Annotated in this window: 56 protein-coding genes (1 of these 56 cut by a window edge); 19 read left to right on the top strand and 37 right to left on the bottom strand. The window is 72.5% G+C overall.

The features are described 5' to 3' along the window. Together ACFVTH_RS18875 and dapB are read right to left on the bottom strand one after the other, a co-directional pair. Positions 1-187 carry the 5' end (the start) of a hypothetical protein gene (locus tag ACFVTH_RS18875; RefSeq protein ID WP_387094385.1) on the bottom strand. It extends 254 nt beyond the left edge of the window, so 187 of the gene's 441 nt are visible here — the first part of the coding sequence; its start codon is at positions 185-187; its stop codon lies off the left edge, out of view. Continuing rightward, positions 184-936, bottom strand: a complete 753-nt coding sequence (gene dapB, locus ACFVTH_RS18870) for a 4-hydroxy-tetrahydrodipicolinate reductase (RefSeq protein ID WP_387094383.1) — start codon at positions 934-936, stop codon at positions 184-186. Before dapB ends, ACFVTH_RS18875 begins: the two co-directional genes overlap by 4 nt. A gap of 36 nt (positions 937-972) precedes the next feature. Between dapB and ACFVTH_RS18865 the strand changes: the two genes are divergently transcribed. Beyond that, on the top strand, positions 973-1,458 hold the full coding sequence (locus ACFVTH_RS18865) for a GNAT family N-acetyltransferase (RefSeq protein WP_387094380.1): 486 nt from the start codon (positions 973-975) through the stop codon (positions 1,456-1,458). A gap of 49 nt (positions 1,459-1,507) precedes the next feature. Here the strand turns inward: ACFVTH_RS18865 and ACFVTH_RS18860 are convergent, their stop codons facing one another. The 8 genes from ACFVTH_RS18860 to ACFVTH_RS18825 form a co-directional block, all read right to left on the bottom strand. Continuing rightward, complete coding sequence (locus ACFVTH_RS18860) at positions 1,508-2,110, bottom strand: histidine phosphatase family protein (protein WP_386942091.1); 603 nt, start codon at positions 2,108-2,110, stop codon at positions 1,508-1,510. A 30-nt stretch (positions 2,111-2,140) separates the two neighbouring features. Then, on the bottom strand, positions 2,141-3,526 hold the full coding sequence (locus tag ACFVTH_RS18855) for a M16 family metallopeptidase (protein WP_387094377.1): 1,386 nt from the start codon (positions 3,524-3,526) through the stop codon (positions 2,141-2,143). Positions 3,527-3,569: 43 nt separating this feature from the next. After that, positions 3,570-4,676 (bottom strand): aldo/keto reductase, encoded by a 1,107-nt coding sequence (locus tag ACFVTH_RS18850; protein ID WP_387094374.1) that lies wholly within the window; start codon positions 4,674-4,676, stop codon positions 3,570-3,572. Positions 4,677-4,833: 157 nt separating this feature from the next. Then, positions 4,834-5,646 carry an HpcH/HpaI aldolase/citrate lyase family protein gene (locus ACFVTH_RS18845; RefSeq protein ID WP_387094371.1) on the bottom strand — a complete coding sequence of 271 codons (813 nt, stop codon included), beginning with the start codon at positions 5,644-5,646 and terminating at the stop codon, positions 4,834-4,836. Further along, a complete protein-coding gene (locus ACFVTH_RS18840) occupies positions 5,646-6,236 on the bottom strand; it encodes a MaoC family dehydratase (RefSeq protein WP_387094368.1) in 591 nt (196 codons plus the stop codon). Before ACFVTH_RS18840 ends, ACFVTH_RS18845 begins: the two co-directional genes overlap by 1 nt. Positions 6,237-6,287: 51 nt before the next feature. Further along, positions 6,288-7,454, bottom strand: a complete 1,167-nt coding sequence (locus tag ACFVTH_RS18835) for an acyl-CoA dehydrogenase family protein (RefSeq protein WP_387094364.1) — start codon at positions 7,452-7,454, stop codon at positions 6,288-6,290. Positions 7,455-7,465: 11 nt separating this feature from the next. Then, positions 7,466-9,469 (bottom strand): acetyl/propionyl/methylcrotonyl-CoA carboxylase subunit alpha, encoded by a 2,004-nt coding sequence (locus tag ACFVTH_RS18830; protein ID WP_387094361.1) that lies wholly within the window; start codon positions 9,467-9,469, stop codon positions 7,466-7,468. 100 nt (positions 9,470-9,569) lie between these two features. Next, positions 9,570-10,208, bottom strand: coding sequence for a TetR/AcrR family transcriptional regulator (locus ACFVTH_RS18825; RefSeq protein WP_387094358.1), 639 nt, complete (start codon positions 10,206-10,208; stop codon positions 9,570-9,572). 101 nt (positions 10,209-10,309) lie between these two features. Here ACFVTH_RS18825 and ACFVTH_RS18820 point away from each other — a divergent pair, with 101 nt between their 5' ends. After that, the gene (locus ACFVTH_RS18820; protein ID WP_387094356.1) at positions 10,310-11,035 is read left to right on the top strand and encodes an MBL fold metallo-hydrolase; all 726 of its coding nucleotides are present in this window, start codon (positions 10,310-10,312) and stop codon (positions 11,033-11,035) included. A 34-nt stretch (positions 11,036-11,069) separates the two neighbouring features. On the opposite strand, the gene ACFVTH_RS18815 is transcribed toward ACFVTH_RS18820, so the two are convergent. Continuing rightward, positions 11,070-12,677, bottom strand: a complete 1,608-nt coding sequence (locus ACFVTH_RS18815; protein ID WP_387094354.1) for a carboxyl transferase domain-containing protein — start codon at positions 12,675-12,677, stop codon at positions 11,070-11,072. 118 nt (positions 12,678-12,795) lie between these two features. On the opposite strand from ACFVTH_RS18815, the gene ACFVTH_RS18810 reads away from it, so the two are divergent. Together ACFVTH_RS18810 and ACFVTH_RS18805 are read left to right on the top strand one after the other, a co-directional pair. Continuing rightward, a complete protein-coding gene (locus ACFVTH_RS18810) occupies positions 12,796-13,440 on the top strand; it encodes a TetR/AcrR family transcriptional regulator (protein ID WP_387094351.1) in 645 nt (214 codons plus the stop codon). Then, positions 13,419-13,901 (top strand): GNAT family N-acetyltransferase, encoded by a 483-nt coding sequence (locus tag ACFVTH_RS18805; RefSeq protein ID WP_387094349.1) that lies wholly within the window; start codon positions 13,419-13,421, stop codon positions 13,899-13,901. The genes ACFVTH_RS18810 and ACFVTH_RS18805 overlap by 22 nt, the downstream gene beginning before the upstream one ends. Before the next feature lie 158 nt (positions 13,902-14,059). Here ACFVTH_RS18805 and ACFVTH_RS18800 read toward each other — a convergent pair whose 3' ends face one another. The 4 genes from ACFVTH_RS18800 to pdhA form a co-directional block, all read right to left on the bottom strand. Continuing rightward, entirely contained in the window at positions 14,060-14,374 is a 315-nt protein-coding gene (locus ACFVTH_RS18800) for a 4a-hydroxytetrahydrobiopterin dehydratase (protein WP_387094346.1), read from the bottom strand. A 149-nt stretch (positions 14,375-14,523) separates the two neighbouring features. After that, positions 14,524-15,945, bottom strand: a complete 1,422-nt coding sequence (locus ACFVTH_RS18795; RefSeq protein ID WP_387094529.1) for a dihydrolipoamide acetyltransferase family protein — start codon at positions 15,943-15,945, stop codon at positions 14,524-14,526. Positions 15,946-15,950: 5 nt separating this feature from the next. Next, complete coding sequence (locus ACFVTH_RS18790) at positions 15,951-16,961, bottom strand: alpha-ketoacid dehydrogenase subunit beta (RefSeq protein WP_387094343.1); 1,011 nt, start codon at positions 16,959-16,961, stop codon at positions 15,951-15,953. Further along, positions 16,958-18,112, bottom strand: coding sequence for a pyruvate dehydrogenase (acetyl-transferring) E1 component subunit alpha (gene pdhA / locus ACFVTH_RS18785; protein WP_387094340.1), 1,155 nt, complete (start codon positions 18,110-18,112; stop codon positions 16,958-16,960). The genes ACFVTH_RS18790 and pdhA overlap by 4 nt, the downstream gene beginning before the upstream one ends. Before the next feature lie 165 nt (positions 18,113-18,277). Here pdhA and ACFVTH_RS18780 point away from each other — a divergent pair, with 165 nt between their 5' ends. The 3 genes from ACFVTH_RS18780 to ACFVTH_RS18770 all read left to right on the top strand — a co-directional run bounded on the left by ACFVTH_RS18780 (position 18,278) and on the right by ACFVTH_RS18770 (position 19,711). Beyond that, positions 18,278-18,736, top strand: a complete 459-nt coding sequence (locus tag ACFVTH_RS18780) for an Lrp/AsnC family transcriptional regulator (protein ID WP_386942076.1) — start codon at positions 18,278-18,280, stop codon at positions 18,734-18,736. Between the two features lie 79 nt (positions 18,737-18,815). Further along, complete coding sequence (locus ACFVTH_RS18775; protein ID WP_387094337.1) at positions 18,816-19,493, top strand: ArsR/SmtB family transcription factor; 678 nt, start codon at positions 18,816-18,818, stop codon at positions 19,491-19,493. Next, a complete protein-coding gene (locus tag ACFVTH_RS18770) occupies positions 19,490-19,711 on the top strand; it encodes a hypothetical protein (RefSeq protein ID WP_387094335.1) in 222 nt (73 codons plus the stop codon). Before ACFVTH_RS18775 ends, ACFVTH_RS18770 begins: the two co-directional genes overlap by 4 nt. Positions 19,712-19,864: 153 nt before the next feature. On the opposite strand, the gene ACFVTH_RS18765 is transcribed toward ACFVTH_RS18770, so the two are convergent. Next, positions 19,865-22,147 carry a polyribonucleotide nucleotidyltransferase gene (locus tag ACFVTH_RS18765; protein ID WP_387094332.1) on the bottom strand — a complete coding sequence of 761 codons (2,283 nt, stop codon included), beginning with the start codon at positions 22,145-22,147 and terminating at the stop codon, positions 19,865-19,867. A gap of 313 nt (positions 22,148-22,460) precedes the next feature. Here ACFVTH_RS18765 and ACFVTH_RS18760 point away from each other — a divergent pair, with 313 nt between their 5' ends. Further along, on the top strand, positions 22,461-22,652 hold the full coding sequence (locus ACFVTH_RS18760) for a DUF5302 domain-containing protein (RefSeq protein WP_386942072.1): 192 nt from the start codon (positions 22,461-22,463) through the stop codon (positions 22,650-22,652). Between the two features lie 2 nt (positions 22,653-22,654). Here ACFVTH_RS18760 and ACFVTH_RS18755 read toward each other — a convergent pair whose 3' ends face one another. Beyond that, complete coding sequence (locus ACFVTH_RS18755; protein ID WP_387094329.1) at positions 22,655-24,691, bottom strand: GDSL-type esterase/lipase family protein; 2,037 nt, start codon at positions 24,689-24,691, stop codon at positions 22,655-22,657. Between the two features lie 178 nt (positions 24,692-24,869). Here ACFVTH_RS18755 and ACFVTH_RS18750 point away from each other — a divergent pair, with 178 nt between their 5' ends. Continuing rightward, positions 24,870-25,076, top strand: coding sequence for a dodecin family protein (locus ACFVTH_RS18750; protein ID WP_387094327.1), 207 nt, complete (start codon positions 24,870-24,872; stop codon positions 25,074-25,076). A gap of 102 nt (positions 25,077-25,178) precedes the next feature. On the opposite strand, the gene ACFVTH_RS18745 is transcribed toward ACFVTH_RS18750, so the two are convergent. Next, positions 25,179-25,667, bottom strand: a complete 489-nt coding sequence (locus tag ACFVTH_RS18745; RefSeq protein WP_387094324.1) for a hypothetical protein — start codon at positions 25,665-25,667, stop codon at positions 25,179-25,181. 346 nt (positions 25,668-26,013) lie between these two features. Between ACFVTH_RS18745 and ACFVTH_RS18740 the strand changes: the two genes are divergently transcribed. Next, on the top strand, positions 26,014-27,240 hold the full coding sequence (locus ACFVTH_RS18740) for an oxygenase MpaB family protein (protein ID WP_387094321.1): 1,227 nt from the start codon (positions 26,014-26,016) through the stop codon (positions 27,238-27,240). Between the two features lie 99 nt (positions 27,241-27,339). On the opposite strand, the gene ACFVTH_RS18735 is transcribed toward ACFVTH_RS18740, so the two are convergent. The 3 genes from ACFVTH_RS18735 to ACFVTH_RS18725 all read right to left on the bottom strand — a co-directional run bounded on the left by ACFVTH_RS18735 (position 27,340) and on the right by ACFVTH_RS18725 (position 30,931). Then, entirely contained in the window at positions 27,340-27,972 is a 633-nt protein-coding gene (locus tag ACFVTH_RS18735) for an FMN reductase (protein WP_387094318.1), read from the bottom strand. After that, a complete protein-coding gene (locus ACFVTH_RS18730; protein ID WP_387094315.1) occupies positions 27,969-29,198 on the bottom strand; it encodes an LLM class flavin-dependent oxidoreductase in 1,230 nt (409 codons plus the stop codon). Before ACFVTH_RS18730 ends, ACFVTH_RS18735 begins: the two co-directional genes overlap by 4 nt. Positions 29,199-29,380: 182 nt before the next feature. Continuing rightward, a complete protein-coding gene (locus tag ACFVTH_RS18725) occupies positions 29,381-30,931 on the bottom strand; it encodes a M28 family peptidase (protein WP_387094312.1) in 1,551 nt (516 codons plus the stop codon). A gap of 228 nt (positions 30,932-31,159) precedes the next feature. On the opposite strand from ACFVTH_RS18725, the gene trxA reads away from it, so the two are divergent. After that, positions 31,160-31,558 (top strand): thioredoxin, encoded by a 399-nt coding sequence (gene trxA / locus ACFVTH_RS18720; protein WP_387094309.1) that lies wholly within the window; start codon positions 31,160-31,162, stop codon positions 31,556-31,558. A gap of 34 nt (positions 31,559-31,592) precedes the next feature. Here trxA and ACFVTH_RS18715 read toward each other — a convergent pair whose 3' ends face one another. From ACFVTH_RS18715 to ACFVTH_RS18705, 3 genes are read right to left on the bottom strand one after another with little or no spacing between them, the layout of a single operon-like run. Then, a complete protein-coding gene (locus ACFVTH_RS18715; RefSeq protein WP_387094306.1) occupies positions 31,593-32,216 on the bottom strand; it encodes a hypothetical protein in 624 nt (207 codons plus the stop codon). A gap of 38 nt (positions 32,217-32,254) precedes the next feature. After that, the gene (locus ACFVTH_RS18710) at positions 32,255-33,142 is read right to left on the bottom strand and encodes an LLM class flavin-dependent oxidoreductase (protein WP_387094303.1); all 888 of its coding nucleotides are present in this window, start codon (positions 33,140-33,142) and stop codon (positions 32,255-32,257) included. Positions 33,143-33,151: 9 nt separating this feature from the next. Next, complete coding sequence (locus ACFVTH_RS18705; RefSeq protein WP_387094300.1) at positions 33,152-34,168, bottom strand: DMT family transporter; 1,017 nt, start codon at positions 34,166-34,168, stop codon at positions 33,152-33,154. A gap of 78 nt (positions 34,169-34,246) precedes the next feature. On the opposite strand from ACFVTH_RS18705, the gene ACFVTH_RS18700 reads away from it, so the two are divergent. Further along, complete coding sequence (locus tag ACFVTH_RS18700; protein ID WP_387094296.1) at positions 34,247-34,792, top strand: CGNR zinc finger domain-containing protein; 546 nt, start codon at positions 34,247-34,249, stop codon at positions 34,790-34,792. A 133-nt stretch (positions 34,793-34,925) separates the two neighbouring features. Here the strand turns inward: ACFVTH_RS18700 and rpsO are convergent, their stop codons facing one another. After that, complete coding sequence (rpsO, locus tag ACFVTH_RS18695; protein ID WP_022890935.1) at positions 34,926-35,195, bottom strand: 30S ribosomal protein S15; 270 nt, start codon at positions 35,193-35,195, stop codon at positions 34,926-34,928. Positions 35,196-35,353: 158 nt separating this feature from the next. Further along, complete coding sequence (locus ACFVTH_RS18690; RefSeq protein WP_387094526.1) at positions 35,354-35,977, bottom strand: TetR family transcriptional regulator; 624 nt, start codon at positions 35,975-35,977, stop codon at positions 35,354-35,356. 149 nt (positions 35,978-36,126) lie between these two features. On the opposite strand from ACFVTH_RS18690, the gene ACFVTH_RS18685 reads away from it, so the two are divergent. From ACFVTH_RS18685 to ACFVTH_RS18675, 3 genes are all read left to right on the top strand, one after another. Beyond that, on the top strand, positions 36,127-36,888 hold the full coding sequence (locus ACFVTH_RS18685; RefSeq protein ID WP_387094293.1) for an SDR family NAD(P)-dependent oxidoreductase: 762 nt from the start codon (positions 36,127-36,129) through the stop codon (positions 36,886-36,888). 101 nt (positions 36,889-36,989) lie between these two features. Then, entirely contained in the window at positions 36,990-37,367 is a 378-nt protein-coding gene (locus tag ACFVTH_RS18680; RefSeq protein WP_387094290.1) for a DUF488 domain-containing protein, read from the top strand. An 82-nt stretch (positions 37,368-37,449) separates the two neighbouring features. Continuing rightward, the gene (locus ACFVTH_RS18675) at positions 37,450-37,899 is read left to right on the top strand and encodes a CHRD domain-containing protein (RefSeq protein ID WP_387094287.1); all 450 of its coding nucleotides are present in this window, start codon (positions 37,450-37,452) and stop codon (positions 37,897-37,899) included. 4 nt (positions 37,900-37,903) lie between these two features. Here the strand turns inward: ACFVTH_RS18675 and ACFVTH_RS18670 are convergent, their stop codons facing one another. Both ACFVTH_RS18670 and ACFVTH_RS18665 read right to left on the bottom strand, forming a co-directional pair. Next, positions 37,904-38,770: a CPBP family intramembrane glutamic endopeptidase gene (locus tag ACFVTH_RS18670; RefSeq protein ID WP_387094284.1), complete on the bottom strand. Its 867-nt coding sequence runs from the start codon at positions 38,768-38,770 to the stop codon at positions 37,904-37,906. Positions 38,771-38,781: 11 nt separating this feature from the next. After that, on the bottom strand, positions 38,782-39,672 hold the full coding sequence (locus tag ACFVTH_RS18665) for a hypothetical protein (RefSeq protein WP_387094281.1): 891 nt from the start codon (positions 39,670-39,672) through the stop codon (positions 38,782-38,784). Positions 39,673-39,776: 104 nt separating this feature from the next. Here ACFVTH_RS18665 and ACFVTH_RS18660 point away from each other — a divergent pair, with 104 nt between their 5' ends. Continuing rightward, the gene (locus tag ACFVTH_RS18660; protein ID WP_387094278.1) at positions 39,777-40,862 is read left to right on the top strand and encodes a M4 family metallopeptidase; all 1,086 of its coding nucleotides are present in this window, start codon (positions 39,777-39,779) and stop codon (positions 40,860-40,862) included. A gap of 11 nt (positions 40,863-40,873) precedes the next feature. Beyond that, positions 40,874-41,185 carry a protealysin inhibitor emfourin gene (locus tag ACFVTH_RS18655; protein ID WP_387094274.1) on the top strand — a complete coding sequence of 104 codons (312 nt, stop codon included), beginning with the start codon at positions 40,874-40,876 and terminating at the stop codon, positions 41,183-41,185. Here the strand turns inward: ACFVTH_RS18655 and ACFVTH_RS18650 are convergent. The 7 genes from ACFVTH_RS18650 to ACFVTH_RS18620 form a co-directional block, all read right to left on the bottom strand. After that, positions 41,085-41,777 carry a lysoplasmalogenase gene (locus tag ACFVTH_RS18650; protein WP_387094271.1) on the bottom strand — a complete coding sequence of 231 codons (693 nt, stop codon included), beginning with the start codon at positions 41,775-41,777 and terminating at the stop codon, positions 41,085-41,087. The two genes, ACFVTH_RS18655 and ACFVTH_RS18650, sit on opposite strands and share 101 nt — an antisense overlap. A 75-nt stretch (positions 41,778-41,852) precedes the next feature. Next, a complete protein-coding gene (locus ACFVTH_RS18645) occupies positions 41,853-42,224 on the bottom strand; it encodes an FKBP-type peptidyl-prolyl cis-trans isomerase (protein WP_387094268.1) in 372 nt (123 codons plus the stop codon). A gap of 231 nt (positions 42,225-42,455) precedes the next feature. Next, positions 42,456-42,920, bottom strand: a complete 465-nt coding sequence (locus ACFVTH_RS18640) for a DUF779 domain-containing protein (RefSeq protein WP_387094265.1) — start codon at positions 42,918-42,920, stop codon at positions 42,456-42,458. Between the two features lie 13 nt (positions 42,921-42,933). Then, on the bottom strand, positions 42,934-44,457 hold the full coding sequence (locus ACFVTH_RS18635; RefSeq protein WP_387094262.1) for an aldehyde dehydrogenase family protein: 1,524 nt from the start codon (positions 44,455-44,457) through the stop codon (positions 42,934-42,936). 187 nt (positions 44,458-44,644) lie between these two features. Beyond that, on the bottom strand, positions 44,645-45,979 hold the full coding sequence (locus ACFVTH_RS18630; RefSeq protein WP_387094259.1) for a GAF domain-containing protein: 1,335 nt from the start codon (positions 45,977-45,979) through the stop codon (positions 44,645-44,647). A gap of 53 nt (positions 45,980-46,032) precedes the next feature. Next, positions 46,033-47,208: a PrsW family intramembrane metalloprotease gene (locus ACFVTH_RS18625; RefSeq protein ID WP_387094256.1), complete on the bottom strand. Its 1,176-nt coding sequence runs from the start codon at positions 47,206-47,208 to the stop codon at positions 46,033-46,035. A 9-nt stretch (positions 47,209-47,217) separates the two neighbouring features. Next, positions 47,218-48,621 (bottom strand): FAD-binding oxidoreductase, encoded by a 1,404-nt coding sequence (locus ACFVTH_RS18620; protein WP_387094253.1) that lies wholly within the window; start codon positions 48,619-48,621, stop codon positions 47,218-47,220. 74 nt (positions 48,622-48,695) lie between these two features. On the opposite strand from ACFVTH_RS18620, the gene ACFVTH_RS18615 reads away from it, so the two are divergent. Together ACFVTH_RS18615 and ACFVTH_RS18610 are read left to right on the top strand one after the other, a co-directional pair. Further along, a complete protein-coding gene (locus ACFVTH_RS18615) occupies positions 48,696-50,285 on the top strand; it encodes a DNA-3-methyladenine glycosylase 2 family protein (RefSeq protein WP_387094250.1) in 1,590 nt (529 codons plus the stop codon). A 31-nt stretch (positions 50,286-50,316) separates the two neighbouring features. Continuing rightward, positions 50,317-50,988, top strand: a complete 672-nt coding sequence (locus ACFVTH_RS18610; protein ID WP_387094247.1) for a FadR/GntR family transcriptional regulator — start codon at positions 50,317-50,319, stop codon at positions 50,986-50,988. Between the two features lie 127 nt (positions 50,989-51,115). Here ACFVTH_RS18610 and ACFVTH_RS18605 read toward each other — a convergent pair whose 3' ends face one another. Together ACFVTH_RS18605 and ACFVTH_RS18600 are read right to left on the bottom strand one after the other, a co-directional pair. Next, positions 51,116-52,105, bottom strand: coding sequence for an ABC transporter substrate-binding protein (locus ACFVTH_RS18605; RefSeq protein WP_386942042.1), 990 nt, complete (start codon positions 52,103-52,105; stop codon positions 51,116-51,118). Positions 52,106-52,211: 106 nt separating this feature from the next. Continuing rightward, entirely contained in the window at positions 52,212-53,258 is a 1,047-nt protein-coding gene (locus ACFVTH_RS18600) for an ABC transporter permease (RefSeq protein WP_386942041.1), read from the bottom strand. Positions 53,259-53,380: the final 122 nt, after the last annotated feature.

Raw genomic sequence — 53,380 nt, 5'->3', positions numbered from 1 at the left:
GGATGCCGAACGCGAGCTCGCGCCAGAGCGCCCACGCCGCGATGATCGGCAGCACGATGAGCGCGACGCCCATCGCGACCGCGACCGGCTCGCCGGTCGCGACGAACTGCACGGCGCGCCAGCCGACGAGGACGAGGTAGAGCGCGAGCAGGGCGGCCATGAGGAGCGCGCCCGCCTTGACGGTCATCGGATCGAGCCGGGCAGGCCGAGCTCGAGCAGCGCGTCGAGGCCGACGGTGACCCCGGATGCCTCGGGCGCGCGCCGCAGCGCGAGCAGGATGCCGGCCTCGTACGAGCTCGGCGAGAGGGTCGAGTGCGTGAACGAGAGCGTCTCGCCGTCGCCGCCCATGATGACGCGCTGCTCGGCCAGGACGCCGGACATGCGGAGGCTGTGCACGGGCACGCCCGACACGAGCTGGCCGCGGGCGCGCTGGTCGGCGTGCGGCGCCGCGACGGGCCCGGCCGCGCCGCGGCCCTCGCCGATGAGCTCGGCGGTGCGGACCGCGGTGCCCGAGGGCGAGTCGACCTTGCCCGCGTGGTGGGCCTCGATGATCTCGATCGAGTCGAAGTAGGGAGCGGCGAGCGCCGCGAACGCGGTCGCCAGCACGCTGCCGACCGAGAAGTTCGGCACGAACAGCACCGCACCCGCGTCGTCGCGCGCACGTACCGAGCGGGAGACCTCGGCGATGCGGTCGCTCGACCAGCCCGAGGTGCCGACCACGATGGGGATGCCGGCGTCGACCGCGAACTCGACGATCGACGAGCTCGCGGCGGGGTGGGTGACGTCGAGGGCGACGTCGGCGCCGAGCATCTCGTCGAGGCTCGAACGCGAGTCGAGCGCCGCGTGCAGTTCGAGGTCGTCGGCCGCCTCGATGAGTCGGATCGCCAGCTGCCCCATCTTGCCCGTGGCTCCGGCCACGGCGACCTTGATCGTCACCGGGCCAGCCTAGCAAGCGGCCAATATGCTCGAGGCATGCTGCGATTCCGCGACGCCGCCGTCACCGACCCCGACGCCCACGCCCTCCTCGAGGCCTACTTCGCCGAGCGGGCGCTCGGCTTCCCGGCCGAGCAGGGCGAGTACCGCCCGACCTTCCCGGATGCTGCGCAGTTCACCCCGCCCGCGGGCGTCTTCCTCGTCGTGGCCGACGACGAGCGAGGCGGCGAACTCGTCGGCTGCGGCGGGGTGCGGCGCATCCAGCGCCGGCCCGAGACCTACGAGGTGCGCTTCGAGGTGAAGCACCTCTGGCTCGCCCCGGCCGCACGCGGTCGCGGCGAGGGCCGCCGCCTGCTCGAGGAGCTCGAGCGGCGCGCGGTCGAGTACGGGGCGCAGGAGCTCGTGCTCGACACGAACGCGAACCTCGAGGCGGCGGGCGGGCTCTACCGCTCGGCGGGGTACTCCCGCATCGAGCCGTACAACGCCAACCCGAACGCGACCGACTGGTTCGGCAAGCGGGTCTGAGCCGGGCCGCGCTCCGCCCGCCCCGTCGCTCCCGGGTCAGCGGGTCGCGTCAGATCACGTACGGTTCGGGCAACCCGGTGCGCAGCTCGGGCGGCAGGTGCGCCAGGTCGTTGTGCGTGACGAGGCTCCATGGGCGGCCGGGCTTCTGGGTGAGCACCGTCAGCCCGCAGTTCGCCTGGTTGATCGAGACCCAGCGCCAGTCGGGAGCGCCGAGCACCTCGCGCACGAACCAGCCGATGACGAAGTTGTGCGTGATGAGGAGCTCGTGGCGGTCCTCGCGGTGCGAGCGCAGGAACTCGGCGACGGCGTCGGCCATCTGCGCGCTGCCGGCCTCGATCTCCTCCTCGGTGACCGAGCCGAAGAACGGGTCGTAGACCTTGGGCGTCTCGGGGGCCGGGCCCGACGGGATGCAGTCGAACAGCAGCGCCGAGGGCTCGGGGTCGAGCGCCGGCATCTTCGCCGCGATGATCTCGGCCGTCTCGGTCGCGCGCTGCAGCGGTGAATGCCAGGCGTGATCGAAGGGGATGCCGCCGAGGCGCTCGGCGAGGAGTTCGGCCTGACGGCGACCGCGGGGCGAGAGCGGCCCGTCGGGAAGGCCGTGTTCGGCGTCGATCTGCTCGCCATGTCGCACGAGGTAGAGGTGATGGGCCACGGGCTCTGCTCCTGTAGGGGGTCGCGTCGCTCAGGCGACGTCGGTGCTCGGCGCGAGCTGGTCGGCTACGCCGGTGAACGCCGATTCGTCGATCGCGCCGACGGCGACGAGCGAGAACGGCTGGGCGGCGAGGTCGCTCGCGAGCGCCTGCACGTCGTCGACGGTGACGCGTGCGACGCGCCGGAGCGCCTCGTCGAGATCGACGAATTCGCCGAGGGTGAGCTCGGAGCGCCCGAGCCGCGACATGCGGGTGTCCGAGTCTTCGAGCGCGAGCGCCGAGGCGCCCGCGAGCTGGCCTCCGGCCCGCGCCAGCTCGTCGGCCGTCACGCCGTCGCGGGCGAGGCGGTCGAGCTCCTCGCGCATCAGCTCGGCGACGGTGCCGGCCTTGGCGGGCGAGCACCCCGCATACATGCCGAAGAGCCCCGCGTCGGAGTACGCCGGCGCGAAGGAGTACACGGAGTACGCGAGTCCGCGCCGCTCGCGGACCTGCTGGAAGAGCCGCGACGACATGCCCGAGCCGAAGATGGCGTTGAGCACGCTCATGGTGACCCGGCGCTCGTCGGTCGCGACGAGCGCGGGCGTGCCGAGCAGCAGGTTCACCTGCTCGGTCGGGCGCTCGACGACGGTGATCGGCTGTCCCGGCGCGAGGACCGCCGGCAGGGTCGCGCGCCGCGCGACGGGCTCACCCGGCTCGTCGAGGCGCCAGCCGCCGGCGGTGAGGGCACGGTTCAGCTCGACGATGAGCTGGTCGTGGTCGACGGCGCCGGCGACGCTCACCACGAGGTCTTGCGGGCGGTAGTTGGCCCGGTAGTGCTCGGCGACCGCGCCGCGGGTGGCGGCCTGGATGGTGCCGGTGTTGCCGCCGATCGGGCGGCCGAGCGGATGGGCGCCGAGCACCGCCTCGAAGAAGCGCTCGTTCGCGACGTCGGCGGGGTCGTCGCCCGCCATCGAGAGCTCCTCGAGGATGACGCCGCGCTCGGTCTCGAACTCGTCGGGGTCGAGGAGCGACGAGGTGAACATGTCGGCGAGCACCGAGACCGCCATGGGGAGGTCCCGGTCTTGCACCTTGGCGTAGTAGCAGGTGTACTCCTTCGCCGTGAGCGCGTTGTGCTCGCCGCCGACGGCGTCGAAGGAGATCGCGATGTCGAGCGCGGTACGGCTCGGGGTGCCCTTGAACAGGAGGTGCTCGAGGAAGTGGGTCGATCCGAGGCTCGCGGGCCCCGAGGCATCCGCATGCTGCTCGTCGCGCGAACCGACGGCGACCCAGAAGCCGATCGTGGCGCTGCGGCTGCCCGGAACCTGCTCGCTGAGCACGCGCACCCCCGAGGGGAGCACCGAACGCCGCACGCGCGAGCCGCCCGTCGCCTCGAAGGAGAGCTCGGCCTGGCCGAGGGGGAGGTCGACGGCGCCGTTCATCCTGAACAGCCTATGCCACTCCCCCGTCGAATGCGGGGTCGGCTCAGGCCGAGGCGCGATCGAGCTCGACGAGCTCCGAGCGGGTCAGCTCGACCGCGGCCGCTGCGAGCAGCGCGTCGACCTGTTCGGGCCTCGTCGCGCTCGCGACGGGCGCGGCCACGGTGGGCTTGGCGAGCAGCCAGGCGAGGGCGATCGTCGCGGGCTGCACGCCGCGTGCGAAGGCCACCGCGTCGAGGGCGGCGAGCACCCGGTGCCCGCGACGCCCGAGATGGCGCGCCTGTCGCGCTCCGCGTGCGTCGTGCCTCACGTCGGCACGACGGCGCACCTGACCGCCGAGGAACCCGTTGGCGAGTGCGAAGTACGGCAGCACCGCGAGGCCCTGCGCGTGCGCGACGAGCTCGGGGGCCCCCTCGAACGGTCGCCGCTCCATGAGGTTGTAGCGCGTGGTGAACGCCTGGAAGCGGGGCAGTCCGTTGGCGGCGAGCACCCGGGCCTCGATGAGGCGCTCGGGCCCGAAGTCGGACGCGCCGATCGCGCCGACCTTGCCCGCGGTGATGAGGGCGTCGATCGCGCCGAGGCTCTCCTCCAGGGGCACGTCGGGATCCTCGCCGTGGAAGTGCACGAGGTCGAGTCGCTCGACGCCGAGGCGCATGAGCGAGGCCTCGACTGCGGCGTTGATCTGCTCGGGAGCGAGCCCGGCGGCTTCGGGGTGGCGGCCGACCTTCGTCATGATGCGGACCCGGTCGCGGGTGCCGCGCGAGTCCATCCACATGCCGAGGATCGACTCGCTGCGCCCGGCGGCGTAGCTGTCGGCGGTGTCGATGAGCGAGCCGCCGACGGCGACGAAGCGATCGAGCACCGCGAACGCCTGCTCGGCGCCGAGCGTCCACCCGAAGGTGCTGGCTCCCAGCACGACCGGATGCGCCGTGAGACCGGTGTCGCCGATCGCGACGCGGGCGGGCACCGTGATCGGGCCCGACAACGGATTCGATGCGATCGTCTCGACCCGCGAACGAGCGGCGTCGCCGCTCATGACGGCACCGGATGCCCCGGCATCGGCCTCGCCCGCGACCTCGCCGAACTCCATCTCGGCGACCGCTGCCCCCGCAACGCTCGCCGAACCCGGCCGGTAGCTGTGTCGTCTCGCCACGCGTCCCCTCCTCCCCAGGATTGGCTTTGAGGATACGCAGGTCGTCCCCCGTTTCCCGCGCCGACGGGGCAACAACGGGTGAACCGTTATCGAATCGTTTGATGACGACTCGGATCCGTGCCCTCATCGGGGGCCCTCACGAGGTGTGGGCGATCCCTCATGCGCGGCGCAGCACCCCCTCGGCCTGGGCGAGCAGCGGCGCATCGACCATCGCCCCCCGGAACGCGAACACGCCCCGCTCGTCCCGCGCCGCGTCGAGCACGGCCCGCGCCCATTCGAGTCGTTCTGCGCTCGGCCGGTACGCGTCGCGGACGACCTCGGCCTGCGCGGGGTGGATGCATGCGGTCGCGGCGAACCCGACGGCGGCCGCGTCCTCGGCCTCGTCGCGGAGCCCGTCGACGTCGGCGATGTCGAGGTGCACCGCGTCGATCGCGGCCACGCCGTGGGCGCCGGCCGCGAGCAGCACGCGCGAGCGCGCGTGCCGGGCGACGTCGCGGTACGACCCGTCGGCCGCCCTGCTCGACGATCCGCCGAGCGAGGCGACCAGGTCCTCGGCGCCCCACATGAGCGCCGACACGTTCGGGATCGCCGCGATCCCGGGTGCCGCGAGCACGCCCTTCGCGGTCTCGCAGAGCGCGATCACCTCGAACTCGGCGAGGTCGACGAGGTCGGCGGTGCCCTCGCACTTGGCGAGCATGACCGTGCGGTACTCGGTCGCGGCGAGCGCGGCGAGATCGTCGGCGAAGTCGTCGGTCCCCGCGGGGTTGACCCGCACGATCACGCGCTCGGGGTCGAGCGACGTGGAGATGAGCGCGAGCCTGGCGGCTCGCTTCGACGCCGGCGCGACCGCGTCCTCGAGGTCGAGGATCACCGCGTCGGCGCGATCGAGCGCCTTCGCGTACCGCTCGGGCCGATCGGCCGGGCAGAAGAGGATCGCGGGGCCGAACCTGAAGACCGGGTGCGCCGACATCACTCCTCCTCGTCGGCCGAGCGGCGCGCGGCGCCCCGCCCGGCGTGCCCCCGTCCGGTCGCCTGCACCGACGCCGTCGCCTGCCGCTCCCCCGCCTCCCGCATCCACATGAGCACCGAGCGGCGGGCACGGGCGACCTCGACGCCGTGCTGGTTGCGGCCCACGTGCTGGAGCGTGACGACGCCCTGCCCCGGCCGGGAGGCCGACTCGCGCGCCTGGACCACCACGGTCTCGCTGTAGAGCGTGTCGCCGTGGTAGAGCGGGGCGGGGAACGCGACCTCGGTGAAGCCGAGGTTCGCCACGATCGTGCCCTGCGTGAGCTGGGCGACCGACGCGCCGACGATCGTCGCGAGCGTGAACATCGAGTTCATCAGCCGCTCGCCGAAGGGCTGCGTCTCGGCCCAGGCGGCGTCGAGATGCAGCGACTGCGTGTTCATCGTCAGGGTCGTGAACAGCACGTTGTCGGCCTCGGTCACGGTGCGACCCGGTCGGTGCAGGTACCTCGTGCCCGGTTCGAACTCCTCGAACCAGAGCCCGCGCTGCATCACCTCGCGATGCACCTCGGGCAGCCCGGTCGACTCGCCGGCCATCAGCAGCTCCCTCCCGCCGCGGGGCGCACCCCGTGGCATCCCTCTCGAACGCTACCCCGCGAGCCCCAGCTCGCGCGCGATGACCATGAGCTGCACCTCGTTCGTGCCCTCGCCGATCTCGAGGATCTTCGAGTCGCGGTAGTGCCGGGCGACGAGGGTCTCGTTCATGAAGCCCATGCCGCCGAAGATCTGGGTCGCGTCGCGCGAGTTCGCCATGGCGGCGTCGCTCGCGACGAGCTTGGCGATCGCCGCCTCCTTCTTGAACGGCAGGCCGGCGTCGGCGCGACGTGCCGCGTCGTGCCAGGCGAGGCGCGCGGTGTGCACGCGGGCCTGCATCTGCGCGATCGTGAAGGCGATGTACTGGTGCGACGCGATCGGCACGCCGAAGACGTTGCGGGTCTTCGCGTAGGCGATCGACTCGTCGAGGCAGCCCTGCGCGGCGCCGGTCGCGAGCGCGGCGATCGCGATGCGGCCCTCGTCGAGCGCCTGCAGGAAGTTCGCGAAGCCGCGACCCCGCTCGCCGAGCAGGTTCGCCGCGGGCACGCGGACGTCGTCGAAGGTGAGCGGATGGGTGTCGCTCGCGCGCCAGCCCGCCTTGTCGTAGCCGGGCGCGACCGTGAAGCCGGGCGTGCCGTTCGGGACGATGATCGTCGACAGCTCCTTCGAGACGCTCCCGTCGGAGCGGGTGCGCTCACCGGTCACGGCCGTGACGGTGACGAAGCTCGTGATCGGCGTGCCCGAGTTGGTGATGAACTGCTTCGAGCCGTTGATCACCCATTCGTCGCCGTCGAGCACGGCCGTCGTGCGGGTGGCGCCGGCGTCGGAGCCCGCCTCGGGCTCGGTCAGCCCGAAGCCGGCGAGCGCGCGGCCCGCGACGAGGTCGGGCAGGAGTTCGGCCTTCTGCTCGTCGGTGCCGTGGCGGAAGACGGGCATCGCCCCGAGTCCCACGGCGGCTTCGAGCGTGATCGCGATCGACTGGTCGACGCGGGCGAGGGCCTCGATCGCGAGGCACAGCGCGAGGTAGTCGCCGCCCTGGCCGCCGACCTCCTCGGGGAAGGGCAGGCCGAAGAGCCCGAGCTCGCCCATCTGGGCCACGACGTCCATCGAGAGCGTGTGGGTGCGGTCGGCCTCGTAGGACTGCGGTGCGACGACGGTGTCGGCGAACTCGCAGACCATGTCGTACAGCTGCTGTTCCTCGGCGCTCAGCTCGGTGCTCACGGTCGTGCTCCTCATTCCTGGTGGGGTGCGGTCGGGTGCGCGCCCTCGTGAGGCGCGCCCGATGATGCGGGGGTCTGGTCGGCCGGCGATTCGGGGCCGGATGCCTCGTGGTCGGGCTCGACACGGGCGACGGGCTGGTCGCGCGACACCTGGGCGCCCATCGCGACGGCGAGCCGCACGACGCCGCCGACGGGTGCCGTGACGCGGTGCTCCATCTTCATGGCCTCGATCGCGACGACGGCGTCGCCCGGCTCGACGCGGTCGCCGTCGGCGACGAGCACCGCGGTCACGGTGCCGGGCATCGGCGCGCGCAGCTCGGGGTCCGCGAGGCCGCCGCGCTCGATCATCGCGAGCCGGGCGCGGAGGTCGGCGCGCCGGTCGACCGCGGGCACGCGCCAGGTGCCGAGGGGGCCGTGCAGCCAGAGCGCGCCGTCGGCGTCGGTCGCGACGACCTCGGCGTCGGCGCGTGCGTCGTCGGCGACGCCCGGCGCGGTTCGCCGCCCGGCGGCCCAGCCTCGAGCCGTCTGCCACGCGTGGCCGCCCGTGGCCCGGGCGTCGTCGACGGCGGCCTCGTCGCGCACCGCCGCCGCGGCGGCGAGCACGCGGGCGGGCACCTCGTCGGACTCGGGCTCGGGCATCCGGTCGATGAGCCCGGTGTCGAGATCGCCACGCTGCACGGCGGGCTCCGCGAGCAGCCGGCGCAGGAAGGCGAGGTTCGTGTCGACGCCGAGCACGACCGTCTCGGCGAGTGCGGCGTCGAGTCGCGCGAGCGCCTCCGCGCGGTCGGCGCCGCGGGCGATCACCTTCGCGATCATCGGGTCGTAGTCGGCGGTGATGCGCTGCCCCGAACGGATGCCCCCGTCGACCCGGACGCCCTCGCCCTCGGGCGCGCGCCACACGAGCAGCTCGCCCGTCGACGGGAGGAAGCCGCGTTCGGGGCTCTCGGCGTAGACCCGCGCCTCGATCGCGTGGCCGGCGAGCCGCACGTCCTCCTGGTGGATCGCGAGCGGCTGGCCCGCGGCGATGCGCAGCTGCTGCTCGACGAGGTCGATGCCGGTCACGAGCTCGGTCACGGGGTGCTCGACCTGGAGCCGGGTGTTCATCTCGATGAAGAAGAACTCCTCGGGCGCCGCGTCGGAGACGAGGAACTCGACCGTGCCGGCCCCGCGGTAGTCGACGCTGCGCGCCGCATCGCAGGCCGACCGCCCGATGCGCGCACGGGTGGCGTCGTCGAGCAGGGGCGACGGCGCCTCCTCGATGACCTTCTGGTGCCGCCGCTGCAGCGAGCACTCGCGTTCGCCGAGGTGGACGACCTCGCCGTACTCGTCGGCGAGCACCTGCACCTCGATGTGACGGGGGCGCTCGATGAGCCGCTCGAGCAGCAGCGTGTCGTCGCCGAAGGCGGCGAGCGCGACGCGGCGCGCGGCGGGGATGGCCGTGGCGAGCTCACGAGCGTCGCGGGCGATCTGCATGCCCTTGCCGCCGCCGCCGGCGCTCGGCTTCACGAGCAGGGGGTAGCCGATCGACTCGCCGGCCGCGGCGAGCGCGGCGTCGTCGAGCGTCGGGTCGGCGATGCCGGGAACGGTCGGCACCCCGGATGCCTCGACGTGCCGCTTCGCCCGGATCTTGTCGCCCATGACGTCGAGCGCCTCGACCCCGGGCCCGACGAAGACGATGCCGGCGTCGCGGCAGGCGGCGGCGAACCCCGCGTGCTCCGAGAGGAAGCCGTAGCCGGGGTGGATCGCCTGGGCGCCGCTCTCGCGGGCCGCGGCGACGATGCGCGCCGGGTCGAGGTAGCTCTCTGCGGCAGGGGCCGGGCCGATGCGCACGGCCTCGTCGGCGAGGCGCACGTGCGGCGCGTCGGCGTCGGCGTCGGCGAAGACCGCGATGGAGCGGATGCCGAGTCGGCGCAGGGTGCGGATGACGCGCACGGCGATCTCGCCGCGGTTCGCGACGAGCACGCGGTCGAAGGGGCGCTGCGGTCGAGTTCCGATGACGCCGTCGCCCGTGCCCATCCGCGCCTCCCTGCGCTCGAGGTGCACGCAGACAGTTAACGCGCACTAACTGGATTCGATGTTAGTGCTCGTTAACTGAAACCGCAAGCGGACGAGCGGGTCAGCGCGCCGACGACGCGAGCGCCGAGCCGAGATGCGCGACGCCGTACTCGAAGGCCCGGTCGACGTCGCCGCCCAGGCGGAACGCGCCCGCGAGCTCCATGCTGATGAAGCCCGTGACCCAGGCCGTGAGCGTGCGGGCGGCGTCGAGGGCGTGCTCGGGCCCGGCGAGCTCGGCGGCGACCGCGAGCAGCGGCGCGCTCGCCGCACGGAGCTGCTCGACCTCGAGACCCGACTCCTCGCCCGAGGCGAAGAGCAACCGGTAGGCCGCCGGGCGCTCGTGGGCGAATGCGCGCATGATTCCGGCGAGACGGGCGAGCCCGGCCAGCGCCGCACCGGGGTCGCCGGCCGCAGCGCCCGGCCCACCGGCCTCGCCCGGCGCGCCGCGCTCCCCCGGTTCGACCGATTCATCCGGCTCCCCCGGCGCCTCGAGCCGGGCGCCGAGCTCGGCGACCGTGGCGGCCGCGATCGAGCGCACGAGTTCGCCGCGGTTGCGCACGCGCTTGTAGAGCGAGGGCGCCCGCACGCCGACGCGATCGGCGACCGCCTGCATGGTGAGCCCGCCGAGCCCGTCGGCTTCGAGGATCTCGCGACCCGCGGCGAGGATCGCGTCGAGCGAGGTGCGTTCGGGTGTCGGCATCAGGGGCTCCCTTCGAGGATTCCACTCTAGGCTATTGCGCATAGCCATGATGGCTATGTAGCATAGCCATCATCATCCACCCGCAACGCAAGGATCCCGAGATGCAGCTCGCGCCCTCCCTCCACCGCATCGGCAACGACCTCGTCGCCGTCCACCTCGTCGACACCCCCGAGGGCGTCACGCTCATCGACGCGGGCCTGGCGGGCCAGTGGAACGAGCTGCTCGCCGAGCTCACGGCGATGGGCCGCAGCCTCGACGACGTCCGCGGCGTGGTGCTCACGCACGGCGACACCGACCACATCGGCTTCGCCGAGCGCCTCCGCCGCGACCACGGCGTCCCGGTACACGTGCACGAGGCCGACGCGGCACGAGCCCGAGGCGAGGCGTCGACGAAGCCCGAGTGGGGGCGCATGAGGCTCGGCGCGACCGCGAAGTTCCTCTGGTACGCCGCGCGCAAGGGCGGCCTGCGCACCGCCCACCTCACCGAGGTCGAGACCTTCCGCGACGGCGAGGTGCTCGACCTGCCCGGCTCGCCGCGCATCGTCGGCATGCCGGGCCACTCCCCCGGCAGCGTCGCCGTGCACGTGCCGGCGGTCGACGCCGTCTTCGTCGGCGATGCGCTGACGACCCGCCACGTGCTGACGGGCGCCGACGGGCCGCAGCCCGCGCCGTTCACCGACGACCCGGCCGAGGCGCTCGCCTCGCTGCACCGCCTCGAGGGCCTCGAGGCGGGCTGGGTGATCCCCGGCCACGGCGCACCGTGGCGCGGCGGCGTGCGCGAGATCATCGACGCGATCGAGGTCGCCGCCGAGGCATCCGGTCGCTGAGACCCCCTGGCCGCGAGACCGCGCGGCGGCACCGCTACATCCGGAAGAGGCCGAACCTGGGCTCGGGCAGCGGCGTGCGGCTCGCGAGCTCGAGCGCGAGCCCGAGCACGGTGCGGGTGTCCTCGGGGGCGATGATGCCGTCGTCCCACAGCCGCGCGGTCGAGTGGTACGGGCTGCCCTGCTCGTCGTACTGCGCGCGGATCGGCTCCTTGAAGGCCTGCTCGGCGTCGTCGGGCCAGCGCTCGCCGGCGACCGCGAGCTGGTCGCGCTTGACCGTCGCGAGCACCGACGCGGCCTGTTCGCCGCCCATCACCGAGATGCGGGCGTTCGGCCACATCCAGAGGAAGCGCGGCGAGTACGCCCGCCCGCACATCGAGTAGTTGCCGGCGCCGAACGAGCCGCCGATGACGACCGTGAGCTTCGGCACGCGCGTCGTCGCGACGGCGGTGACCATCTTCGCGCCGTGCTTCGCGATGCCGCCCGCCTCGGCGTCGCGGCCGACCATGAAGCCCGAGATGTTCTGCAGGAACAGCAGCGGGATGCCCCGCTGGTCGCAGAGCTCGATGAAGTGCGCGCCCTTCATGGCCGACTCGCTGAACAGCACTCCGTTGTTCGCGACGATGCCCACCGGGTGCCCGTCGACGTGGGCGAACCCCGTGACGAGGGTGTCGCCGTACTCGGGCTTGAACTCGGCGAACTCGCTGGCGTCGACGAGCCGTGCGATGACCTCGCGCACGTCGTACGGCTGCTGCACGTCGACGGGGACCGCGGCGGTGAGCCCCGCGGGGTCGACCGCCGGCTCGCGCGGCTCGCGCACCGCCCAGGCGCGGGGCGCCTGCTCGGGCAGGGTCGCGACCATGTCGCGCACGAGCTCGAGGGCGTGCTCGTCGTCCTCGGCGAGGTGGTCGACGACCCCCGAGGTTCGCGCGTGCAGCTCGCCGCCGCCGAGCTCTTCGGGAGTGACGACCTCGCCGATCGCGGCCTTCACGAGGGGTGGGCCGCCGAGGAAGATCGTGCCCTGATCGCGCACGATCACCGTCTCGTCGCTCATCGCCGGCACGTAGGCGCCGCCCGCGGTGCACGAGCCGAGCACGGCCGCGAGCTGCGGGATGCGCATCGACGAGAGCTGGGCCTGATTGTAGAAGATGCGGCCGAAGTGCTCGCGGTCGGGGAACACCTCGTCCTGCAGGGGCAGGAACGCGCCGCCCGAGTCGACGAGGTAGACGCACGGCAGCCGGTGCTCGCGGGCGACCTCCTGCGCACGGAGGTGCTTCTTCACCGTCATCGGGTAGTAGGTGCCGCCCTTGACGGTCGCGTCGTTGCAGACGACCATGACGGGCCGGCCGTGCACGAGGCCGATGCCCGTGATGATGCCGGCGCCGGGCGAGTCGTCGCCGTAGAGGCCGTCGGCGGCGAGCGGCGCGATCTCGAGGAACGGGCTGCCCTCGTCGAGCAGACGGGCGACGCGGTCGCGGGGCAGCAGCTTGCCGCGTGCCACGTGACGCGCCCTGGATGTCTCGGGCCCGCCCTGCGCGGCGGCAGCGAGCCGCGCCCGCAGCTCCTCCGCCAGTTCGGCGTGCGCCGCCGCGTTCGCCCGGCCCGTGTCGCCGTCGACGTCGATCTGCGTGTGCAGGATGCCCATGCGCTCAGCTCGTCTCGCTCGGTCCGTCGTCGTCGACGGCGCGCCCCCTTGCCGCGGGCACCTGGTTTCGGTTAGTGTGCACTAACTCGATTCCCGATGTTAGCGAGCGTTAACCGAGATGGCAAGCAGCCCAGCCCCCGTGCCCGACGGCGCGTCGACCGCCGTGCCGACCGCCGTGCTCACCGAGCGCGGCCGCCAGAAGGCCGACCGCCGCGCCGCCATCCTCGCCGCCGCCGCGACCCTCTTCGCCGAGCGCGGCTACGCGGGCGTCACGATCGAAGACCTCGGCACCGCCGTCGGCGTCTCGGGTCCGGCCGTCTATCGCCACTTCCCCGGCAAGGCCGCCGTGCTCGCCGCGATCCTCGAGGGCGCGAGCCGCGCCCTCCTCGACGGCGCCGAACGGGTGCTCGACGAGGCATCCGACCCCGAGCGCTCGCTGCACGCGCTCATCGCGCACCACGTCGACTTCGCGCTCGGCGACGCCGACGTCATCCTCGTGCAGGATCGCGAACTCGAACAGCTCGACGCGGGCGCCCGCCACGACGTGCGCCTCCTCCAGCGCCGCTACGTCGAACACTGGGTCGACGTGCTCTCCCGACTCCGGCCCGATCGGGCCGAGGCGGAGCTCAGGGTCAGGGCACACGCCGCCTTCGGTCTCCTGAACTCCACTCCGCACAGCGCCCGCATCCCCGGGCGCCGACCTGCCGACGGCACCGTCCGCGGCATCCTGGAGGAGATGGCATGGGCGAGCCTCATGTCGTGACGCTGCGCGCGACCCGCGACGGCGATCTCGATGCACTGTTCCTGATCGAGCAGGACCCGGTCGCGGTCCGCATGGCGGCCTTCACCCCGCCCGACCCGAGCGACCGTGCGACGTTCGACGCCCATTGGCGCCGGCTGCTCGACGACCCCGGCATCGACACCCGCACGGTGCGCGCCGACGGCGAGATCGTGGGCAGCGTCGCCCGCTGGTTCGACGAGGGCGCCCCCGAGATCACGTACTGGATCGATCGCGCGCACTGGGGCCGCGGCATCGCGACGCGGGCCATGCACCTCTTCCTCGACGCCCTCGGCGAGCGCCCCGTGCGCGCCCGGGTCGCCGCCGACAACGCCGCGTCGATCGCCGTGCTCGAGAAGCTCGGCTTCGAGCAGGTCGGCACCGAGCACGGCTACGCGAACGCCCGCGAGGCGGAGATCGAGGAGCGGGTGTACCGCCTCGGCTGACCGGCGCCCTGACGGGCACGAGCGGGGGCGGATGCCTCCTCGCGAGCCGCACGGCGCGACCGGCGCGCCTGTGCCGCGCGACGGCGCCCGCCCGGGCCGCCCCCGCCGCCGGGGTGCGACCGGGCACGACCGCCGGGCGCAGCCCGTTCGAGGTGCGGTCAGTTGCCGGTGCGCGCGCCCTGCCCGTCGGCGAGCGCGTCGATGCGCCGGGCGAGCTCGAGGTCGCGGGACGTGACGCCGCCGACGTCGTGCGAGCTCAGCTCGAAGGCGATGCGCCCCCAGCCGAGCCGCACGTCGGGGTGGTGGTCGAGCGCGTCGGCGACGAGCGCGACCTCGTCGAGGAGCTCGACGGCGCTCGCGAAGTCGTCGGTGCGATAGGCGCCGTCGAGTCGGTCGCCGGTGTGCACGAAGGCCGTGCCCGCCAGCTCGTCGGCGGTCTCTGCCGGGGTGAGGATGCGCCGCGCGTCGTTCATACCGCCATCATCCTCGCGCGGCGAGCGCGCCGCCACTGAGCGGGCGGACCCGCTGCGCGCCGGATTCAGGAGATCCGCGCCGACACGCCGCACCGGTCGTACGGGTCGCGGCGTGTCGCCGGGTTCGTCCTGAATGCGGCACGCGGGCCTCACACCATGGTCAGCGCGCGGCCCGGTTCGCGGAGGATCACGCCGACGTCGGCGAGGAACTGCGAGCCCTGCTGGCCGTCGACCAGGCGGTGGTCGAACGAGAGGCTCAGCGTCATGACCTCGCGGAGGGCGATCTCGCCGCGGTGCTCCCAGGGCTGGCGGCGCACCGCCCCCATCGCGAGGATGGCCGCCTCCCCGGGGTTCAGGATCGGCGTGCCCGCGTCGATGCCGAAGACGCCGATGTTCGTGATCGAGATCGTGCCGCCGGTGAGCGACGCGGGACTCGTGCGGCCCGACCGCGCGGTCTCGGCGAGCGCGGTGATCGCGTCGGCGAGCTCGAGCAGGGTCAACCCGTCGGCGCCGGGGATGTTCGGCACGACGAGTCCGCGCTCGGTCGCCGCGGCGATGCCGAGGTTCACCCCGGCGTACTGCACGATCTCCTGCGCGTCCTCGTCCCACCGGGCGTTCACCTCGGGCGTGCGTCGCGCGGCGATGCAGAGCGCCTTCGCGACGACGGCGAGCGGCGTCACGCGGTGGGCGGCGAACGTGCGATCCTCGCGCAGCCCCCGCACGAGCTCCATCGTCTCGGTGACGTCGATCGTCAGGAACTCGGTGACGTGCGGTGCGGTGAAGGCGCTGCGCACCATCGCGGCCGCCGTGTGCTTGCGCACGCCCTTGATCGGGATGCGGGTCTCGGCGGGGCGGGCCGCGGCCGTCGCGAGCGGCTGCGCGCCGGCGTCGTCAGCGGCGGCCCCGGGCGCGGCGGCGCCGGTCGCGGCCGCCGCCCGCTCGACGTCGTCGCGCGTGATCAGGCCGCGCGGGCCGGTGCCCGCGATGGCCTCGAGCTCGAGACCGAGGTCGCGTGCGAGCTTGCGCACCGGCGGCGTCGAGCGCGGGCGCTCGGTGCCGACAGCGGGTTCCAGGACCGTCGGCGCCGCCTCGGCGATCGACGCGGCCGGCACCTCGGGCACCAGCTCGGCGGCGAGCGCCGCCTCGCGTCGCGTGCGGCGCTTCGGCCCGCCTTCATCGCGTGCGCCGTAGCCCACGAGGTTCGGACCGGGAGCGGCCTCTCGGGCGTCGGCCGGCGCGGCCTCGTCCGCCGCGCCCGCTCCATCGGCCCCCGCCGCGGCCGAGGGCGTCGGCGCCGCGACGGGTGCCGCGGCATCCGCCTCGCCCGCGGGCTCGCCGGTGTCGCACGAGAACAGCGGTGCGCCGACGTCGATCGTCTCGCCCTCCGCGGCGTGCAGCGCGGTGATGACCCCTGCGAACGGCGAGGGCAGTTCGACGACCGCCTTCGCGGTCTCGATGTCGGCCACGATCTGGTTGAGCTCGACGCGGTCGCCCACGGCGACGCGCCAGGCGACGATCTCGGATTCGGTGAGGCCCTCGCCGAGGTCGGGCAGCGGGAAGTCGCGGATCATCGTGCTCACGCCTCCACCTCGCTCAGCGAGTTCGGCCGGCCGAGCGCGCGATCGACCCCGTCGAGGATGCGGTCGAGGTCGGGAAGGTGGTGGCGCTCGAGCTTCGCGGGCGGGTACGGGATGTCGTGCCCGGTGACCCGCACGGGCGCCGCCTCGAGGAACTCGAAGCAGCGTTCGGTGATCGACGCGGCGATCTCGGCGCCCATGCCGCCCTGCTGGCCGGCCTCGTGCGCGATCACCAGGCGGCCGGTGCGGCGCACCGAAGCCTCGATCGGCGCGTAGTCGATCGGCGCGAGCGAACGCAGGTCGATCACCTCGAGGGAGATGCCCTCCTCGGCGGCCGCGGTCGCGGCATCCCGCGCCGTCTGCACGAGCGCGCCGTAGGTGACGAGCGTGACGTCGTTCCCTCGCGCGAGCGTCGTGGCGACGCCCATCGGCGGCGCGTCGGCGAGGCTCGCGGCCTCGTCGACCTCGCCCTTCACGTGGTAGCGGCGCTTGGGTTCGAAGAACAGCACGGGGTCGTCGCTCGCGATCGCCTGGCGCAGCATCACATAGGCGTCGGCGGGGTTCGAGCAGGCCACCACGCGCAGGCCCGCGGTGTGCGCGAAGTACGCCTCGGGCGACTCCGAGTGGTGCTCGGCCGCGCCGATGCCGCCGCCGAACGGCACGCGGATCGTGATCGGCATCTTCACGCTGCCGCGCGAGCGGTAGTGCAGCTTCGCGACCTGAGCGACGATCTGGTCGAAGCCCGGGTAGATGAATCCGTCGAACTGGATCTCGACGACCGGCCGGAAGCCGCGGTACGCGAGCCCGACGGCGGTGCCGATGAGGCCCGCCTCCGAGAGCGGCGAGTCGACGACGCGGTACCCGCCGAACTCGGCCTTGAGCCCGTCGGTCACGCGGAACACACCGCCGAGGGTGCCGATGTCCTCGCCCATGAGCACGACCTTGTCGTCGTCGGCGAGGGCGCGACGGAGTCCGGCGTTCAGGGCCTTCGCGAGCGTCAGCTGGGTCATCGCACGCCTCCTTCGGCACGGCCGGATGCCTGGGGGTCGCCCGGCTCCTCGAACATCGCGAGGTAGCGCGCGTAGTTCGCGCGCTGGCGCTCGAGGTGGCTGTTCGGCTCGGCGTAGACGTGGTCGAACACGCTGAGCGGCTCGGGGTCGCCGAGCGTCGTGATGGCGGCGCGGAGCTCGGCCGCGACGCGGTCGGCCTCAGCGGTCGCCTCGCGCTCGAGGCCCGCGATGTCGACGCCGGAGCCGTCGAGGTACGCGAGCAAACGCGCGATCGGGTCGCGCTCGCGCCACTCGGCGAGCTCGGCGTCGCCGCGGTACCGCTTCGGGTCGTCGGCGGTCGTGTGCGGGCCCATCCGGTAGGTGACGGCCTCGATGAAGCTCGGGCCCTCGCCCCGGCGGGCGCGATCGAGGGCGAAGCGGGTGGCCGCGAGCACGGCGAGCACGTCGTTGCCGTCGACGCGGAGGCCGGGCATGCCGAAGCCGTCGGCGCGGCGGGCGATCGGCTGCTTGGACTGGAGTCCCACCGGCTCGGAGATGGCCCACTGGTTGTTCTGGCAGAAGAACACGACGGGCGCGTCGAAGCTCGAGGCGAACACGAGCGCCTCGTTCACATCGCCCTCGCTCGTCGCGCCGTCGCCGAAGTACGCGATCGCGGCGGCATCGGATCCCTCCCAGCGCAGGCCCATCGCGTAGCCCGTGGCGTGCAGCGCCTGTGCGCCGATGATGATCTGCGGCACGGCCATGTTGTGCTCGTAGGGGTTCCACCCCGAGGCCGCGGTGCCGCGCCAGACGCTCAGCAGCTCGGCCGGGGCGACCTTGCGGTGCCAGGCGAGGGCGTGCTCGCGGTAGCTCGAGAACACGAAGTCGTCGTCGCGCAGCGCGTGGGCCGAACCGATCTGGGCTGCCTCCTGGCCGGCGAGCGGCGGCCACAGGCCGAGCTCGCCCTGGCGCTGCAGCGCGGTGGCCTCGGTGTCGATGCGGCGCACCACGACCATGTCGCGGTACAGGCGGCCGAGCACGTCGAGGTCGACGTCGGCGACCCACGGGTCGTACTGGGCGTCGCGCACCCGCTCGCCCGACGGCGTGATCAGTTGCACGAACGCGTCGGGGCGCGTCAGGAGGCCAGTGGCGTCTCGGTCGGATGGGGTCATCGTCGATCCTCGCTCTCGGCGGGCCCGCTTCGTGGGCAGCCCGCACCGGCGACTCTGCCGGATACCGCGAGCGTACGTCGATCGGTCACACAGCTCAAGCAAGCTCGTCGCCGTTGAGCATGTTGCCAAGTCGCACCCGTGCGGGCAGTGCTATCGTGTGGCGATATGACCGGTTACGACGCCGTCGACCGAGCCCTGCTCGCAGCCCTCTCCCCCGACCCGCGGGCGACGGTCGTCGCGCTCGCCGACCGACTCGGGCTCTCGCGCAACACGGTGCAGGCGAGAATGGCCCGCCTCGAGTCGTCCGGGGCCTTCCTGTCGTTCGAGCGCAGCATCGACCCCGCACCGCTCGGCTACCCGATCGAGGCGTTCATCGCCGTGCACGTGCGGCAGAAGCTCCTCGGCGAGGTCGTCGACGAGATCGCCGCGATCCCCGAGGTGATCCAGGCGCACGGCCTCTCGGGCTCGATCGACCTGCTGGTGCGGGTGGTCTGCCGCGACGCGCACGACCTGTTCCGCATCGACGGCGAGATCCTCGCGATCGACGGCGTCGAGCGCACCGAGACCTCGCTCGCGATGGGCGAGCTCATCCCCTACCGATTGGGGCCGCTGCTCGAGCGCTGAAGACCGGCAGCGAGGGTTGCAAAGAACTCGTTGCAAACAAACGCTTGCAAAGAACTCTTTGCAACGCTATCTTTGCAACATGACCGAGACGCCAGAGAACCTCGCCGACCAGCCGAGCAGCACCCGCCACCCCGGCATCGACCACGTGCTCTCGACGAGCGCGCTGAAGTCGCTCGCCCACCCGCTGCGGGTGCGCATCTACGACGAGCTGTCGGCCTACGGCCCGCTCACCGCGAGCGGGCTCGGCGAGCGGCTCGGCGAGTCGAGCGGCTCGATGAGCTATCACCTGCGGCAGCTCGAGCGCTCCGGCCTCATTCGCGAGAACGCCGAACGCGGCACCGGGCGAGAGCGCTGGTGGGAGCGGGTGCCCGGCTCGGTCGCCGTTCCCGATGCGCGCTCATTGCCCGCCGGCAGCGCCGAGCGCCTCGCGGCGAAGCTCGTGGAGGACGAGTGGTTCCGGGCACGCGAGCAGAACGCCCGCGACTTCCTGCGGGAGGGCGACCAGGTGTTCGGGCCTGAGTGGCTCGACGTCGCGACGAGCGACACCATCAACCTCCGGCTCACGCCCGAGCAGCTCGCCGCGCTCGTCGCCGAGATCGACGTCGTCTTCCTGAAGTACGGCGAGCTCTACAAGCACACCCCGACGCCGGGATCGCGCCCGGTCCAGATCCATCTCAACGCCTTCCCGCTCGTGCGCGGGCAGGTCACCGACGACAACGACACGACGAACGACACTCCCCGAAAGGAGCGATCATGACCAACGCGACGCTCACACCGCTCTCCCCCGGCGCCGGCCCCCTCGCCGCCCTCGCCGTGCGCGGCGGGCTCGGCCTCGCCGCCTGGGGCCTGCGCCTCGCCGGCCGACGCAACGACCGCGAGCGCCAGCTCAGCCGGCTCGAGGCGCGCGCCGCGGCGCGGCAGGCCCTCGCCGAGCGCGACGCGCTGCTCGGCCGCGCGAACACCCGCCTGCTCTGACCCGCTGCTTCTGCAGGAGATCGGGCCTCATCCCCTCCCCTGAGCCGGTCTCAGTGCAATTCTCCTGCAGCAGCAGCACGGGCCGCGAACGACGGATGCCCCGCCCGAGCGTGACTCGGGCGGGGCATCCGTCTGCTGCAGCGAGGCCGACGACTAGTCGTCGGCGCCTTCGGCGGGAGCCTCGGCGTGCTCGCCGGTCGCACCGCGACCCTCGGAGTCCGCGTCCTCCTGCAGGACCGGGGCGAGCGAGAGCTTGCCGCGGTCGTCGATCTTGGTGATCTCGACGAGGATCTTCTGACCGACGCCGAGCACGTCTTCGACGTTCTCGACGCGCTTGCCGCCGGCGAGCTTGCGCACCTCCGAGATGTGGAGGAGGCCGTCCTTGCCGGGCAGCAGCGAGATGAACGCGCCGAAGGCGGCGATCTTCACGACGGTGCCGAGGAACTGCTCGCCGACCTCGGGGTTCGTCGGGTTGGCGATCGCGTTGACCTGGGCGCGGGCGGCCTCGGCCGACGGGCCGTCGGTCGCGCCGATGTAGACGGTGCCGTCCTCCTCGATGGAGATGTCGGCGCCGGTCTCGTCCTGGATGGCGTTGATCGTCTTGCCCTTGGGGCCGATCAGCTCGCCGATCTTGTCGACGGGGATCTGCACGCTGATGACGCGAGGCGCGGTCGGCGCCATCTCGTCGGGCGCGTCGATCGCGGCGTTCAGCACGGCGAGGATCGTCGTGCGGGCGTCCTTCGCCTGCGTCAGCGCGCCGGCCAGCACCGAGGCGGGGATGCCGTCGAGCTTCGTGTCGAGCTGGATCGCGGTGACGAACTCGCTGGTGCCGGCGACCTTGAAGTCCATGTCGCCGAGCGCGTCCTCGGCACCGAGGATGTCGGTGAGGGCCGCGTAGCGGGTCTCGCCGTCGACGGTGTCGGAGATGAGGCCCATGGCGATGCCCGCGACGGGCGCGCGGAGCGGCACACCGGCGTTCAGCAGCGACAGGGTCGAGGCGCAGACCGAGCCCATCGAGGTCGAGCCGTTCGAGCCGAGCGCCTCGGAGACCTGGCGGATGGCGTAGGGGAACTCCTCGCGCGTGGGCAGCACCGGCACGAGCGCACGCTCGGCGAGCGCGCCGTGGCCGATCTCGCGGCGCTTGGGCGAACCGACACGACCCGTCTCACCCGTCGAGTAGGGCGGGAAGTTGTAGTTGTGCATGTAGCGCTTCTTGGTGACCGGGCTCAGCGAGTCGATCTGCTGCTCGAGCTTCAGCATGTTCAGCGTGGTGACGCCCAGGATCTGGGTCTCGCCGCGCTGGAAGATCGCCGAACCGTGCACGCGGGGCACGACCTGGACCTCGGCGTCGAGCGGACGGATGTCGGCGAGGCCGCGGCCGTCGATACGGACGCCCTCCTCGAGGACGCGCGTGCGCATGACCTTCTTGGTGACCGACTTGTAGGCGGCCGACACCTCGGCGTTCGCCGACTCGGGCAGCTCGCCCGCCTCGACCTTCGCCGCGATGTGCTCCTTCGTGCGCGCCTTGAGCGCGTCGTCGGCGTCCTGGCGCTCGACCTTGCCGGCGATCTGGTAGACGTCCTTGAGCTCGGCGGCGGCGAAGGCCGCGACGGCCTCCTTGACCTCGGCCTGGTACGGCGGGAACGTCGGGTAGTCGGCGACGGGCTTCGCCGCCGTCTTCGCGACCTGGAGCTGCGCCTCGACGAGCTGCTTGATGAAGGGCTTCGACGACTCGATGCCCTGCGCGATGACCTCTTCGTTCGGCTTGACGGCGCCGCCCTGGATGAGGTTCCACGCGTTGTCGGTCGCCTCGGCCTCGATCATCATGATCGCGACGTCCTGCGAGCCGTCGGCCTCGGTCACCACGCGACCGGCGACGACCATGCTGAACACCGCGTCCTCGAGCTGCGAGTGCTTGGGGAACGCGACCCACTGGCCGTCGATGAGCGCGACGCGGACACCGGCGACGGGGCCGGAGAACGGCAGGCCCGACAGCTGGGTGGAGAGCGACGCGGCGTTGATGGCGAGCACGTCGTAGAGCTCGTCGGGCTCGATGGCGAGCACCGTGACGACGACCTGGACCTCGTTGCGGAGGCCCTCGACGAACGAGGGGCGCAGGGGGCGGTCGATCAGACGGCAGGTGAGGATCGCCTCGGTCGAGGGGCGGCCCTCGCGGCGGAAGAACGAGCCGGGGATGCGACCCGCGGCGTACATGCGCTCCTCGACGTCGATCGTCAGCGGGAAGAAGTCGAAGTGCTCCTTCGGCTGCTTCGAGACGGAGGTCGCCGAGAGCAGCATGGTCTCTTCGTCGATGTAGGCGACCGCCGAGCCCTGCGCCTGCTGCGCGAGGCGGCCGGTCTCGAAGCGGATGGTACGCGTGCCGAACTTGCCGTTGTCGATGACGGTCTCGGCGAACGTGATTTCAGGACCTTCCAAGAGGCCTCTCCTTTGTTTACCGTCGCACCCCGTGTGGGCACGACTCGTACGAAGGAGCAGGAACAGGCATTACGAATCGCAAGAGCTTGCGTTCACGCTGGCCACCAGTAGAAGTCCACCAAGACGAGTTGGTGATCCACCACAGGGGACCAGCTTCCTGCCGGCCTGCTCCAGTGATCGCCCGGGCGAATGCACGGGCAACCGCTCCCAATGCTAGCAGAGGGGCCCTTTTCGGGCCGTGAACTGCGGATGTCCCGCGCGTGACGCGTCGGCGCGGCGCGCGTGCCGGGGCATCCGTGCCAGACTCGAAGACATGACTTCCGACGAGCAGACGACACCCAGCGCCTCCGAGGAGACCAAGCGCAAGTTCCGCGAGGCGCTCGAGCGCAAGAACAACGCGTCGAAGCGACGCGAGGGCGAAGCCCACCTCGACGGCTCCGGTGCCGCGAGCCACACGCACGGCCCCGCCGACCACAAGCGCGAGTTCCGCCGCAAGAGCGGCTGAGCTCAGCCGGCGCTCCGGGCGACCGGCAGGGTGCGCGGCCGCCCGGCGGCGGGCGCGGACGGCAGTGCGACCGGCTCGAGCGCGTCCCGCTTCGCGTCGATCCCCTCACCGGCCGTGCGACCGCGCAGGCGCCTGAGCGCCCAGGGCACGACGTGGCGGCGCAGCCAGGCGAGGTCGCCGAGCTCCCCCGGGTCCGCCGCGTCGTCGTGCAGGGCGAGTTCGAGCGCGCCGAGTTCGCCTGCGTCGGGGATGCCGAGCGCGAGCGCCGCGGCATAGGCGAGTCCGCGGTGACCGGCCGAGTTGAGGTGCACGCGATCCTCCGCCCAGCGATCCCGTCCGGTGAGCGCCGGCTCGGCGGCGACGTCGACGAGCCGGGCGCCGTGCTCCTCCGCGACCCCGGCGAGCACGGCGTTGAAGCGGGCGAACCGCGCGACCAGCGGCCTCGCCTCGGGGCGCCCGGGCAGGAAGGGCGTGACGACCAGCACCTCGCACCCGGTCGCACGCGCGCGAGCGACGGCGTCGCCCAAGCGGTGCGCGAGCGCCTCGGGATCGACCCGGCGTCCGACGAGGTCGTTGCCGCCGATGAGCACCGAGACGAGATCGGCGCCGAGCTCGAGCGCGCGCGGCAGCTGCTCCTCGACGACGTCGTGCACCTTCCGGCTGCGCACCGCGAGATTGGCGTACGCGACCGGCGCGCCCTGAGGGGCGGCCAGCGCGAGCAGCATCGCGAGCCGGTCGGCCCAGCCGCGATACGAGCCGTCGGCGGTGCGCGAGGTGTCGCAGAGCCCCTCGGTCAGCGAGTCGCCGACGGCGACGTAGCGACGCGGCCGGGGCGCGACGGGCGGTACGGCCGGCGACGGCGCGGCGGGCCGGGTGGCGACGGGCGCCGGTGCCGCCGGTCGCGCCGGACGACGCCCGGGAGAGCCGGGGCGGAGGCCCGCGGCATCCTCGTAGTGCCCGATGAGCTCGTCGCCGAGCCGGTCCCACCCGCGGCCGAGCACCGATTCGCGGGCGCGCTCCGCGAACGCGCGGCGCTTCGCGGCGTCGCCGACGAGATCCTGCACTCTCGACCGCATCTCGCGGAGGTCCCCCGGCCGGTAGAGCCAGCCGTTGCGGCTCTGCTCGACGAGGTCGAGCGGGCCGCCGCGCCCCGTCGCGACCACCGGCACCCCGCTCGCGAGCGCCTCCTGGACGGTCTGGCAGAAGGTCTCGTGCTCCCCCGGGTGCACGAACACGTCGAGGCCGGCCATCGCCGTCGCCAGTTCGTCCCCGCCGAGGAACCCGGTGAACAGCGCACCGGGCAGTCGGCGCTCCAGCGTGCCCCGCGAGGGCCCGTCGCCGACCACCACGAGCCGGATGCCCGGCATCCCGGCGAGGGCGGCGAGGTCGTCGACCTGCTTCTCGGCCGCGAGCCGGCCGACGTAGCCGACGATCGTCTCGCCGCGCGGCGCGACGCCGCGCCGCCACGACTCGTCGCGCCGCGAGGGTGCGAAGCGCTCGGTGTCGATGCCGCGGCGCCAGGTGCGGAGCCGTTCGACGCCGAGCGACTCGAGGCGTTCGCGCGCCGAGCTGGAAGGGGCGAGGGTGAGCGTCGCCCGGCGGTGGAGCTTCGCGAGGTGGCGGGTCAGCGCGGGCTCGGCGGCCGGCACCCCGTAGCGAGCGGCATAGGCGGGCACGTCGGTCTGATAGACGGCGACCGACGGGACGCCCGCCGCCTCCGCCGCGAGCACGCCGCGCCAGCCCAGCACGAACGGCGAGGCGAGGTGCACGACGTCGGCCCCGTGCGTCCGCAGGATCCCGGCGATGCGCCCGGCACCCGCGAGCGTCACGCGCACCTCGGGGTAGCTCGGCAACGGCACCGACGGCAGGAGGATCGTGCGCGCACCGCCGGCGAGCGTGCGGTCGACGGGGCCCGAGCGGGGGGCGACGACGAGGGTCTCGTGGCCCCGTCGTTCGAGATGGCGCAGCACCTGCAGCAGCGAGTGCGTCACGCCGTTCATGTGCGGGAGGAACGATTCTGCGAGGAGGGCGACCTTCACGCCACCAGCGTGCGACGCGATGCACCTCCCGGCACACCGAAACCCCTCTTCGCGCGAAGGATTCACCCACCGGTCGACGCATGTTCCCCGTCGTCGACCCTGCGGTCAACCACTCGCGCTCCCGAAGGGGCAGGCGGATGATGGAGGGAAGGCACCATCGGATTCGAGGAGGAACACCATGGCTTCCGTCGCACGTGTCACCACCATCACCGTCCGTTCGGAGACGAGCTTCGACGACGCCGTCGCCGCCGGCGTCGCCCGCGCGTCGGAGACGCTGCGCAATGTGAGCGGCGCGTGGGTGAAGGAGCAGAAGGTCGAAGCGGCCGACGGACGGATCACCGCCTGGTCGGTGACGCTCGAGGTGACCTTCGTGCTCGACGACTGACGTCCTGCGCAGCGGTGGTGGGAAGGTCCGTCCGGACCTCCCCACCATCGTCGCGCCTGAGCGGGTTCGCGCTGCCGCGCGGCCCCGATCGCGCCGGGCGCGTCAGGGACCGGTGAAGGTGCCCTTGATCGCGAGGAACGCGCCGCTCGTGTGATCCTCGACGGTCACGTTCGTCCAGACCACGGAGACGAGCGTCGAGGTCTGGCCGCCGGGGCAGTCGAGCACGTCGTCCGCGGCGGGCGCCGACAGGGTCAGGTCGCCGACGAGGTTGCCGTTCTTGCCCGCGGTGAACTCCCCGCTGGCCGAGACGCTCTCGTCGAAGACGGTCTTCTTCGGGTCGCTCGGCACGTTGCCGCCGCCGTTGACGCACTGGTAGAGCGCCTCGAGATCGGCCGTCGCCTCCACGGTCTCGACCGAGCCCGACGAGAGGCCGGCCTCCTTGAAGTGCACGACGAGCGAGACGCCGTCGGCCGACGCGGTCGTGGCGCTCTTGATGAAGTGCGGGCTTCCGCCCGCGATCGCCGGGCCGGCCCCCGCGAGGACGAGCCCCGCTGCGGCGACGAGCGCGACGAGCGTTCGACGAATTGCCATGATGCTTCCTTCCGATCGGAATTCGGACACGGGCGACACGACGACCCCCGGACCTGCATGGCCTGGAATCCCGCCCCGATCGGAATGTGCGCGCCATCGCGCGGTGTCGGCGGCTCACGCCGCGTCCCCGTCACCGAGGTTACGCCGATTCGCCCCCAGCGGAACAGCTTTCTTGATTTTTCCTCAGTTTTATCCGGGAACGGGGGCTTGTGCGCGAACGACACGCCTCAATATGTTAATGGCGAATCACATGTGCAGGATGGCTTGCAGATGCTGGACCTGGCCCCGACGACGAGGCCGCGGCGCAGCCATCCCCTTCGAGGAAGCAGGTGGACACATGCCCGAGATGAACAGAAGATCCGTGCTCACCCTCGGGGCGGCCCTCGGCCTCTCCGGGGTCGTCGCCGCGCCGGGCGCGGCGTGGTCGTGGTCGAGGTCCGACTCCGTCGCGGGCTCGCTCGCGGGCGCCCTCGGCGGCGGCTCGAGCATCGACCCGCAGTGGGTCTGGGACGACGAGATCGACCGGATCATCGCCTCGGTCATCCAGAACGGACAGGTCCCCGCCGTCAACCAGGCGATGGCGTCCTGGGTCAACAACTGGCAGCCCGTGCCGAGCGGCCTCCCGCCGGAGCTCGCGACCTGGCTGCAGGGGGCCGTCGCCCTGCCCGCGTGGGCCGACCGCACGAAGCTGCGTCGCGCGGCCGACTTCAACCGCCGCAAGGACACCTACCTCTTCGTGATCTACGGCATCGGCGGCGGCATCATGTCGACCGTCATCCCGCGCGAGGCCCGCTCGGTGTACTGGTCGAAGGGCGGTGCCGACATGCAGGATCGCGCCGCGAAGACGTTCTCGTTCGGGTACGACCTGAGCGATCTCAACGCGTTCGAGAACACGGGCGAGTTCCTCGTCACGTCCAACAAGACCCGCATGGTGCACGCGGCCGTGCGCCATCTGCTGCCGCAGTCGCCGCACTGGCAGGCGAGCGGTCACGACGAGCAGATCCCCATCTCCAACCACGACATCCTCGTCACCTTCCACAGCACGGGCACCTTCGCGCACAAGAAGCTCAAGGAGTGGGGCGTGCCGATGTCGACTGCCGACCAGGACGCCTTCCTGCACTCGTGGCAGGTCGCCCTGCACATGCTCGGCGTCCGCGACGAGTACATCCCCGCGTCGTGGGCCGCGGCGCACGCCCAGGCCGACCAGATCCTCACCCCGAAGCTGCACTGGACGCCCGAGGGCCAGGAGCTCGCCGGGGTGCTCCTCGGGCTCACCGCCCAGGTCGACCTCGGCGTCACCCGGGGCTTCCTCAACGAGTTCGTGCGCTACCAGCTCGGCAACGAGATCGGCGACTGGCTGGGGCTCAAGCGCGACTACGTCTCAGCGGCGACGATCCGCGTCGGATGGCCCTCCTACATCCTGTTCCGCGAAGGGCTCATCCCCATCGCGCCGGTGAACTTCTACCTGTTCGACCAGTTCCTCCGCGCCCTCGCGATGGCCTTCCTCAACCGCGGCGCCTCGGGCACGACGACGCCGATCACGATCCCCGACGTGAACCGCCCGACGAGCTGAGGGCGCACCGCGGAGGGCGGGCCGGGCGTCGGCCCGACCCGCCCTCCGGCGCATCGATCTCGGCGTGATGTGAACAGCGGTTCACTCCAGCAGCGCCGACTACTCCCCCGCGAGCCCGCCGATGAGGTGACCCATCGGCCGGTCGAGCTGGAACGGGTCGTTCACGAGCTGCGAGCGGTCGGTGCGCTCGACGAGCTCGGCGAACTCCTTCGCGCCCCGGTAGATGCGGTCGGGCAGCGAGCGCACGCCGTCGCCCTCGGCGCCGCCCCAGTCGCCCGTGGCGGCGAACACGCCGGTCGTGACCGGCACCGCGTGCAGGTAGGTGAACAGCGGCCGCATCGCGTAGTCGATCGCGAGCGAGTGGCGGGGGGTGCCGCCCGTCGCCCCGAGCAGCACCGGCAGGTCGGTGAGCGCCTGCGGGTCGATCACGTCGACGAACGACTTGAACAGCCCGGCGTAGCTCGTGGTGAAGATCGGCGTGACGGCGATGAGCCCGTCGGCCGACGCGACCGCCTCGAGCGCCGCCTCGAGCTTCGGCGGAGCGAAGCCGAGCAGCAGGTGGTTCGTGATGTCGTGCGCGAGCTCGCGCAGCTCGAACGTCTGCACCTCGGCGGCGACCCCGCGGTCGGCGAGCACCGACACCGCGTCGGACGCGAGCCGGTCGGCGAGCTGCCGCGTCGAGCTCGGCGTCGAGAGGCCGGCCGAGACGACGACGATCTGCTTCGCGGTCATCGGGTCGCCCCCTGACGGGTCGCAGCGGGGCCGAACGCCGAGCCGCCGGCCGCCGGAGCCGGCGCAGCCGCGGTCGCCGTGTCCTGGTAGGGCGAGCCGACGGTCAGGTTGTCGCCGCGGTTCGCGTTCGGCGTGGCCTGGCGGGGGGCCTCGTCGCCGTACTTCGCGGCGACGAGCGAGGCGTGCGTCGGGGCATCCGGCACCTCGGCAGGACGGTTCTTCGCGAACTCCTCGCGCAGCACCGCGACGACCTCGCCGAGCAGGTCGAGCTGCTCGAGCACGGTCTGCAGCGGCAGGCCCGCGTGGTCGAGGAGGAAGAGCTGACGCTGGTAGTCGCCGACGTAGTCGCGGAAGCCCAGGGTCTTGTCGATGACCTCCTGCGGGCTGCCGACGGTCAGCGGCGTCTGCTGGGTGAACTCCTCGAGGCTCGGACCGTGGCCGTAGACCGGGGCGTTGTCGAAGTACGGACGGAAGTCGCGCACCGCGTCCTGCGAGTTGCGGCGCATGAACACCTGGCCGCCGAGGCCGACGATCGCCTGCGCGGCGGTGCCGTGGCCGTGGTGCTCGAAGCGCTGGCGGTAGAGCGCGATCATGCGCTGGGTGTGCGAGGCGGGCCAGAAGATGTGGTTGGCGAAGAAGCCGTCGCCGTAGAACGCCGCCTGCTCGGCCACCTCGGGCGTGCGGATCGAGCCGTGCCACACGAACGGCGGCACGCCGTCGAGCGGGCGCGGGGTCGAGGTGAAGCCCTGCAGCGGGGTGCGGAACTTGCCCGACCAGTCGACGACGTCCTCGCGCCACAGCCGGTGCAGCAGCTCGTAGTTCTCGACGGCGAGCGGCAGGCCCTGGCGGATGTCCTTGCCGAACCACGGGTAGACGGGGCCGGTGTTGCCGCGGCCGAGCATGAGGTCGGCGCGCCCGTCGGACACGTGCTGCAGCATCGCGTAGTCCTCGGCGATCTTCACCGGGTCGTTCGTGGTGATGAGCGTGGTCGCGGTCGACAGCTGCAGGGTCGAGGTCTGCCCCGCGATGTACGCGAGGGTCGTGGTGGGCGACGACGACCAGAACGGAGGGTTGTGGTGCTCGCCGAGCGCGAAGACGTCGAGGCCGACCTCCTCGGCGTGCTTGGCGATGGTCACGGTGGCCTTGATGCGCTCGGCCTCGGTCGGCGTGCGCCCCGTGGTCGGGTCGGCGGTGATGTCGCTGACGGTGAAGATTCCGAATTGCATTGCAGCTGCTCCTGAGCTCGTGTTCACGGCGATGCCTTCAATATATGCGTTTGCATACAGTTCGTGCAACGGATGCCCCTGCCACCGTATTCCCGTCCGCCGACGCCGCGGCGCACGACGCTGAAACACGCGAAAGGCGGGGGCGCCCGAAGACGCCCCCGCCGTGGTCGAGCCGGATGAGATCAGCCGATCTCGCCGTGCTCGTGCCCGCCGCCGCTACCGACCGTGCCCTCGGGGCCCGCCGGCTCGGGGAGGACGAGCCCGCCCGGAACCTTCTTGCCGGCCACGCCGTTCACCGACTCCGTCGAGTAGGAGTACGCGAGCACCGCGAGGGCGATCGCGTCCATGTTCACGTCGAGCGCGTACTCGTCGATGTTGTCGATGTCGTCGCAGGCCTGGTGGTAGCACTGGTCGAGCATCTCGCCGGCCACGCCGCCCCAGATCGCCTCCTGCTCCTCGGTCTTGATCGCGTCGGCACCCGTGAACAGGCCGCCTGCGGCGATGCCGTTCAGGATGAACGCCTCGTAGTCGCTGCGACCGCTGAACTCCGCGTCGTCGTAGGGCACGCCCACGCTCGTGAAGTAGCTCTCGAACAGCTTCTCGATCTCGACCGAGCCGTCGGGCACCGTCACCGGCGCCGGGAAGCCCGACTCGTCACCGTCGTAGGTCATGAACATGTAGTTCGGCGACGCGACCATGTCGAAGTTGAGATACAGCGCGATCTCGTCCTTCTCGGCCTGCGAGAGCGCGGCCACGTAGGCGGCCGAGCCGAGCAGCCCGTCCTCCTCGGCACCCCACCAGGCGAGGCGCACGGTGTTCTGCGGCTTCACCTTCGACATCTGCTCGGCGATCTCGAGGAGCGCGGCCGAACCGCTGCCGTTGTCGTTGATGCCCGGCCCCTCGCGCACGGAGTCGAGGTGCGCGCCGGCCATGACGACGTTCGCGTCGTTCCTGCCCGGGAGCTCGGCGATCACGTTCTTTTGGGGACGGGGGTCGGGCTCGGGCACGAAGACCCGCGCCGTCGAGTTCGGCTGCGAGAGCGCGACGCCCTGGTCGAAGCTCGCCCCGACGACGGGGATGCCGTGGGTGACCGGCGTGCCGTCGGTGCGCGACGACGCGTCGGCGACGACGAGTCCCTCGCGGTCGGGCGTGTTGCCCTGGTTGAAGATGATGACACCGACGGCGCCCGCTTGCTCGGCGAAGTAGGCCTTGTCGCCGAAGTTGCACGTGCCGCGTTGCACGAGCGCGATCGACCCGGCGGGGAACCCGGCGAAGTCGGACTCCTCGCAGCCGCTCGTCGAGGCGCGCGGCGGGACGAGGTTGATGTCGACGGCCACGACGGGGGCGGTGACGTCGCCGGCACCGCTGCCGCTGAACGCGCCGGTCGGGTACTCGGCCTGCACCGGGGTCAGCTGCTCGAGCTCCGCGTCGCCGATGAAGTCGTAGTCGAACTCCTCGATCGACACGTTCCATCCGGCCGCCTCGAGCGTGTCGACGACGTAGTCGACACTGGCCTCGTAGCCCGGGAGCCCTGCGGCCCGGTTGCCGCCGTTCTCGTCGGCGATCGTCTGCAGCGCCTCGAGATGCTCCATCGCGCCGTCGCCACTCACGCATTCGAGCAGCTTCGAGACGGTGTTGTTGTTGCGGTTGTCGCACGTCGCGGCCGGCGCGGCGGTGGCCGCTCCTGCCGGGAACAGTGCGACGGCGAACGCCGCGACAGTCGCGATCGCCAATCCGCGGGACGGTGTTACAGGTGACTTCATCGTCTTCCTCCAACCGGCGGCCCGATCTGGGCGCCTGGCAAGGGAGCATAGGCGGCCTGGGCCGCCCCCGAGAAGGGGGTTGAGGAAAACTCGGACGAACGTCTCGTCCTGCTTGCGCCCGCGCGCCCGCTCGGGTCGCTCGGGTCGCTGACAGCGAACACCCGGCGGGTGCTCAGCGGCGTCGCCTAGTCTGGACGAATGGCTACCGTCGCGCTGACCCTGGAGAACTTCGAGAAGACGATCCTCGAAGGAGGCACCGTCTTCGTCGACTTCTGGGCCGAGTGGTGCGGCCCCTGCCGCCAGTTCGCCCCGAACTACGAGGCCGCCTCCGAGGCGAACCCCGACTTCACCTTCGCGAAGGTCGACACGGAAGACCAGCAGCAGCTCGCCGCCGCGATGAACATCACGTCGATCCCGACGATCATGGCCTTCAAGGACGGCATCGGCGTGTTCTCGCAAGCCGGCGCACTCCCCCGCCCGATGCTCGACGAGCTCGTCTCCCAGGTGCGCGCGCTCGACATGGACGAGGTGCGCGCGCAGCTCGCCGCGCAGGAGGCGCAGGAGGCCGACCAGGCGCAGCAGGCCGCCGGCGCCTGAGCCCGGGCCCGCCCGACCGGCCGGTCCCGGCGCGTCAGCGCGCCGCGCCGGCCTCGGCCGTCGCGATCGACTCGAGTCCGCCGAGGTCGAGCTCGACGCCATGCGGGCGCGAGTCGCCCGTGATGCGCGCGGGCACCCGGACGTACCGCCCGTCCGACGCGAGCCCGTCGAGGAGCTCGCGCCACGTGGCATCCACCGCATCGCCGAGGAAGCCCGCATGCCTCGGCGTGCCGCCGCCGACGAGCTGCACGCCGATGCGGTAGCGCATCGACAGCCAGCGGCTCGCGCGCGGCACGAGCACGGCCTCCTGGTCGGCGCTCCCGTGCAACAGTGCGAGGTCGATGGCCGGCTGGTGCCGATGCGTGTCGGCGACCGGCGCGACCTGGCGTACCGCCCGGTCGAGGCGCGGCGCGTCGACGAGCTCGAGCCCGTCGAGCGTGCGGAGGTCGCCCCACTGGTCGGGGTTCGTGCGGCGCCGCCCGCGGACGAGGCCGACGACGAGCCAGGCGATCGCGGCGACGAGGAGCGCGTTGAACGGCCAGAACAGCCACGCCGGCGAGTCAGGACGCACGCCACCGGTGGCGATGAGCAGGACGAGCACGACGAGGTACGGCAGCGGCTCCCAGAGGTGGAGCGGCTTCCGGCGGGGCGCAGACATCTGTTCAGGCTATCGCGGCGGATGCCCCGGCGCCGCCGTCAGCGGAGGGCGTCGAGCCGCCCGGCGACCTCGTCGAGCACCCGCTCGTCGGCCGCGTAGATGCCCTCGGGCCGAGGCCAGTGCGCGACGACGTCGGTGAAGCCGAGCTCGCGCGCCCGACCCACCGCGTCCTCGAAGGCGTCGAGACTCGCGAGGCTCGTGCGCGCCTCCGAGTCGAGCGACAGCGTGCGCGCGAGCTCCCCCGGCGCCCGGCCCGCCGCGGCGCAGGCATCGTCGAGCCGCGCCGAGAGCGCCGCGACCTGCCGCCACCACGCGTCGGTGCCGTCGTCGTCGCCGCCCGTCGTGATCCACCCCTCGGCGATCTCGGCGACGAGCGCCAGCCCACGCGGACCGTTCGCCGCGAGATGGAACGGCGTGCGCGGCAGCTGCGCCGGCTCGCCGACCATGCGGGCGCCGTCGGCGCCGAACCACTCGCCCTCGAACGAGATGCCGGCCGAGCCGGGCCCCTCGAAGCGCAGCAGCGTGTCGAGCTCGCGCACGAACTCATCGAAGCGGTCGGCTCGCTGCCGGGCGGTGAGGGGCTGCTGGCGCAGCACCGTCGAGTCGAACCCGGTGCCGCCCGAGCCGATGCCGAGGAGCACGCGCCCGCCCGAGATCTGGTCGAGGGTCGCCACATCCTTCGCGAACGGCACCGGGTGCCGGTAGTTCGGGTGCGAGACGAAGGTGCCGAGGCCGATGCGCTCGGTGACCATCGCCGCCGCCGTGAGCGTCGGGATCGTCGCGTGCCAGCGCTCGCCGGCGAGGCTGCGCCATGCGAGGTGGTCGTAGGTCCAGGCGTGGTCGAAGCCGTACTCCTCGGCGCCGCGCCAGTATCGGGCGGCCTCGGGCCAGTCGTGCTGGGGCAGGATGACGATGCCGAATCGCATGCCGTCAGCCTAGGCCGCTCGCTCGGGGTCGGTCGTGTGCGGCGCCCCCGCGACGACCGCGGTCGACGCCGTGACCGGCACCGGTTCGGCGCCGAGCTCGACGGCGGGGGCCGACGGCGACTCGGCCCGCTCGAGCTTCACGCAGACGATGCCGGCGAGGATGAGCAGTCCGCCGAGGATCTGCAGGGGGCCGAGCACCTCGCCGAGCAGGATCCACCCGGCGATCGCCGCGAACACGACCTCGGAGAGCCCGAGGAACGACGACAGCCGCGCGCCGAGCATGCGGATCGAGGCGATGCCGGCCGTGTAGGCGAAGGCCGTCGAGACGACGCCGACGGCGAGGAGCGGGACGAACCACGGGACCTCCGCCCCGAGGAAGGCGACCTCGCCGAACTCGACGTGCATCGGCAGCAGGCCGGTGAGCCCGGCGAGGCCGAGCGCGAGGGCGCCGACGATGAAGCCGGCCGCGATGAGCGTCACCGGGGGCAACTGCTCGGCCGCCGACTCGCCGACCGCGTAGTACACGCAGACGCCGATCATGGCGAGGGCGGCGAAGGCGAGGCCGAGCACGTCGAGCCCGCCGCCGCCGGGACCGATCACGAGCACGAGGCCCGCGAGGGCGAGCACCGATCCGCCGAGGACGACCGGCTGCGGCAGCCGGCGCGTGCGCACCCACGCGAGGAGCACGAGCGCGATGGGCGCGAGGTACTCGATGAGCAGCGTCATCGACACGGGGATGCGCTGGAGCGAGGCGTAGAAGAAGAACTGCACGCCGGCCACGGCGACGGTGCCGTAGAGCAGGATCGTCCACTTGGCGCGCCAGAGCGGGCGGAGGTCGCCCTTCAGCGCGAGGAGGCCGGGGACGGCCAGCAGGACGGCCGCGATCGAGATGCGCGCGAGCACCGCAGCCCCGGGCGACCAGCCGCTCTCGAGCAGGGGTTTCACGAAGACGCCGCCGATGCCGAAGGCCAGGCCGGCCGCGAGGCCGATCGCGATGCCGGCGAGTCCGCCGCGTCGTGCCGTCATGGTCGTGCCACCTCTTCCTCGTCATGAGCGAAAACCGTTATGCTCGTGACAGTACATCCCGACCACGTCAGGAGTCAAATGATTTTCACCGATGACACGGTGGCGGCGCTCGAGTTCATGGCGGCATTGGCCGACACGGTGCCCGAGGCGTCCGAATCGGGCGACGACGAGCTCGCGACGAGCGCGCAGCTCGACGACATGATCGACGCCTGGCGGTACTCGGGCCGCCGCGACGGCGACGAGGCAGAGCTCGCCGAGGTGCGCGCCGCGCGCACGCGCCTCCGCACCGTGTGGGCGCTGCCCCGCGACGAGCTCGCGGGCGCCGTCAATGACATCCTCGACGAGGCGAACGCGCTCCCCCACCTGGTGCGGCACGACGACGCCGACTGGCACATCCACGCCACCTCGCCCGACGCGCCGCTCGCCGAGCGCATGCTCGTCGAGGCCGCGATGGCCCTCGTCGACGTGGTGCGCGCCGACGAGACCCGGCGCCTGCGCGAGTGCGACGCCGACGACTGCGAGGGCGTCTACGTCGACCTCTCGAAGAACGCCTCGCGCCGCTACTGCAGCACCCGCTGCGGCAACCGCATGGCTGCGCGGGCGCATCGGGCGCGGGCGAGCTGAGGTCCGCGCCGCGGGGCGGCCGGGCCGGCGCCCACCACGAGGCATCCGAGCATGACGAAGGCCCCCACCGAATCGGCGGGGGCCTTCGCAAGAAGTTCGCGGTGTCGTCGAGAGCCGCGCGAGACTACTCCGCTTAGCGGCGCAGCCCGAGACGCTCGATGAGCGAGCGGTAGCGCGCGATGTCGACATCGGCGAGGTAGCCGAGGAGACGACGGCGCTGACCGACGAGGAGCAGCAGGCCACGACGCGAGTGGTGGTCGTGCTTGTGCGCCTTCAGGTGCTCGGTGAGGTCCTTGATCCGCTTCGTGAGGAGCGCGATCTGGACCTCGGGGGATCCAGTGTCACCGGGGTGCGTCGCGTACTCTTCGATGATCGCCTTCTTGACGTCTGCTTCGAGTGCCATAGATGGGATCCCCTTTCTCCTTGTTGCGCGCTGCCCGGGGCCGAATGCCTGGGCTCTCTTGATGCGCGGCCGATTCACGGCAACCTGAATACTCTACCAGAGCGGATGCCTCGGGCCGACCATGCGGCGGACGGGCGGACGGGCGGCCGCGCGGCCGCTCACACCAATGAGCCCTCGAGCACGGCGAGCGCCGCGTCGACGGCGGCCGACGGCGTGCCGGTGCCGCTGCGGGCCCACCACCGCATCGCGCTGAAGCCCGTCGTCACGTAGAGGTCGGCGAGGAGGTGCGCGCGCAGCGATCCCGGCTCGCCGAGGTAGGGCTCGAGCAGCTCGTGCACGGCGCCGAACTTCGCGAGCCCATGGGCGAGCACGGCCGGGTACGCGTCGATGATGCGCAGCCGCTGGCGGGTCACACCGAGCATGTCGGGCGGGAACTCGGCCATCGCGACGTACGCGCGGTGGAGCTCGGCGATCGGCGCCGGGCTCGGCGCCGCCTGCCAGTCAGCCCCGCCGGCGGCCGCGCGACCGGCCCCGAGCGACGCCTCGAAGCGCGCGATCGCCTCGTCGAACCCGCCCCAGACGAGGTCGGGCTTCGACGGGTAGTAGCGGAACAGGGTGCGCCGGCTCACCCCGGCCGCCTCGGCGACCTCGGCCATCGTCACCTCGTCGAAGCCGCGCTCCTCGAAGAGCGCGAGCGCCACGGCGGCGAGCGCCTCGGGGTCGACCTCGACCGGTCGTCCGCGCGGGGCGCGGGCGGCAGGGGTCGCTGCCGAGGCATCCATGGTCACGCTCCCATTCTCGCGGAAACCTGGTTCTCGGAACATTTTATGACACCGAGTGTTATAACTAGTGGACCGGCCACGAACCCGACCGGCGAACCACCGCGACGCCGCGTACGCCACGACGCCGCACTCACCCCTGAGGAGCAGCAATGAACACCGCCATCACCCCCGGACGCTTCGACGGCAAGGTCGCGATCGTGACCGGCGCGGGCTCGGGCATCGGCCTCGCGACGACCGTGCGCCTCGCCTCCGAGGGCGCCCGCGTGATCGCCGCCGACGTCTCGGCCGAGCGTCTCGACGCCCTCGTCGCCGCGAACCCCGCGCTCGACATCGTGGCCGTCGCCGGCGACATCACGGTCGAGGAGAACGTGCAGGCGCTCGTCGCGGCCGCGGGCGAGAAGATCGACGTGCTCGCGAACATCGCCGGCATCATGGACGGCTTCCTGCCCGCCGCCGAGGTCGACGACGCCACCTGGGAGCGCGTCATGAACGTCAACGTCACCGCCGTCATGCGCCTCACCCGCGCGGTGCTGCCCACGATGCTCGAGCAGGGCTCGGGCTCGATCGTCAACGTCACGAGCGAGGCGGGGCTCCGCGGCGCCTCGGCCGGCGCCGCCTACACGACCTCGAAGCACGCGGTCGTCGGTTTCACGAAGAACGCCTCGGTCATGTACTCGGGCTCCGGCGTCCGCGTGAACGCGGTCGCCCCGGGCGGCGTGAAGACGAACATCGAGGCGCCGTTCAAGTCCGAGCACGCGGGCAAGGTGCTGGGCCCGGTGCTCGGCGCCCTCGCCCTCGTGCCCGCCGAGCCCGAGCAGCTCGCGGCCGCGATCACGTGGCTCCTCTCCGACGACTCGGCCAACGTGTCGGGCGTCGTGCTCGCCTCTGACGGCGGGTGGTCGGCGATCTGATCGCAGCGGTCCTCGAGATCGCGAATCACGGATGCCCCGCGCGCAGGCCTGCGCACGGGGCATCCGTTGTCTCATCGCCCGACGCCCGCGAGACTGGAGCCATGGCCTTCGTCATCAAGCGCGTGTACGAGCCCGCCGAGCCGGGCGACGGGTTCCGAGTGCTCGTCGACCGGCTGTGGCCGCGCGGCGTCAGCAAGGAGCGCGCCGAGCTCGACCTGTGGGACAAGGAGGTCGCCCCCTCCCCCGAGCTGCGCACCGAGTGGCATCACGCCGCCGACCGGCAGGGCGACTTCGACCACTTCGCCGGGCGCTACCGCGCCGAGCTCGACGAGAGCCCGGCCGCGGCCGCCCTTCTCGCGCTCGGCCCCGAGCACGATCGCGTCACGCTCCTCTACGGCGCACGCGACGAGCAGACGAACCACGCCGCCGTGCTGCTCGCGTGGCTCGGCGAGCACGGCGCGGAGGTCGAGGGGCGCTGAGCCCGGAGCCCGAGGAACCGCTTGAGGACCCGAGGCACTCGGCGTAGCGTGCGAACCATCCCGAAGAATGTGAGGTTCCACCATGCTCACGACTCGACGGACTCGTCTCGCCGCACTCGCCCTCGCCGCGGTCGCCGCACTCACCCTCGGCGGCGCCGGTGCCGCCCAGGCGAAGCCGCCGGGCACCCCCGCGATCCCGCTCGACAACGAGCAGGAGACCGGGGAGGTGACCGGCGGCGCCCACGGCTTCTTCTCGTACGAGATCGACGGCGGCATGCTGTGCTACACCCTCACGGCCGAGGGGCTCACGACGCCCGCGGTCGCCGCGCACATCCACGTGGCTCCGCGCAACGTCAACGGCCCCGTTGTCGTGCCGCTCGTCGTGGAGGGATCGACCGAGTTCAGCGTGACGGAGTGCACGACCGCCTCCGACGCACTGCTCGACGCCATTTCCGCGAGCCCGCGGGCGTACTACGTCAACGTGCACACGACGAGGTACCCCGGCGGCGAGATCAGGGGGCAACTGAAGTAGGCGCCTACGGCTGCGGCGCGAAGGGGAAGATCGCCGGCCACCCGATGTGCGCGTACACGATCACCGCGAACACCACCGCGTCGAAGAGCATGTGCACCGTGAACACGTAGCCGAGCGACTTCGTGAGCTTGAACGTGTAGCCCTGGATGAGCGCGAACGGGATCGTGAGCAGCGGTCCCCACGACTGGTAGCCGAGCTCCCAGAGGAACGAGACGAAGACGATCGACTGCAGGATGTTCGCCTGCCAGCTCGGGAAGTGCCGCCGCAGCAGCACGAACACCGTGCAGATGAAGAACAGCTCGTCCCACGTGCCGACGGCGGCGACCCCCACGAACAGGCGCGCGATCGTGTCGGGCTCGGTCACGGTCGGCCAGTTCTGGTAGACGCCCGAGCTGATGAAGTAGAAGGGCAGGATCAGCCATCCGGCGAGCGTCACGAAGACCAGGTAGAGCCACTGCGTGCGGTTCCATCGCCGGCCGGTGCGCCACGGGAACCGGATGACGCGCTCGCGGTACAGGAATCGCGAGATGAGGTACGGCACGAGCACCGCGAGCCCGAGCACCACCGCGAAGCGCACCATGCCGGCGTCGCTGAGGTCGGCCTTCAGCGAGACCGTCGAGATGATGACCTGCCCGACGGCGATGAGCGCGAGGTCGGCGGCGAGGCGCTCGGTGCGGCCGGAGCGGTCGCAGAGCCAGGCGACCACGAGCCCGGCGGCGAGCATCGCGTAGCCCGCGACCGGCGCGAGGAAGCCGAAGAGCGCCACGGCGGCGCCGCAGACGAGCAGGGCCGGCACGAGGGCGATCGGGTGCGAGCGCAGCGCCGACGGCTCGGGTGCGGCGGCGGGGTCTGCGACGTCTGGACTCGGCATCGTCGGGCCCGCTACTCGTCGTCGCCGAGCTCGCCGCGGCCGGCGGCCCGCACCCAGCGGTCGAGGAACACCGCTCCGGCCTCGTCGTGGATCAGCTCGCCCGCCGTCAGCACCGGGTAGCCGGTCGCCGGGATGCCCTCGGCCGGTCGCACGTCGACGTGACTCACCCGCTCGCCGCGCTCGTGCAGCCAGTCGGCCATGCGGTAGTCGCCGCGCGAGTCGCCCATCGTGCGCCAGTGCTGCGGGCGGATGCCTCGTGCCTCGAGCAGTTCGACGGCGCGCGCCGCGCCGAGGTCCTTGCCGAGCCTGACCGACTCGACGTCGGTCGAGATGATGGTCGGGTCGATGCGCCAGTGCACCCGCCCCGCCTCGTCGGGCCGCTCGTCGCCCTCGCGCACGGTGCCGAAGCCGCGGGCGGCGAGGGCGGCGTGCGCGTGGGCGTCGAAGCGCGGCTGCGCCGCGAGGTACGCGTCGGATGCCACGTGCACGTGCTGCTCGACCGAGACCATGGCCCGCTTGGTCTCGTCGAAGAACGCGAACTCGTCGAAGTGCGACTCGACGTACGCCCGCATGTCGGCGGAGAAGTCGACGGGCATCGCGAGATCGAGGTCGACGAAGACCTCGCCGAGCCCGCCCGTGCCGATCTCGGCCCACACCGCCCCCTTCTCGCAGATCGCCCAGACGGGCGCACCGGGCTCGAGCCCGGCGTCGAGCAGCGGCGGCACGACCTCGGCGGCGATGAACGCGTCGGAGCGCCCCGTGTTGAAGATCACGGGGTTGCCGGCGTTCGCGAGCATCGCGAGGTCGCGCGCGATCGACGGGATCGCGATCGACCGGGTGACCGGGCTCGCGATGGGGCCGTCGACGTCGAGCAGGAGCGCGAGGAAGGGGGCGTCGGTCACGCGAACAGCCTAACCGGGCGGGCCTGCGCGATCGGGCCGCGCGGGGGCACCCGAGCACGCGATCCGGTCTCGACGTTGTCGGCGGCGGATGCCAACATCGAGGCATGCGCCAGATCGTTCCTCCCTACCTGCTCGATCGCATCGCCGACGCGGGCGCCGATCGCTTCCCGCTCGCCGCCGAAGCCGCCAGGCGCTCGCTGCTGCACGACGCGCCCCGTCGTGCGCTCCGCGGCGCACCGCCCGTCATGCCGCCGCTGCACGACGACGACCTGCCGACGGTGCTGCCCGACGCCCCGTCGATGCCCGACCGACGCATCTCCGATGCCGGCGGTCGCGAGACCCTGCCCGGGCGCCTCGTGCGCCGCGAGGGCGAGCCCGCCACGGGCGACGAGTCGGTCGACGACGCCTACGACGGCCTCGGCGACACCCACCGGCTCTTCGATCGCGTCTTCGGCCGCGACTCGATCGACGGGGCGGGCATGCCGCTCAAGGCGACCGTGCACTTCGGCCGCCGCTACGACAACGCCTTCTGGGACGGCGAGCGCATGGTCTTCGGCGACGGCGACGGCGAGGTGTTCCGCGGGTTCACCGACTCGCTCAGCGTGATCGGCCACGAGCTCGCGCACGGCGTCACCGAGCACACCGCAGGTCTCCGCTACCAGGGGCAGTCGGGCGCGCTCAACGAGCACGTCTCCGACGCGTTCGGCGCCCTCGTCGAGCAGTACGCCCTCGGCCAGGACGCCGGGGCGGCCACCTGGCTCATCGGCGAGGGCATCTTCACCGACGAGGTCGAGGGGCGGGCGCTGCGCTCGATGCTCGAGCCCGGCACCGCCTACGACGACGACGTGCTCGGCCGCGACCCGCAGCCCGCGCACATGCGCGACTACATCGAGACCACCGACGACAACGGCGGCGTGCACCTGAACTCCGGCATCCCGAACCGCGCGTTCGCACTGGCGGCGCGCGAGCTCGACGGCTTCGCCTGGGAGCACGTGGGCCGCATCTGGTACGACACGCTCACCTCGGGGCGGCTCGACCGCGACGCGACCTTCGCCGAGTTCGCGGCCGACACGGTGCAGAGCGCCGAGACGCGCTTCGGCGCCGACTCGCGCGAGGCCCGCGCCGTCGAGCACGGTTGGCAGACCGTCGGCGTGCTCGACGAGCAGGCGGCGGGCGGCGCAGCGGAGTAGCATCCAGCACGATGGATGTCATCGTGCAGCGCAGCGGCGGCCTCGCCGGCACGCGCCTCACCTGGGAGGTGCGGGTCGACGAGCAGCCCGACCCCGACGAGTGGTACATCCTCATCGACGAGATCCCGTGGAACGAGCCGGTGCCGGTGCCGCCCGAGCCCGACCGGTTCGTCTACCGCATCCGCTGCGAACCGAACGAGGCGACGCTCGCCGAGCGCCAGCTCACCGGGCCGTGGCGTCAGCTCGTCGATCGGGTGCAGGAGACGACGGACCCGAAGCGGAGCGATCCGTTCGGAGCTTCGCGACGACCCCCCACGCGATGAGCCCCTGCGCGGCGAGGTAGGTCGACATGACCGCGAAGTCGTGGGCGGCGAACTCGTACCCCGGCAGGAACCGGCCGAGCGCGAGCACCGAGTCGGAGACGACGAAGAACGCCCCGCCGAGCGCGATCCAGCCACCCTGCATCGCCGCGGTCGTCGCCATCAGGCCGATCGCGATCGCGTAGAGCACGATCGGCACGGCGAGCATGCCGGAGTGCGGAAGCAGGAGGGTGAGCATGACGACCACCCACGCCCAGTACACCGCCGACCAGACGGGCGGCCGGCGTCGCGCGCGGGGCAGCCGCAGGAAGAGCACGATGTAGACGACGTGCGCGAGGAGGAACGACGTCAGTCCCGCGGCGAACCAGCCGTCGCCGGGGAAGGTGAGGAGGACGTCGCCGCCCCACGAGAAGGCGATCCCGCCGAGGAGGAGCGGCGCGGGCCTGCGCACCGGGCGCGCGAGCAGCACGACCGCGAGCGCGAGGAGGGGCATGAGCAGCGACTTGGTCGCGGTCACGCTCCAGGCCGGGCCGACGTACTGCAGCACGAGGTGGAGGGCGGAGACCACGAGGTAGGGGGCGAAGGCGGGCAGCACCCCCGAATCGTAGCCCACGCACGACGAAGGCCGGCGGGCTCGCGCCCGCCGGCCTTCTCGGTGGATCGGGATGCCTCAGCTGACGCCGAGCAGGTCGATCACGAAGATCAGGGTCTTGCCCGAGAGCTGGTGCCCGCCGCCCGCGGGGCCGTACGCCTTGTGCGGGGGGACGGTGAGCTTGCGGCGGCCGCCGACCTTCATGCCGGGGATGCCCTCCTGCCAGCCGGAGATGAGCGCCGCGAGCGGGAAGTTGATCGACTGGCCGCGACCCCACGAGGAGTCGAACTCCTCGCCGCTGTCGTACTCGACGCCGAGGTAGTGCACGTCGACCGTCGAGCCGGCGGTCGCCTCGGCGCCGTCGCCCACGACGATGTCCTCGATGACGAGGTCTGCGGGAGCGGGGCCCTCGGGGGCGTCGATCTCGGGCTTGCTGTTCGTATCGGTCATGCCTCAAGTTGAGCAGGTTCGCGGCGCCGTCGCAATCGCGGACAACCGTCCACCCCCCTCTTGCGCTGACTGCGAACACGTTGCACTCTGGAATCCGAGAACTCGTCGCCCCGTAGAGATGTCGGCAGTGCCACACCACAGGGCGGCGAGTTTCTTCGTGCCGGGGGCGCGGCGGGGCGCCCACGAGACGACTCGGAGCAGGCGGGCTCCCGCCGCCCTGTGGCGAGTCCATCACTCCATCAGCCGCGACCTGATGAGAAACCGCACGCCCTCCGGCGCCTCGAGCGAGAAGCCGCTGCCGCGGCCGGGCACGACGTCGACGGTGAGGTGCGTGTGGCGCCAGTAGGCGAACTGCTCGGCCGACATCCAGAACGGCACGACGCGCGTGCCCCGATCGAGGTCGCTCCCCGGCGCATCCGACCTCCCCGAGGCATCCCGGCCGACCCCCGCCGGCCCCAGGTCGAGCTCGCCGAGCAGCACGTCGGCGTCGCTCGTGACGAACTCGCCCGCGGGGTAGCACATCGGGGAACTGCCGTCGCAGCATCCGCCCGACTGGTGGAACATGAGCGGGCCGTGCGCGGCCCAGAGCCGGTCGACGAGCGCCGCCGCCGCGGGCGAGAGCTCCACCCGCGGCGACGACTCCCCCGCGATCACGACCCGGCCGACGACGCCTGCGGCGAATCGCTCGAGCGACATCGCGGACCGCCGATCAGAAGAACCCGAGCGGGTTCTCGCTGTAGCTGACGAGCAGGTTCTTCGTCTGCTGGTAGTGGTCGAGCGCGAGCTTGTTGTTCTCGCGGCCGATGCCCGACGACTTGTACCCGCCGAACGCGGCGCCCGCGGGATACGCGTGGTAGTTGTTCACCCACACCCGACCGGCCTGGATGTCGCGACCGGCACGGTAGGCCTCGTTGCCGTTCCGGCTCCAGACGCCCGCGCCGAGCCCGTAGAGGGTGTCGTTCGCGATCGAGATCGCGTCGTCGTAGTCGGTGAAGCTCGTCACGGCGACGACGGGGCCGAAGATCTCCTCCTGGAACAGCCGCATGCGGTTCTGCCCCTCGAAGATGGTCGGCTGCACGTAATACCCCTCGCTGAGGTCGCCGCCGAGGTCGGCGCGCTCGCCGCCGAGCAGCAGCTTCGCGCCCTCCTGCTTGCCGATGTCGATGTAGCTCAGGATCTTCTCGAGCTGGTCGTTCGACGCCTGCGCGCCGACCTGGGTCTCGGTGTCGAGCGGGTTGCCCTGCTTCGCCTGCTTCGTGCGCTCGATCGCGTCGTCGAGGAAGGTGTCGTAGATCGACTTCTGGATGAGCGAACGGCTGGGGCAGGTGCAGACCTCGCCCTGGTTGAACGCGAACAGGCTGAAGCCCTCGAGCGCCTTCTCGTAGAACGAGTCGCGCCGGTCGGCGACCGACTCGAACACGATGTTCGGGCTCTTCCCGCCGAGCTCGACCGTCGAGGGGATGATGTTGTTCGACGCGTACTGCAGGATCAGCCGGCCCGTCGTCGTCTCGCCGGTGAACGCGATCTTGCGGATGCGGTTCGAGGAGGCGAGCGGCTTGCCCGCCTCGACGCCGAACCCGTTGACGACGTTGAGCACGCCCGCGGGGAGCAGGTCGGCGATGAGCTCGACGAGCACGAGGATCGACGTCGGCGTCTGCTCGGCGGGCTTCAGCACGACCGCGTTGCCGGCGGCGAGCGCGGGGGCGAGCTTCCACACGGCCATGAGCAGCGGGAAGTTCCACGGGATGATCTGCCCGACCACGCCGAGCGGCTCCTGGAAGTGGTACGCGACCGTGTCCTCGTCGAGCTGCGTGAAGCTGCCCTCCTGCGCACGGATGAGGCTCGCGAAGTAGCGGAAGTGGTCGCTCGCGAGCGGGAGGTCGGCGTTGAGCGGCTCGCGGATCGACTTGCCGTTGTCCCAGGTCTCGGCGACGGCGAGGAGCTCGCGGTGGCGGTCGATGCGATCGGCGATCGCGTTGAGGATGCCGGCGCGGTGCGCCGCGCTCGTGCGGCCCCACGCGGGTGCGGCCTTGTGCGCGGCGTCGAGCGCCGCGTCGATGTCGGCGGCGGTGCCGCGGGCGACCTCGGTGAACGCCTTGCCGTTCACGGGCGAGATGTTCTCGAAGTAGGCGCCGCCCGCGGGCTTCACCCACTCGCCGCCGATGAAGTGCTCGTAGCGCGGCTTGAACTCGATGAGCGCGCCGGGGGTGCCGGGCGCGGCATACACGGTCATCGTGTCTCCTTGACGTCGTTGTCGGATGCCCCGGGTGGGGCGACTGCCCCTCGACGGGACGACGTCACGCTATGCGCGCGCGGGTTGCGGCGCGGTTGCCCGAACGTTGCAGCCGCGTTGCAGCCGCGCCGGCCCGGCGCGGCACGGGCGCCGTCGCGAGGCCGGGCGGTCTCGGCGCGGCATCGTCTCAGCGCAGCGCGGCCTCGATGCGCTCGAGGTGGGCGACGACCGAGGCGCGCCGCGGCGAGCGGGGCGGCAGCAGTGCGAGCAGGGTGCGCCACAGCTCGACGTCGAAGCGGCACTCCTCGCGCTCGGCGAACGCGGCAAGGAGGTCGGCCGAGGCATCCGCCAGCATCGACTCGCGCACCCGGCCCGCGAGCTCGGCGCGGAGCTCGACGATGCCGGGCGCAGTCGACGCCGGCAGCAGGGGGCCGGCGTACGTCTCGGCCGCGCGCCGCAGCGCGCCCTGCCCGAGCAGGCGCACGACGACCGCGGCGTCGAGCTCGAGCTCGCGGCCGAGCCGGTACGGTCGCGACTCGAGCGGCGGCTCGCCGGCGGCCTCGAGCACGCGGCGGAGGCGCACGAGCTCGGCGCGCAGGGTGACGGGCGACCCCTCGGCCTCGTAGACGAGCGAGGCGAGGCGTTCGGTGCCGAGCCCCGCCGGATGCCACGCGAGGAGCGTGAGGATCTCGGCGTGCCGGGGGCTCAGCTCGACCCCGCCGAGCCTCGGGCGGCGCGGCCCGAGCACCGACAGCGGCGTTCGCCGGGCACGGGGCGCGCGCGACCCGCCCACGCTCACCATGCGCGAGCGACGCAGCGTCGCCTGCACCGCCGACTCGAGGCTCGCGATCTTGAGCTCGGCCTCGACCGCGGCGACCGTCGCCGAGACGAGGCCGAGCGTGTGCGGTGCGACGGCGTGGTCGGTGCCGGTGATGTCGATGACGCCGAGCACGAGGCCGGTCGCCGGGTCGTGCACGGGCGCGGCCGTGCAGCTCCACGGGTGCACGATGCGGTTGAAGTGCTCGGCGCCGCGGATCTGGATGGCCCGGTCGAGCGCGAGCGCCGTGCCCGGGGCGCTCGTGCCGACGACCGACTCCGACCAGTCGGCGCCCGGCACGAACAGCATGTCCTCCGCGCGGTGGCGGAGCGCCGCATCGCCCTCGACCCAGAGCAGGCGGCCGTGCTCGTCGCCCACGGCGACCACGAGGCCGGCGTCGTGCGCGCCGTCGACGAGGAGCCGGCGGACAACCGGCATCACCTGCGCGAGCGCGTGGCCGGCACGGTAGTCGAGGAACTCCTGCTCGTCGTGCTCGAGGCTGGGCAGCGCCCGGTCGGGGTCGACGGCGCCGCGGATGGCGCGCTCCCACGACGCCCGGACGATCGGGCGGAGGCTGAGCGGCACGGTGCCCGTGTCGATCGCGCGCTGCTGGGCGTCGAGCAACCGGTCGCGGAGCGAGCCCGACCGGGCCTCCCCGCCGCCGGGCGCGCCCGGATCGGGCTGCGGGAGCGCGGTGCCGGGCATGCCGTCTCCGATCGTCGTCGAGCGGGAATCAGGCCAGCATAGCCCCGGCGCGTTCAGCGCAGTAGGGCCTGCCGTCCGGCGACGATCGAGGTCAGCAGCGCCTGCTCGTCGGCCGCCGCGACCGCTCCGCCCTGCCCCGTCGCGATGCGCTGGCGGGCGAAGGCCAGGTGCGTGGCATCCGCGATCAGCCGCTTCATGGTGGCGGTGCGCGGCGGATGCTGCGCGCGCGCCCACGCCTTCGCCTGCCTGCGGCCGGCCGGGGTGGCGAGGAGCTCGACCTCGGCGTGGCTGAACCAGCCGACACCCGCGTACTCCGCCAGGCTGCGACGGGTGACCCGCACCTCCTGGCGCCGGAGGTACAGGGTGAGGAGGACCGCCGCGACGAAGATCGGCACCTGCACGGTGACGTACAGCCCGATCGCGTCGTCGCCGAAGGCGAGCGAGCCGTTCCACAGCGCGTGCAGCCCGATCGCGCCGGCGAGCCCCAGCAGGAACCAGCCGATGACGCCCGCGCCGCCCCCGCGCCGCGCGCCGATGCCGATGCAGAGGCCGGTGCACGCCGTGAAGAGCACGTGCGCGAACGGCGAGAAGATGCCGCGCACGACGAAGGTCGACCCGAGGCTCCCGGCGCCGCCCTCGATGAGAGCCGAGCCGAAGTAGATGATGTTCTCGGTGAAGGCGAAGCCCGCCGCGACCACTGCGGCGTAGACGAGGCCGTCGAGCGGCCCGTCGAACTGCCAGCGCGCGAAGGCGAACACGAGCAGCACGCCGAGGCCCTTCGCGAGCTCCTCGACGATGGGCGCCTGCACGACGGTGCGCACGACCTCGTCGGCGGCGCCGCCGGGCTGGGAGTAGGCGACCGCGAGCTCGACGCCGAGGTCGACGACGAGCGCGATCGCGACCGAGACCGCGGCGCCCCAGAGGAACGCGAACCAGAGCGCGCCGCGCGGCTCGGGCTCCCAGCGGTCGACCCAGCGCACCGCGAGGAGGACGCCCGCGAGCGGCACGAGCGCGAGCAGGGAGCCGATCGCGAGCACCGAGGCGCCGAGCGCGAGTGCGAGGTACGCGATCACGAGGAGGCCGACGAGCCCGCCGATCACGATGCCGATGATCGCGAACACCGAGCCGCTGCCGTTGCGGCCGCGCACGGGCGCGGCCCACGCGGGTGCCGCGGCCACCGGCTGCGGGGCGACGGGATACGGGGACGGCCCTGGGGCGAGGTGGCTCACGCGAGCAGCCTAGCGAGGGGCCGGCGCGGATGCCTCGAACATGACCCCCGGGTTGAGGATGCCGGTCGGGTCGAAGACCGCCTTGATGCCGCGCTGCAGCTCGAACACGTCGTCGCCGAGCTCCTCGGCGAGCCAGCGCCGCTTCAGCACGCCGACGCCGTGCTCCCCCGTGAGCGTGCCGCCGAGCGCGACCGCGGCACGGAACATCTCGTCGGCGGCCTGCCAGATGTGCGCGGGCACCTCGTCGCCCGTGAACACGAAGTTCGGGTGCAGGTTGCCGTCGCCGGCGTGCGCGATCGTCGGGATCTCGACGCCGTGCCGAGCCCCGATCTCGTCGATGGCGCGGAACATCTCGGGCAGCTTCGACCGCGGCACCGCGACGTCCTCGATGAGCACCTGGCCGCTCGCGGCGAGGGCGGGGTGCATCGCGCGCCGGAGGTCGAGCAGGCGCTCGCCCGTCGTCTCGTCGGTCGACAGGGTGACCCGGCCGCCGGCCTCGGCGAAGAGCTCGGCGATGCGGGCCGCCTCGGCCGTCGCACCGGCGTCGTCGGTCTGCGCGATGAGGAACGTCTCGCCGGGCAGCACCTCCTCGAGGGGCGTGCCGGCGAGCGCCTCGTCGCCGAGGTACGCGGCGACCCGGGCGACCACGCCGGCGTCCATCAGCTCGAGGATCGCCGGGCGGATGCGGTCGGCGGTGACGGCGGCGCACGCGGCCGCCGCGGCGGTGACGTCGGCGAAGGCCGCGGCGACGGTCACGGGCACGCCCTGCGTGATCGGGCGCACGCGCACCGTCGCCTCGACGATGATGCCGAGCGTGCCCTCCGAGCCGGTGAAGAGGGCGGTCAGGTCGTAGCCCGTGACGCCCTTCACCGTGCGGTGACCGAGGCGGATCAGCCGCCCGTCGGCGAGCACGACCGCGACACCGAGCACGGCCTCGCGCGTCACGCCGTACTTCGCGCACAGCAGCCCCCCGGCGTTGGTGGCGATGTTGCCGCCGACCGAGGCGATCGCCCGGCTGGCGGGGTCGGGGGCGAACCAGAGGCCGAGCGGCGCGAGGGCGTCGTTGAGATCGCCGTTGATCACTCCGGGCTCGACGACCGCGAGCTCGTCGGCCTCGGAGATCTCGAGGATGCGGTTCATGCGGGAGAGGTCGAGCACGATCGCCCCCGGGCTCGCGATCGCGCCGCCCGCGAGGCCGGTGCCCGCGCCGCGGGGCACGACCGGGGTGCCGCTCGCGTGCGCGATGCGCATGAGCTGCTGCACCTCGGCGACGGAGCCCGCGTGCACGACGGCGAGGGGGGGCGTCGCGCTGCGCCACCCCGAGCGGTCTTCGCGGGTCGCCTCGAGCACCTCGGCATCGAGTGAGACGGATGCCCCGAGGGCTTCTTGCAGCTGGGCGACGACGTGCGACATCCCTCCACCCTAGCCACGCGGGCCGGGTCCGATTTCCGCCAGTCGATGTCGGCGGCGCGTGCGAGGCTGGGGTCATGACCGCACAGGCCCTCCGCACCGATCCGCTCGACGACCCCGTGTTCGCCGAGCGTTACCGGGCCATGCAGGCGCGCGACGCGCGGTTCGACGGCCAGTTCATCACCGGGGTGCATTCGACCGGCATCTACTGCCGCCCGAGCTGCCCGGCGGTGTCGCCGAAGGCGCAGAACGTGAGCTTCTACCTCACCGCCGCCGCGGCGCACGAGGCGGGCCTTCGGGCCTGCAAGCGGTGCCTGCCCGACGCGGTGCCCGGCTCTCCCGAGTGGGACCTGCGCGACGACCTCGCCGCCCGGGCGATGCGCCTCATCGCCGACGGCGTCGTCGAGCGCGAGGGCGTGCCGGGTCTCGCGGCCCACCTCGGCTACACGAGCCGGCACCTCACGCGCGTGCTCACCGCCGAGCTCGGCGCGGGGCCCCTCGCGCTGGCGCGGGCCCACCGGGCCCAGACCGCGCGCGCCCTACTCACCTCGACGTCGATGCCCGCGGCCGACGTCGCCTTCGCCTCGGGCTTCGGCAGCATCCGGCAGTTCAACGACACCATCCGCGAGGTGTACGAGCGCAGCCCGCTCGAGCTGCGGGCGGCCGCGCGCCTCGGTGAGCGGCGCGAGCGCGCGGGCGACGGCGTGGTGCGGCTCCGGCTGCCCGCCCGGGCGCCGTTCGACGCGGCGGGGGTCTTCGACTGGCTCGCGGCGCGTGCCGTCGACGGCGTCGAGTCCGCCGGCCCCGGGCACTACGCCCGCACGCTGCGGCTGCCCTCGGGTCCCGCGGTGGTGGCGTTCGCCCCGAGCCCCGACGACCGCTCCCCTGCGATCGAGGTCGAGGCCCGGCTCACGAGCCTCGCCGACCTGCCGCCGCTCGTCGCCCGTGTGCGTCGGCTCTTCGACCTCGACGCCGACGCCGTCGCGATCGACGAGCTGCTCGCGGCCGACCCCGCGCTCGCGGCCTCGGTCGCGACGACCCCCGGCATCCGCGTGCCGGGCGCACTCGACCCGCACGAGCTCGTGTTCCGGGCGCTGATCGGCCAGCAGATCTCGGTGAAGGCGGCGCGCACGGCGCTCTCGCGGCTCGCGGTCGACCTGGGCGAGCCGCTCGCGCTCGGCGGCCGAACGAGTGACGAGCCGGGTGTCGATGGGCCGGGCTCGGACGACGCGCTGCCGGCCGGGGCGGGCGACGACCGTCGCGGTGCCCACGCCCTCGTGCGGCTCTTCCCCACCGCCGCGTCGATCGCCGAGCGCGGCGGCGAGGTGCTGCGCGGGCCCGCGGCCCGTATCCGCACCATCGTCGACGTCGCGGCCCGGCTCGCCGCGGGCGAGCTCGTCGTCTCGGCCGATCGCGACCGCGGCGAGCTCGCGCGCGAGCTCGTCGGCATCCCGGGCATCGGCCCGTGGACGGCCGGCTACGTCGCGATGCGGGTCACCCGGGCGCCCGACGTGCTGCTCACGAGCGACCTCGCGCTCCGGGCGGGCGCCGAGCGGCTCGGCCTGCCCGCAGCGGCCCCCACGCTCGACGAGCTCGGAGCACGCTGGGCGCCGTGGCGCAGCTACGCCTCGATGCACCTCTGGCGCGCCGCCGCCACAAAGATCTGATGTCTGGCCGTCCGCGCGGTACGATTCGGGCATGGCCGTCACCGACGAAGCGATTCTGCGCATCAAAGAGATGATCCTTTCGGGCGAGCTGGCGCCGGGCGACCGGCTCCCGCCCGAGAAGGAGCTGAGCGAGCGGCTCGGCCTCTCGCGCTCCTCGCTGCGCGAAGCGGTCAAGGCACTCGAGGTCATTCGCGTGCTCGACGTGCGGCGCGGCGACGGCACCTACGTCACGAGCCTCGAGCCGCGCCTGCTGCTCGAGGCCATGTCGTTCGTCGTCGACCTGCACGACGACCATTCGATCCTCGAGATCTTCGCCGTGCGCCGCATCCTCGAGCCCGCCGCCGCCTCGCTCGCGGCGCGCCACGCCGGCGACGCCGAGCTCGAGCGCCTCCGCGAGTCGGTCGCGGGCGTCGACCATGCCGCCGACGTCGAGAGCCTCGTCGACCACGACCTCGAGTTCCACCGCGGCATCGCCGACGCCACGGGCAACGGCTACCTCGCGAGCCTCATCGACTCGCTGTCGAGCCACACCGTGCGGGCGCGCATCTGGCGCGGCATCACCCAGGAGAGCGCCGTCGAGCGCACCCTCCAGGAGCACCACGCCATCCTCGACGCGATCGCCGCCGGCGACGCCGAGCTCGCGTCGGCGCTCACCGTCGTGCACGTCAGCGGCGTCGAGCAGTGGCTGCGCTCGGCGCTCTGACGCGCTGAGGGCCGGCGCGCCGGTACGCCCCGCCGCGTCGACCCGGGCCCGCTCGCCCCGGCCGATCCTCGGGCGGGCACGACGAAGGGGCGCCGGCCGAAGCCGACGCCCCCGGGTCATCCGATCGTCACTCGTAGAGGACGGCCTGGATCTCCTCGTCGTCGATGTTCGACGCGTCGTACCAGTAGAAGCCCGTGTCGATGGTCTTCGGCAGCTCCTCGCCGTTGATCGCCTCGACCGCGGCCTTGACCGTCTCGTAGCCGATGCCGATCGGGTTCTGCGTGATCGCGCCGGTCATGAGGCCGTCGCGGATCGCGTCCATCTGGGCCTTGCCCGAGTCGAAGCCGACGACGGCGAGCGTCGAGGCGTCGATGCCGAGCTCCTTGACGGCCTGCACGACGCCGATCGCCGAGCCCTCGTTCGAGCCGTAGATGCCCTTGAGGTCGGGGTGCGCCGCGAGGATCGCCTTGGCGAGGTCGGCCGACTTCGCCTGGTCGCCGCCGCCGTACTGGATGTCGACGATCTCGATGTTCGGCTCGTTCTCCTCCATGTAGTCGACGAAGCCGTCGCGACGCTGCTGGCCGGTCACCGAGGTCTGGTCGTGCACGACGAGGGCGACCTTGCCCTCGTGGCCGACGGCGTCGGCCATGTGCTTCGCGGCCTCGGCGGCCGCGGCGAGGTTGTCGGTCGCCGCGGTGGTCAGCGGGATGTCGCTGTCGACGCCCGAGTCGAACGCGATCACCGGGATGTTCGCGTCCTTCGCCTGCTGCAGCAGCGGGCCGGCGGCCTGGCTGTCGAGCGCGGCGAATCCGATGGCGGCCGGGCTCTTGTCGAGCGCGGTCTGCAGCATCTGGATCTGCTGGTCGACGTCGGCCTCGGTGTCGGGGCCCTCGAAGGTGATCTCGACGTCGAACTCCTCGGCCGCCTGCTCGGCGCCCGTCTTCACGGCCTGCCAGAACTGGTGCTGGAAGCCCTTCGAGACGAGGGCGACGTACGGCTTGTCGCCGCTCGCGTCGCCGCCCGTGCCCTGGTCGCCGCCGTCGCTGGCGCAACCGGCGAGGATGAGGGCCGCGGCGACGGCGCCGACGACGGCGCCCATCGTGCGCTTCTTGAACATGCTCACTCCTTGGTGTTGGTGGTGCGGTGGTACTGATGGGGGACGGTGTGGTGCTGGGTCGTGATGATGCTCCGCCCGCGGCGGGGATGCCGCGCCGGAGCGCCGGTCAGCCGCGTCGACGCCGCAGCATGTCGAGGTAGACGGCGACCAGGATGACGATGCCGACGGCGACGGACTGCCACTCCTGCGGCACCGAGATGATGCGGAGGCCGTTCGTGAGGACGGCCATGATCAGGGCGCCGATGACGGTGCCGACGATCGAGCCCTTGCCGCCCTGGAGCGACGTGCCGCCGATGACGACCGCCGCGATCGCCTCGAGCTCGAGGCCCATGCCGCCCGTCGGCTGCGCCGACGACAGCCGGGACGCGCTCAGCACTCCGGCGAGGCCGACGAAGAGGCCGGCGAGCGTGTAGATCGTGATCTTCCATCGACGGACGTTCACGCCGGAGAGCGCGGTGGCCGCCTCGTTCGAGCCGATCGAGAAGGTGTAGCGGCCGAGGATCGTCTTCGAGAGGAGCACGGCGGCGACGATGATCATGACGATGAAGATCGCCACGCCGAGCGGGAACCGCATGCCGGGGATGATCGAGAGGTTCATGATCGACTGGAAGTCGGGCGTCTCGGTGAAGTAGATCGGCTTCGTGCCCGAGATCACGAGCGACAGGCCGGCCGCGATGAGCATCATGCCGAGCGTGGCGATGAACGGCGGGATGCCGAGCACCGAGACGTTCACGCCGTTGATGAGCCCGATGAGCGCGCCGAAGAGGATCGTCGCCGTCACGCCGAGCCAGAGCGGCCAGCCGAGGTAGGTGAGGAACACGCCCGCCATGACGCCGCAGAGCACCATGCCCGTGCCGATCGAGAGGTCGATGCCGCCCGTGATGATGACGAAGGTGGTGCCGAGCGCGAGGATGCCGGTCACGGTCGCCGCCGTCAGGATCGAGACGAGGTTGTTCGCGGTGAAGAAGTGGGGGCTCGCGAACGAGAACACCGCCACGATGACGATGAGGCTCGCGAAGGCGAGCAGCTGCTGCAGCGAGCCGCGCAGCCAGGCGAAGCGGGGCTTGCCGGCCTCGATCGCGGCGTACGCGCTGGTCGAGGGCGTCGCACCGCCCGTGCTCCCGGTTTCGGGCTTCGTCGTGGTCGGGCTCATCGTGCGATCGTTCCTTCGCTTGAGAATCGGGTTGCGTAGTCCATGAGGTTCTCCTGGGTGGCCTCGGCGTTGTCGAGCACGGCGGTGAGCCGCCCCTCGGCCATGACGGCGATGCGATCGGA

Origin of the sequence: Agromyces sp. NPDC058104 (genome assembly GCF_042884835.1) — a bacterium.
GTDB lineage: Bacteria > Actinomycetota > Actinomycetes > Actinomycetales > Microbacteriaceae > Agromyces.
This window is presented reverse-complemented; position numbering and strand designations above follow the sequence as displayed.

Bases quoted from the DNA above. Each gene is read 5' to 3' on its own strand.
- ACFVTH_RS18865 (WP_387094380.1), top strand. From the start codon at position 973: ATGCTGCGATTCCGCGACGCCGCCGTCACCGACCCCGACGCCCACGCC.
- ACFVTH_RS18855 (WP_387094377.1), bottom strand. From the start codon at position 3,526: ATGAACGGCGCCGTCGACCTCCCCCTCGGCCAGGCCGAGCTCTCCTTC.
- ACFVTH_RS18845 (WP_387094371.1), bottom strand. From the start codon at position 5,646: ATGTCGGCGCACCCGGTCTTCAGGTTCGGCCCCGCGATCCTCTTCTGC.
- ACFVTH_RS18840 (WP_387094368.1), bottom strand. From the start codon at position 6,236: ATGGCCGGCGAGTCGACCGGGCTGCCCGAGGTGCATCGCGAGGTGATG.
- ACFVTH_RS18830 (WP_387094361.1), bottom strand. From the start codon at position 9,469: ATGGGCACGGGCGACGGCGTCATCGGAACTCGACCGCAGCGCCCCTTC.
- ACFVTH_RS18825 (WP_387094358.1), bottom strand. From the start codon at position 10,208: ATGCCGACACCCGAACGCACCTCGCTCGACGCGATCCTCGCCGCGGGT.
- ACFVTH_RS18820 (WP_387094356.1), top strand. From the start codon at position 10,310: ATGCAGCTCGCGCCCTCCCTCCACCGCATCGGCAACGACCTCGTCGCC.
- ACFVTH_RS18815 (WP_387094354.1), bottom strand. From the start codon at position 12,677: ATGGGCATCCTGCACACGCAGATCGACGTCGACGGCGACACGGGCCGG.
- ACFVTH_RS18810 (WP_387094351.1), top strand. From the start codon at position 12,796: ATGGCAAGCAGCCCAGCCCCCGTGCCCGACGGCGCGTCGACCGCCGTG.
- ACFVTH_RS18805 (WP_387094349.1), top strand. From the start codon at position 13,419: ATGGGCGAGCCTCATGTCGTGACGCTGCGCGCGACCCGCGACGGCGAT.
- ACFVTH_RS18800 (WP_387094346.1), bottom strand. From the start codon at position 14,374: ATGAACGACGCGCGGCGCATCCTCACCCCGGCAGAGACCGCCGACGAG.
- ACFVTH_RS18795 (WP_387094529.1), bottom strand. From the start codon at position 15,945: ATGATCCGCGACTTCCCGCTGCCCGACCTCGGCGAGGGCCTCACCGAA.
- ACFVTH_RS18790 (WP_387094343.1), bottom strand. From the start codon at position 16,961: ATGACCCAGCTGACGCTCGCGAAGGCCCTGAACGCCGGACTCCGTCGC.
- pdhA (WP_387094340.1), bottom strand. From the start codon at position 18,112: ATGACCCCATCCGACCGAGACGCCACTGGCCTCCTGACGCGCCCCGAC.
- ACFVTH_RS18780 (WP_386942076.1), top strand. From the start codon at position 18,278: ATGACCGGTTACGACGCCGTCGACCGAGCCCTGCTCGCAGCCCTCTCC.
- ACFVTH_RS18775 (WP_387094337.1), top strand. From the start codon at position 18,816: ATGACCGAGACGCCAGAGAACCTCGCCGACCAGCCGAGCAGCACCCGC.
- ACFVTH_RS18770 (WP_387094335.1), top strand. From the start codon at position 19,490: ATGACCAACGCGACGCTCACACCGCTCTCCCCCGGCGCCGGCCCCCTC.
- ACFVTH_RS18760 (WP_386942072.1), top strand. From the start codon at position 22,461: ATGACTTCCGACGAGCAGACGACACCCAGCGCCTCCGAGGAGACCAAG.
- ACFVTH_RS18750 (WP_387094327.1), top strand. From the start codon at position 24,870: ATGGCTTCCGTCGCACGTGTCACCACCATCACCGTCCGTTCGGAGACG.
- ACFVTH_RS18745 (WP_387094324.1), bottom strand. From the start codon at position 25,667: ATGGCAATTCGTCGAACGCTCGTCGCGCTCGTCGCCGCAGCGGGGCTC.
- ACFVTH_RS18740 (WP_387094321.1), top strand. From the start codon at position 26,014: ATGAACAGAAGATCCGTGCTCACCCTCGGGGCGGCCCTCGGCCTCTCC.
- ACFVTH_RS18735 (WP_387094318.1), bottom strand. From the start codon at position 27,972: ATGACCGCGAAGCAGATCGTCGTCGTCTCGGCCGGCCTCTCGACGCCG.
- ACFVTH_RS18730 (WP_387094315.1), bottom strand. From the start codon at position 29,198: ATGCAATTCGGAATCTTCACCGTCAGCGACATCACCGCCGACCCGACC.
- trxA (WP_387094309.1), top strand. From the start codon at position 31,160: ATGGCTACCGTCGCGCTGACCCTGGAGAACTTCGAGAAGACGATCCTC.
- ACFVTH_RS18715 (WP_387094306.1), bottom strand. From the start codon at position 32,216: ATGTCTGCGCCCCGCCGGAAGCCGCTCCACCTCTGGGAGCCGCTGCCG.
- ACFVTH_RS18710 (WP_387094303.1), bottom strand. From the start codon at position 33,142: ATGCGATTCGGCATCGTCATCCTGCCCCAGCACGACTGGCCCGAGGCC.
- ACFVTH_RS18705 (WP_387094300.1), bottom strand. From the start codon at position 34,168: ATGACGGCACGACGCGGCGGACTCGCCGGCATCGCGATCGGCCTCGCG.
- ACFVTH_RS18700 (WP_387094296.1), top strand. From the start codon at position 34,247: ATGATTTTCACCGATGACACGGTGGCGGCGCTCGAGTTCATGGCGGCA.
- rpsO (WP_022890935.1), bottom strand. From the start codon at position 35,195: ATGGCACTCGAAGCAGACGTCAAGAAGGCGATCATCGAAGAGTACGCG.
- ACFVTH_RS18690 (WP_387094526.1), bottom strand. From the start codon at position 35,977: ATGGATGCCTCGGCAGCGACCCCTGCCGCCCGCGCCCCGCGCGGACGA.
- ACFVTH_RS18685 (WP_387094293.1), top strand. From the start codon at position 36,127: ATGAACACCGCCATCACCCCCGGACGCTTCGACGGCAAGGTCGCGATC.
- ACFVTH_RS18680 (WP_387094290.1), top strand. From the start codon at position 36,990: ATGGCCTTCGTCATCAAGCGCGTGTACGAGCCCGCCGAGCCGGGCGAC.
- ACFVTH_RS18675 (WP_387094287.1), top strand. From the start codon at position 37,450: ATGCTCACGACTCGACGGACTCGTCTCGCCGCACTCGCCCTCGCCGCG.
- ACFVTH_RS18670 (WP_387094284.1), bottom strand. From the start codon at position 38,770: ATGCCGAGTCCAGACGTCGCAGACCCCGCCGCCGCACCCGAGCCGTCG.
- ACFVTH_RS18660 (WP_387094278.1), top strand. From the start codon at position 39,777: ATGCGCCAGATCGTTCCTCCCTACCTGCTCGATCGCATCGCCGACGCG.
- ACFVTH_RS18655 (WP_387094274.1), top strand. From the start codon at position 40,874: ATGGATGTCATCGTGCAGCGCAGCGGCGGCCTCGCCGGCACGCGCCTC.
- ACFVTH_RS18645 (WP_387094268.1), bottom strand. From the start codon at position 42,224: ATGACCGATACGAACAGCAAGCCCGAGATCGACGCCCCCGAGGGCCCC.
- ACFVTH_RS18640 (WP_387094265.1), bottom strand. From the start codon at position 42,920: ATGTCGCTCGAGCGATTCGCCGCAGGCGTCGTCGGCCGGGTCGTGATC.
- ACFVTH_RS18635 (WP_387094262.1), bottom strand. From the start codon at position 44,457: ATGACCGTGTATGCCGCGCCCGGCACCCCCGGCGCGCTCATCGAGTTC.
- ACFVTH_RS18630 (WP_387094259.1), bottom strand. From the start codon at position 45,979: ATGCCCGGCACCGCGCTCCCGCAGCCCGATCCGGGCGCGCCCGGCGGC.
- ACFVTH_RS18620 (WP_387094253.1), bottom strand. From the start codon at position 48,621: ATGTCGCACGTCGTCGCCCAGCTGCAAGAAGCCCTCGGGGCATCCGTC.
- ACFVTH_RS18615 (WP_387094250.1), top strand. From the start codon at position 48,696: ATGACCGCACAGGCCCTCCGCACCGATCCGCTCGACGACCCCGTGTTC.
- ACFVTH_RS18610 (WP_387094247.1), top strand. From the start codon at position 50,317: ATGGCCGTCACCGACGAAGCGATTCTGCGCATCAAAGAGATGATCCTT.
- ACFVTH_RS18605 (WP_386942042.1), bottom strand. From the start codon at position 52,105: ATGTTCAAGAAGCGCACGATGGGCGCCGTCGTCGGCGCCGTCGCCGCG.
- ACFVTH_RS18600 (WP_386942041.1), bottom strand. From the start codon at position 53,258: ATGAGCCCGACCACGACGAAGCCCGAAACCGGGAGCACGGGCGGTGCG.